This is a genomic window from Haloarcula ordinaria (assembly GCF_029338275.1).
Taxonomy (GTDB): domain Archaea; phylum Halobacteriota; class Halobacteria; order Halobacteriales; family Haloarculaceae; genus Haloarcula; species Haloarcula ordinaria.
This window is the reverse complement of the sequence record NZ_CP119789.1, coordinates 1-56751: the sequence shown is the minus strand read 5'-3', so window position 1 is coordinate 56751 and position 56751 is coordinate 1. Positions and strand designations below refer to the sequence as shown.

Here is a 56751-nt window from a genome sequence, read left to right as displayed (position 1 = left end):
CGGCCGCCCAGCGCTCGCGCGTCTGCTCGGTCAGGAGGGTCTCGTCGGCGTCGATGCCGGACGCCCTGGCGAGTTCGACCGCTGGAGCCCCCGCAAGCAGCAGGTGTGGTGTCTCTCGGGCGACGACGCGAGCCACGTCGGCAGCCTGCGCCACACCGGACATCGCGCAGGCGGCCCCGGCGACGCCCGCTGCGGTCATCACTCCGGCATCCGTCCGGACCGCTCCGTCGCTCTGAACGGCCCCGCCGACGCCCGCGTTGAACCGCGGGTCACGCTCTAACGGCCGAACGGCGTCACAGACCGCGTCGAGCGGGTCGGTGGCGACACTCGCGTCGGCAGCAGCTTCGGTGAGCGCCTTCTGTCGGGCGACGGGGGCCTCGGGCGCACTCCCGGCCCCGCCGTGGACGACGACGTGCATACCGACAGGTTCGGCCGCCGAGGACAAAACGTCTCGCCGGTACGTGTCCCTCTCGATACGACGGTTCACGGGGCCGGAGTCGGGACACGGCTTTCCTGTCGAACCGCTGCCGTATGCGGCTCGTTATCGCATCAGAAGCAAAACGGCAATCCTTTACCGAAGACCATCAATGACCGCGACATGGGCTACGATTACGAGAAAGTCGAGGTCCCCGAAGCGGGACAGAAAATCGAGGTCACAGACGACAACACGCTGGAAGTCCCCGAGAATCCGATCGTCCCGATCATCCACGGTGACGGTATCGGGCAGGACGTCGGTCCGGCCGCACAGAAGGTCCTGGAGGCCGGCGCGAAGGCCACCGGTCGCGACATCGCCTGGATGCGCGTCTACGCCGGCGGCTCCGCCCGCGACATGTACGACGAGAACCTGCCCGACGACACCGTCGAGGCGCTCAAGGAGTTCAACGTCTCCATCAAGGGCCCGCTGACGACCCCCGTCGGCGCTGGCTTCCGCTCGCTGAACGTCGCGCTCCGCCAGCGACTCGACCTCTACGCCAACGTCCGACCGACCTACCACATCGAGGGCGTCCCGTCGCCCGTCAAGGACCCCGGGAAGATGGACATGGTCACGTTCCGGGAGAACACCGAAGACGTCTACGCCGGTATCGAGTGGGAGGGCGGCACCGAGGACTCCGAAAAGGTCCGTGACTTCATCGAGCAGGACATGGGCTTCGACGGCAAGATTCACCACGGCCCGGTCGGCATCGGCGTCAAGCCCGTCTCCGAGTTCGGGTCCAAGCGGCTCATCCGCGAGGCCATCGACTACGCCCTGGAGAACGACCGCGACAAGGTGACGCTGGTCCACAAGGGTAACATCATGAAGTTCACCGAGGGCGCGTTCCGCGACTGGGGCTACGAGGTCGCCGACGAGGAGTACGGCGAGCACGTCATCACCGAGGACCAGCTCTGGGACGAGTACGACGGCGAGGCCCCAGAGGACACGCTCGTGGTCAACGACCGCATCGCCGACAACATGCTCCAGCAGATCCTGACCCGGACTGACGAGTACGAGGTCATCGCGACGATGAACCTCAACGGGGACTACATCTCCGACGCCGCAGGTGCCCAGATCGGCGGCCTCGGCATCGCGCCCGGCGCGAACTTCGGCCAGGCACGCTGTCTCGCAGAGCCGGTCCACGGCTCGGCTCCGAAGTACGCCGGCGAGGACAAGGTCAACCCGACCGCGATGATGCTCTCCGGCTGTCTCATGCTCGAGTACATGGGCTGGAAGGACGCCGGACAGCTCGTCCGTGACGCCGTCGAGGAGACTATCTCCAACGGCTTCGTCACCTACGACCTCGAGCGACAGATCGACGGCGGCACGAAAGCTCGCCACCAGCGAGTTCGCCGACAAGGTCGTCGAGAATATTGAGAAGCTCGCATAGCGAGCTTCTGACTCTGGCGGCGTAGCCGCCAGAACATCGAGAAGCTGGCGTAAGCCACGCTCGTCCGCTCACGGTGCCACCGGGACACTCGCGTCGACGGCTCTTCGAGCTCCCGAGCGACCGACCCGGCGATTCGAGATAACGGACACCGATTTTTCACGGACGCACCACACGAGCAACGACAGCGACCGCTCAGTGTGTGCAAGTCCACAGGACTCCGCTCACCCTACGAGGGCCGGTTGGCTCGACCCGGTACGGGTCAGGCGTCACCGGCGTGCGTCGGTCCGTCCTGACCCAGGCTGTCCTCGAGTCCGGCCGTCCCGTTCACCCACGCGGGCCGTTCGACCGACGTGGTCCCGATGTCTGTGACACGCGTCACGCGCTCGACGCTGACCGGGCGGCCGTTCTGAAGCACCGAGTACTGGATGCGCGCGGCCACGATTACCCCGTCGTGCCGGACGCGCATCTGGAGTCTGATATCGCTGGGATTGCCGAGGACGAGTGGGACGACGAGGTAGCCCTGGTCGCTGAACCCGCGCCCGGCGAGCAGGACGCCACCGTCGTCCGTCCGCCGCGTCGGCGCGACGTTCACCCCCGCGAGGAACCCCTGCAGGTGGCGACGGTCCGTCAGGTCAGTGACCGGGACGCGACGCTCGCTCACCTCCTGTCGGACTCGTTGCTTGCCATCCCGTTCCTGGTTCCAGTAGCGCGTGGTGACGTGCGTGCCGTTGCTCCAGAACGACACCGTCGCCCGCTCCTGGCCGCTCCGGAACGTGTTCGACTCCTGGTAGCGCTGTCCCTGGTACACCTCGGCATCGGCCGCGACGGTCCGCGTCTCGTTGGTCAGCTGTAACAGCGCCCCGTTGCGAGCCCGGACCTCCTGGCCCGTCGTCAGCGTGTAGCTCCTCGCCTCGAGCGAGCGGACGTGCGCGCTGGCGACCTCGGACGCGATGACCCCGTCGCTGGTGACGCCCGGCGGGTACCCCTGCCCGTCGGTCGGCACCGGTGCGGGTGTCACTACCGGGGATTCGTCCGAGGAGACGGCTCCGCCACAGCCGGCGAGAAGGACGGTGAAGGCGACGACGAGGACGAACCGACCCATTGGTCGTCTCAGGGGTGCCAGTCACAAACGGCTTTCGCGGCGTCGGGACGGTGATTGTCTACGCCGCAGAGCGGCTGCCCCCCGACACCGTATCCTCTCGAACCGGCTCACCCGTATCCCGTGTATCGCTCCGAGCTGTTCCGTATCCACGCCGGTCGGTCGACGCTCGACGCCCCGATGTCCGTCACTCGCATCGCCCGCTCGACGCGCACCCGTTCGTCGCTGTAGGTCGCGTCGTAGGTGACACGGGCCGCCAGCACGATACCGTCGTGCCGGACGCGCATCCGGAGGCTCAGGTTCCGCGGGTCGGTGACGATGAGCGGGACGATGAGCCGGTCCTGGTCGCGAATCCCGTTGCCGGCGAGGACGACACCACCGCCGGGCGGTCGGCGAATCGGGCTGACGTCGGTCCCAGCGAGGTACCCCTCGATGTGGTTCCGGTCCGTCAGATCCGTGACCGGTGTCTCGTTCCGGGCGGCCCATCGCCGGACCTCCGGGTCCCTGTACGGACTGTCGGTCGAGTACCGCGCGAAGACGACCGACCGGTTGCTCCAGAACTCGATATTCGAGGCCTGCTGTCCGACAAACAGGTTCGTCTCCAGGTCGTACCGGCCGCGGTACGTGTCGGCGTTCCGTGACACCGTCCGGGTCTGGTTACTGCGCAGGATAGGCTCTCCGTCGAGCGTCCGGACCGTCTGTCGCGTCGTCAGCGTGTAGTTCGTCGTCCGGAGCGCCCGGACGTGTGTCTCGGTCAGTGTCGACGGGGCGACGCGGTCGCTGCTGACGCCCGGCGGATACTGGAACACCTCGGTCGGCACTGGTGCGGGGGTGACCGGCTCGGGTTCGTCCGACGAGACGACACCGCCACAGCCGGCCAGGCACACCAGTAGCGCGGCGAGTAGTGTGGCCCGGCGCATCGTCCGTATTGAGGCTGCCAGCGTCAAACCATTTTCGCGGATACCGGCGTGTCGCCGCCGAGCGACGGACTACTCCGAGCGCCAGTCGGGGGCCGCCCGCGGCGGGCTGAACACGTCGATGCCGGTCACCGGCTCGTCGGTCCGGTTCTCCGCGCTGTGTGGTTCCCCGCCCGGGACGACGTAGGAGTCTCCCGGGCCGATGACGTACTCCTCGCCGTCGACGAGGAAGGTGAAGGTGCCGCGAGCGACGAAGCCGACCTGTTCGTGCTCGTGGCTGTGTTCCGGGACGACGGCACCCGATTCGATGTGGAAGTGCTGGACGCTCATCCGCTCGCCGACGGCTAGCTGCGTCAGGTGGACGCCGTCGACGACTTCGACTGTCTCGTTTGCCGCCTGCGGGACCTCTTCCATGCCCGCTCCGACACCGCCGGCGCACCTAAGCGTTGGGTCGGTGGATTCACTACGCTTGCGCCCCGAGCCACGGCCATGTACGCGGTGGTCGGCTGTAGCGAGTGCAGCGCCCTCTGGGTCACGGAGGGGCGGCCGGAGACGACACAGTGTCCCCGGTGCGGGACGCGCAAGCAGCACGAGAAGCGCCGGAAGTTCGTCGAGACCGACGACGAGGCCCACGCCCGAGAGGTCCGTGCCTCGATGCTGGCCAACCGCCAGGGCCAGGGCGACGCGTTCGCTGAACTCGACTCCTACGCCGAGCTGGACCGCCAGGTCGAGGACTCGGGTATCGACGACGAGACGTACCTCGAGGGGTCCGGCATCGACAGCGGAGCCGTCGCGGAAGCCGGCGAACGCGCCGAACAGGGGTCCCGAAGCGGCTCCAGTCGCAAGGAGACCGTCCGCACGGCACTGCGAGAACTCGACGAGCCGACCGAAGACGACGTGGTCGCGTACGCCAGCGAGCGGGACGTGCCGGCGTCCTTTACCCGCAAGGCGCTGACGAAACTCGTCCGGGCCGGTGAGGTCTCCGAATCGCGGGGGACCTACCGCCTGGTATGACCCGCTCGCTCGACGTCGAACTCGGGCCCGCCGCCGTCGGCGTGCTCGTCGGACTCGCCGGGCTCCTGTACCTGCTCACGCCCGTCGTCCGGCCGAACCCCATCCCCGTCGGCAGCGTGGCGGTGAGTACGGTCGTCCTCTCGGCGGCGGTGCTCACCGTCGGCTTCACGCTCGGAGCCGTCGTCTTCGCCCGCCGGGGTCACCGGCTGTTCGCGCTGGCCCACGCCGTCTTCGCGGTGGCGTGGGCGCTGCTGGTGGTTGGACCGCTGGTCGGCAGCAGCGGCGTCCTGCTCGCCGGCGTCGTCGTGCTCGTCGCCGGCGTCGGGTTCCTCATGAGTCAGTCGCGCTGACGCTCGGCGAGACCCCGGCGCGGGGCCGGTCAGACCACGCCGAGCGTCGTCGCGAGGCCGACCAGCGCCGCGAGGGTCGTCACCAGCAACTTCAGGAGGTGGAGGAACCGATGGACGCGCGATACGGCCGTCTCGGCATCGGGGAGCGGCAGGGACATGGTGGGTGGTGCGCCCGCGGGGTCGGCCCGTCGGACGCACGACAACGTACCGGGCGGGGACCGATAAATCGGAGCCAGCCCCGGGCCGGAACTGAAAGTGATTCCGCGGTCCCTAGCGGCCCAGTTCCGCGTGCGCCGACGAGAGATGGCGGGAGGACAACGCCGCGAGCAGGGAGAGTTCCCCGGCCAGCACACCGGCGGCGATGACCTCCGCGACGGCGTCGGCGTTACTCCCTGGCGGGTCGCCGCCGCCGGCGTACCCCAGCACGTCCAGCGCCTCGGACTGGGTGGGCAGTCCAGTGCCGCCGCCGACCGTCCCCACTTCGAGCGAGGCGAGTGTGACAGAAGCGTACAGTCCCTCCTCGCGGGCGTCGACAGTGGTGATGGTGTTGCTCCCCTCGACGACCTGGGCGGCGTCCTGGCCGAGCGCGAGGAACGCGGCGGCGACGACGTTTGCGGCGTGGGCGTTGAAGCCGAGCGCGCCGGCCTTCGCGGACCCCACCAGGTTCTTTCTGGTGTTGGCCTCGGCGATGGCTGCGGTCGTCGTATCGAGGCGCTCCTCGACCTGCTCGTGAGGGATGAGGACGTCCGCAGCGACGGTCCGACCGCGACCCTCGACGGCGTTGATGGCGGCGGGTTTCTTGTCCGAACAGAGGTTGCCCGAGAGCGCGACCAGTGAGGCCGGAGTCTCCGCCTCGACGACGTCACAGGCCGCCTCGGTGGCGATGGTGGCCATGTTCATCCCCATCGCGTCCTTCGTGTCGTAGGAGAACCGGAGGAAGACGTTGTCGCCGACGACGTAGGGCGTCACGTCCTGGAGTTCGCCGTGGTTCGTCGTCGACTCGGCGGCCTCGGCCAGGTCGTCGACGTGTTCGCGGACCCACGCCGACACCTCGCCCGCCGCGGCGACGTCCTCGACTCTGAAGACCGGGGCGCGGGTCATCCCCGATTTGAGGACGCGAGCGGTCGCGCCGCCGGCGTTCCGGATGGTCGAGACGCCGCGGTTGACCGAGGCGACCAGCGCCCCCTCGGTGGTCGCCAGCGGGAGGTGGTGGTCGCCCGACGCCGCACCGCCGTCGACGGGCAGGGGGCCGACGACGCCCATCGGAATCTGGGCGGCGCCGACCATGTTCTCGATGTTCGGTTCGGCGTCGGCGGCGTCGAAGGCGTACTCGCCGACCGTCGAGAGGTCCGCGCCGGTCTCCTCGGCAAGCAGGTGTCGGCGGGCGGCCGCAGCCGTCTCGGCGTCGGCGTGGTCCTCCAGTTCGTACAGTCGCAGGTCGCCCTCGCGGACCCGCTCGGCGAGCGCGACGGCGTCGGAATCGGTCATACAGGCCGGTAGCGGGGGAGGCCCCTAACAGTTGCTCTCTCGACTGCCTCGGCTCAGAACGGCAGCTGCGAGCGCAGGAAATGCAGCCCGGTCTTCACACGGTCCGGGTTCCGGATTCGCGCCATCTCCTCGTCGGTCAGCTCGAAATCGAAGACCGCGAGGTTCTCTTCGAGGTGCGCGCGACTCGACGCCTTCGGAACGGTGACCACGCCCTCCTGCTGGACCAGCCACCGCAGGGCGACCTGTGCCGGGGACTTGCCGTAGCGGTTCCCCACCGTGACGAGCACCGGGTCGTCGAGGACGCCGCCGCGGGCCAGCGGACTGTAGGCCGTCAGCAGCACGTCGTGGATCTGACAGTAAGTCAGGAGTTTTCGCTGGTCCCAGTAAGGGTGGTACTGCACCTGGTCGGTGAGGATGGGCGCCACCGACGTCTCGCGGGCCCGCCCGAGCATCCCCGTCGGAAAGTTGCTGACGCCGATGTGTCGGACGACCCCCTCGTCGACGAGGTCGTTCATCGCGTCCAGCGTCTCGTCCAGCGAGGCCAGGAACGGGATGTTCGGCTGGTGGATGAGCAGCAGGTCGAGGTAGTCAGTCCCCAGTTTCTCGAGGCTCTCGCGGGCCGACCGGCGGACGCGCTCCGCGGTGCGGTTCCGGACGTCGAGTTTCGTCACCAGGAAGATGTCGTCGCGGTCTACGTCGGCGTCCTCGATACCCGCGCCGACCTGTCGCTCGTTGCCGTACGCCTGTGCGGTGTCGACGTGTCGGTACCCTAGCTCGAGGGCGGTCGAGACGGTCTCGCGACACGCCTGCCCGGTCAGCTGCCAGGTCCCCAGGCCGAGCGCGGGGATCTCGGCCCCCTGGGCGTGAATGGTCTCCATGGGCACAGGATGGACGCGACGGACAAAACGGCAGTGGTGCGGCCAGAACGGGCTACTCTTGTTCTCTAGATGGGCGACCAGTTCGCCGGCCTCTGGCGCGACGATCTCTTCAACGCCCAGCGCGGCGGCCTCAGGGTCGCCGGGCAGACAGAACACCGGCGTCGACTTCGCGACGCCGGCGGTCGTTCGGACCGCGACGATGCCGGTCCCGATGTGGTCGAACAGGAGCGTGCGGAACGCCTCACCGAAGCCCGGCAACGCCTTCTCCAGCAGGGGATGGACCGCCTCGATGGCAATCTCGTTGCCCCTGATGCCGGTGCCCCCCCGCCGTGACGACGACGTCGACGTCTTCACGGCCGACCAGGGCGTCGACGGACTGCTGGACGCCGTCGAAGTTGCCCCGCAGGCGCTCGCGGGTGACGACCGTGTGGCCGGCCCGCTGGAGCGCTGCGACCATCTGCTCGCTCGTAGGGTCGTCGCCATCACCTTCGATACCGATGGTGACGACCGCCGCAGCGACGCTCGGAGACTGCGCCGCCGGCGCGTCCTGTTTCGGTGCGGCCGCCTTGCTCCCAACCGGCCCAGCCTCTGTTTGCTGTGTCGTATTCGACTGTGCATCCTGCTCGTCTGTTCGCTCGCCCGACTCGGCCTCGCTCTCGGACTCCGACGCGAGCGGGTCGGCGGCCTGTTCGGCGGCCGTCGCGTCTCCCTGTGATTCGTCGGCAGTCGTCTCTGGCGGTTCCGTCGCGGCCTCGTCGTCGTCCGCCGAGTCACCGTCGACTGGTTCGGCCGATTCGTCTTCGGTGGGTGTCTCGTCCTCGCTCTCGGCTACCGATTCCTCGGCCACGGTTTCCTCGTCGTCTTCGTCATCGTCGTCGCCACCGCCGAGCCCCCGGCGCGTGTCGCGAGACTGGAAATCGACCATGTCGATGCAAGGACAGGGCGGGGTAAATATGTCTGGATGGTGGGACTGACCGAGTCTGCGCCACTGGCAGGCCTCTGTGCGGTCCACCAGTCACGGTGAGAGCGTCACCGTGTCACATTCGCGTGAGCACCATTGGAGTCGCGACAGTCGTCGACCCAAGAACCACGAGTTCGGCCGGGACGGGCCCGCTGGCAACATATCACTGGGGGGTATATTTTTATCCTCTGAAGTATTAATTATATAGAATTGTGCCTATTACTATTCTCCACGTCGACGACGATTCTGCGGTCCGTGATCTGCTGGCCGACGTGGTCGAGGTCGATTTCGAGGGGGTCGACGTCCTGTCCGCGCCGGACGTGGCGACAGCGGTCGACCTGCTGGAATCCGAGGCAGTCGACTGCATCGTCAGCGATTACGAGATGCCTGACGTCGACGGACTGGACTTCTTCGAGCGGGTGCGAGCGGACGACGTCGACCTTCCGTTTATCCTGTTTACCGGACGGGGGACCGAGCGGACCGCCAGTCAGGCGATCTCTGCGGGCGTCACCGACTACGTCCGGAAAGAGGCAGGGAGTGACCAGTACGCGGTTCTGATGGACCGGGTCGAGAAGGCAGTCAGGGCGCGTCGGGAGGAACGGGCCCAGGACCGGCGTGAACAGCAGTTCGAGATGCTCGCGGAACTCAGTCAGGACGCGCTCGAGGGGGCAGACCCCGACCGCCTCGCCGACCGGCTGGTCTCCGAAATCACGGACCTGCTCGAGATGGACTACTCGACGGTCCTGAAACTCGCACCCGACCGTGACGTGTTCGACGTGGTCGCCGGCGTCGGCTGGGACGACGGGACCGTCGGTTCGGCGACCGTCGAGGCGACGGCGGAGTCACAGGCAGGGTACACGCTCTCGGTCTCGGACCCCGTCGTCGTCGAGGACACCGCCGCGGAGACGCGGTTCTCGCTCCCGACGCTCCTGTCCGACCACGACGTTCGAAGCGGCATCTCCGTCGTCGGGCCGACCGACGACCCGTGGGGCGTCTTCGGGACCCACTCCAGAACCTCCCGGGAGTTCTCCTCGGATGAGGTTACCTTCGTCAAAAACGCCGTGAACGTCCTGGCGACGGCGATCGAACGCCAGCGGGCCGAACAGCGACTCCGTGACAGCGAGGCGCGGTTCCGGGAGATCGCCGAACTGAGTCCGGACGCGGTATTCCGTATGACGGTCGACGGGACTATCGAGTACGTCTCGCCCGTCGTCGAGGCGCTCCTGGGGTACGACCCTGACGACCTCGTCGGCGACCACTTCGCGTCGCTCCTTGCCCCGGGTCCCACGGAGTCGGTGTTCGAGCACTTCGAGCGTGTCACCGAGGGTGAGATCGTCCGGGGATTCGAGACGACGTTGGCCGATTCCGACGGTGCGGACGTTCCCGTCGAGATCAACGCCAGTCCAGTCGCTGGTCCCGACGGCGCTGTGACGGCGGTCCAGGGGCTGGTCCGTGACGTCTCCGAGCGGAAGGCGAGAGCGGAGGAACTCGAACTGAAAGAGCGGGTCCTGACGGCCGCCCCGATCGGCATCACCATCTCCGACGCCACGGCGCCGGACAACCCGCTGGTCTACGCGAACGATAGCTTCCGGCAGTTGACGGGCTATCGTTCGGACGACATCCACGGGCAGAACTGTCGCTTCCTGCAGGGACCTGCCACCGATGACGGGACGGTCGATGACCTGCGCACCGCGATAGATGCCGGCGAATCGCTCTCCTGTGACATTCTGAACTACCGGCAGGACGGCACGGAGTTCTGGAACGGCCTCACCATCGCCCCGGTGGAAGACGAGGACGGAACCGTCGCGAACTTCGTCGGATTCCAGCAGGACGTCACCGACCGTCACCAGTACGAACAGGTGCTCTCGCGGTTACACGAGTGCTCCCAGGAACTGTCCCGTGCCGAGGACGTCGCCGCCATCTGTGCGATCGCCGCGGAGACCACGACCGAACTGCTCGAGTTCGACGGCACAGTCGTCTACGAATTCGACGGCGACACACAACTGAGCCCGGTGGCACAGTCACACCGATCGGGAGCGTCCCCGGACCTCGAGTCCTGCGACTCAGGACTGGTCTGGGAGACGTTCACCGGTGGGACCCCCACCTTCTTCGAGTCGGTCGAGGCCGCCGACGGAACCGTCCCGCCGCTCCCCTTCGCCTCGGTGTTCGTGGTCCCCGTCCACACCCACGGTGTACTCGTGACCGGGACGACCAGTGCGACGACGCTCTCGCCCACCCAGCGCGAGACGGCGAACTTGCTTCGAGAGAGCGTCCACGCGGCGCTGGACGGGGTGGAACACGAACAGGAACGCCGGGACCGGATCGACCGGATGCGACAGCAAAACGACCGGCTGGAACAGCTCGACCGACTGAACGGCATCATCCGTGACACCGTCCGGACGGTCGTCCAGTCGAAGTCCGGAGCGGATATCTGGCGCGGCGTCTGTGAGACGTTCGCCTCGACACCGCAGTACACGGCGGCCTGGGTCGGCCGGTACGACACGGCGACCGGCGGCTTCGAGATCGAGCACTGGGACGGCCTGGACGCCGAGTACGTCGAGTACCTCCGGACGAACGACGGGGAGTCGCCGATTCGCGACATGGTGGCCGAGGTTGCCAGGACCCAGACGGTCCAGACTGCCCGGAACATCCTCGAGAACGACGCGTGGGAGCCCCTGCGCGGGCACGCACTCAACACCGGCTACCGATCGGTCGCCGTGGTGCCGATCGCCCACACTGGGGAGCACGCAACCGTCCTCGTCATCTACGGGACGGAGACCGACCCGTTCGAGCCCAGGGACGGGATCCTCGACGAACTGGGTGACATCATCGGCTACGCCGTCCAGAACCTCGCTGGGGGGACGCCTCCCGAGACTGGCTCACTCGCCCAGGTCGAGGTCGTGATCCGCGACGAGCGACTCTTCTCGAATCAACTCGCGAAGGTGGCTGGGTCCCCCATCGAGATCTCCGGTGCCGTCCTCGAGGAGTCCGACACCGTTCGCGTCTTCGTGAGAGTCACCGGGGAGACCCACGACGAGTTCGAACGCGCCGTCGACGAACTGGCGTTCGTCCGGTCGATCGCACCGCTCTCGTCCCGCAACGGGACCGGCCTGTACCAGCTCACGATCGAGCAATCCACGCTGTTCGGGATACTGGCGACCCACGACTGCCGGCTCACCGACCTCTCACTCGACGACGACGGGACGGTGCTCACGCTGGACGTCCCCAGTGACACGTCCGTCCGGGCGCTCGTCGAATCGCTGGGCGGCGTGTACCAGGACCTGGAACTGGTGGCTCGACGAGCCCATTCGGACGCCCTCGAGACGCCCGAGTCACTCCGTGCGAGTCTCGTCGAGGAGTTGACGGAGAAACAGCTCTCGGTCTTGGAGACGGCACTGTTCGGTGGCTTCTACGAGTGGCCCCGTCAGAGTACCAGCGAGGAACTGGCTACGGCCCACGACATCGCGTCCTCGACGTTCCAGTACCACCTCAGAGCCGGCGAGCGGAAACTCGTCGAGGCCATCCTGGGCTAGGCACTACTCTAGATGACTAGAGGACTGCACAGACGTGTTGTAGTGAGTAGTACGAGCGCTCTTGCCGGTCTCTGTCATCTCTCTACTATGGAATCTATCGCAGCATCCGGCGACGCCTCGTACTCCAACGACCACGACTGGACCACCGTCGACGGACTCGTCCAGGTTCTCATCGAGGCGATGGCCGAATTCACCGGCACCGAGTGGACAGACCTGCCCCCGCTTTACGACTACATCGACCCGGAAGCACTCGAACACCTGTTCTCGCCGACCAAGACCTCGACGCGTGTCGACGGTGGGGTGTTCTTCCACTACAACGGGTACCCAGTCGTCGTGCATTCGAACGGCCGGATCGAGATCTACGACTGACCTGTAGCCGATCGCGCTCCCCGGGTCGCCCGAGCAGTTGCGACCCTCGCCGGTTCTCTCCTTTTCCACGACGTATTCAAGACGAATTGCTGACGGATACAAACCACGCCCCAGCCACGGATAGTCCTCGACGCACGCATACGCCGAGCGAAGCGAGGCGTTTCACCGGAAGCGCGGCCTGCCGCGCTTCCGGCTTTTTCCCAAGTTTTTACGAGGAAACCCTCCCTCGTAAAAAGTGGTAGTGGGACCGCCGAGGACACTACGGTGCCGTCCGGCGATTCGCATGCAATCCTGCCCGGATTCATGTCTGTATTGTCACTCATGAATCGTGGTCAGAATCGTCGAGTTTGTCGAGATGTTCGCGCCGCGACGCGCCGCGAACCAACTGTTCTGGCTGGTCGTAAACGCCCTCTATCAGCTCCTCGCTGGTGTTCGCCTTCTCCGAGAGATCCGGAATCGGCCAGCCTCGATCACGGTGGTGAGTGATCGAACCAGTCCGAATCTTATGCGGACTCCGCGAGCAGGGCACTTCGACCCGTGACCGTGCTCGCGAGCCTCGCACTCCTCCGGATCTCGGTCGTGCGGACACGGACCGCCGAATTCGCACGGCTGGGTGAGGATATAAATCCAATTCCGCATCGCCGACTTCGACAACCGGCCGCCGCCCTTCTTCGAGGTCAGCAGCGGCCGACGGCCAAATTCATCAGTCACGTCGGCACGATTGACACGGATATAGTCCTGGAGAACTTCCGCGACCCAGTCGGCGATGTTGATGACGCGACTACCTCCTTGCTTGTTCTTCAACGGCGTCTCCGAATCCGGCTGATGCTGGGGATAGAGAAACGGGAGAGATGCCTCATCGAGGATGCTCTCGACGACGTGTGGCGCGTACCCCTGGCTTTTGAGATCGGCCCGGAGGCGATCGCGGTCGCCATCATCGAGGTAAAGGTCATCAAGGTCCAGCGATCGAATCGTACCGAGCCGAGCCGTGGTCCGCCACAGCAAGAGGAACAGAACGTGCTCTCGAGACGCGTACCGGTAGCGGTCCAGGTCCTCGAGGATCTGCTGGGCACGCTCGGTGACCAGCTTCGCCGTGTTCACACGCTCCTCTTTCGAAAGGTCCGGCACCTCGATCGCCGCGACGACGTCCTCGGAGACCGCTTTCAGGTCGCGACAGTACTGCAGCCACTGCCGAAGCGTCCCGAACTGGTTGTTCAAGGTGTTCGTCTGGAGGTCCGAAGACCACCGAAGCGCCTCGAACTCCTTGATGTGCCGAGTCGACACCTCGCTTAAATCGTCGATGCCGCGCTCATCGAGGAAATCCAGAAACGGCTTGATCCGGTAGCGGTAGGACTGGGCCGTCGACTCGGCCATGTCCTGCTGCTTCATCCAGATATCGAACGCTTCGCGAGGCTCGACCGATTCGAGGTCTGGCTCTTCGTCGACGATCTCCCGGAGCTCGTCCAGCAACTCGTCGGCATCGCGTTCATCGTCGCTCACGCGACAGCAACACCTCCACCGTGGCCGAAACTACCAAATCCGTACTCTGTGTGGTCCTGCATGGGTCTCTCCAGTGACAGCGAGCGGGGCAGATTGGTACCCTGGGCCCGCTCGCTGTCGAGTGACCCATCCGGAATCGAACCGGATCTCCACCAGTGGGCCTGACCGCACTGCTGACGCAATTCGCTTATCAGTTTACGAGCGTCGCCTGGTCCTCCGGCAGCTGCTGCTCGTCGTCGGGCTGGATGTGACGAAACTCGACCGCCCAGTCCTCGATCTTCGAGCGGATCTCCTGAACGCGCTCGTCCAGCTCGTCGATCGTGTTCGCACTGACCTTCGCCTTGAACGTATCGCGGTCGTCAGTACCGTTTCCCCGCTGGATCTTCGCCTCGAATTCGAACGCGTCGTCCTCTTCAGACATCCAACATCGCCTCCTTTGCTCGTTTCAGTCGCTGAAAATCTTCGGTGCTACCGCCGTGATCCGGATGCATCGTCTTCGTCTTCTCACGGTAGGCAGCCTCGACGACGCCATCAGGTGCGTCGGGTGAGACGTCGAGCACCTCATGCGGTGGCGGTGAAGCGACGACCGCATCCTCGTCACCGCTCGGCAGACGAGCGTTCGCGAACTCGCTCTCGCCAGTGGTGACCGGCCGATTCTCCATCTTGCGCTTCTCGCGGACGTACAGGCCGATGGTGCGGAGGTTGTCACGGACGCGGCTGTATGCATCACAGGCGATGGCGAACTGTTCGCCGTCCATCGACCAGTGGAGGACAACGCTCGGGTCCTCGGGCTCTGGCTGGCTCGCGTACGGGTAGTTCGGATTCTGGCTCTGGTGGTCCATCGCCGTCGAGAGCCGCCAGTCGTCGACACCCAGGCGGTCCATCTCCGCGTCGAGATCTTCGACGGCGTCGTGCAGCGTCACCTCGAAGTTCCGATTCGGGGAGCGGTGCGCCGCGTCGGTACGCTCGAACCCGGCGGGCCAGTCGACCGTCATGCGTGCATCACCATGTGGACGATAGCGTCGTCTCGCGTATCGAGTGTCGACCCGCACTGTGGACACGGCGTCGGGAGCGAGCTGTCCGTTTCGCTCATACACTGACCACCTCGCCGTCAAACCCGCACATCCACCAACCGCTGGCTTCTTTCCAGATTTCACGCTCACAATCCGGGCACCACATTTGCCCCAGCGACCGGGGCGCTCGTGACGGATGACCCTGTATCTTCCTCGAACCGCAGTTCGGACACTCGTCGGGTAGGTCTGTACCGCTCGGACACTGCCCGCCGTCCGCGACGAGCCGACCGTCTCCGTCAGGACCGTCGACGGTATCAACACAGCCACCGCAGGGCTCACGCGTGCCGTTCATCGTCGACACGACCAACTCACGAACAGAGTCCGCACGTCGGAGGTAGTGACAGTCGCGGCGCTCGTGGTAGACGTCGTAGTTCCCCACCGCGTAGTAGACGACGTCCTGGCCGCCGTCTGAAACAGCCTGCCCGGCCCCACCGTCGTCGAGGTCGTCGAAGCGGTCACCACAGCACCGAAGGGCCGCCCCGCGAGACCGGTAGCGAGCCCCACAGATGCAGTAGTGCCAGCGGTCGTCGTCGCGGTCGCGAAGTCGGCCGGCGGCTTGCGCCCAGGACTCGCCCGCGCCTGCTTCGACGCCTATCTCCTCGACGTCCTGGTCGATGCCACCGTCGGTGGCCAGCTGGTCGTTGCTCGGTTCGGTGTCGGTGTTACTCATGGCTCTGAAGAATGGTTTTCAGTGTCGTCTCGGCGGCACTGTGGCCGCACGAAGTGATGGTCGTCCGTCCGTCAGCGTCGAAGCCCTCGATGGGCTGGTCGCAAACCGGACAGCAACCTGTAGTTACCCGGTCAGTAATCGATGCGTACTGCGTGAACCGTTCGGGGCGTTTTTGTCCCCGGAGTGCGTGTGTCGTCATACGGTCGTGCGTTGACCGACGCGACGCCCGTGTTGGTACCACGGCGTCGCACCCGTTTTCACGAGAGTACGACCCCCAATGGAGCGTCGCGTCAGCCTCACTCACCACGTCTTGACCCCAACCACTAATAGTTACCGCTGGTAACAGCCATTGTATGCAACCATCACTAACCACCATCTCTTGTAAGAAATATGAAGGACGGAGGGATTCTGGGTGACGAATAAGGATATAGACGTGAAGCTTCAGCGCCCCACCGATTTTCTGATACTCGATTGTCTTGCTGACGGTCGGAATGTAGCTGTAAATATCTCTGAAGAGATCGACAAAAGCCGAAGCCATGTGAACGTCAGGCTGCCACAGCTCGCTGACTACGGACTTGTCGAAAAAGTTGGTCCAGCGAAGAATTCGGGGCTCTATGAAATCACTGAACTGGGGCTTCTGGCGGTTGAAAACAGGGAGAAGTACGGTGAAGTCGAAGACTTCGGACAATACCTGGAAAACGCCACAGAGTAGGCCGGTAATCTGGCGTAGAAGACGTCCGCACAGTTTTAGTAACCCGCCATCGCAGACCGAAACAGGCCGTCGGCCATCCACGAGCCACCCCCAACCATCCCCACCCTTGTAGGCCGGCGGCCCCTTCTCGACGCTGATACTGCCCCACTTTTGATGAGATGGGTTGGTGTGCCTGTGAATTCCGGCATACCAGCTTTTTTCAAGACGGGAACCAGTCGCACAGACGATGCAGACTGATGGGGTGGCTGTCGGTCTTCGCCTTGTTGAGTTGGTCGCACTACTGATACCGGCAGTCGCAATCCTGCTCCAATTGGTAGTAAACACGATCTTTAAGCACAGCGATGAACCGTTCGTAGGAACTGCGAGACTCGGATTTGCTCTTCTCGCGGGTTCGATCGTTGTACTGGCATCAGTCGGCGTAAACACGCTCAGCGATCTCACTGAACGCACTGGAGCGGATTGGATAATTCCACGAATCGACTCGCTACTAATTGCAGTATGGGGGCTAATGGTCGGAAGCGCCCTCTTATTGTACCATTTGTACAAACTCGGGCGACCGAGCGAAGGTTCTAATGAGGTGGGTGACGAACCCCAAAAGGAATCGAATAATGTCGACGGCTGATTTCAGAAAGCGATTGCAGCCCCTCCTGCTCCCCCTGCAAATAGCTGTATTTCTGTCCGTCGCTTACGCGTTTATAAATCTCAATGTCGGTGAGAATGTGGGATTGCCATCCGGAGGAACAGTCACAGCCCTGACGGCAGTAATTTTCTCGGTGATACTGATGTACGTACTGGAATTCCTCGTCGACAATTCCTAAGAGGGATTCTCCAGGATTGCGAGTGACTGTTGAGAGGAACAGTTGATGGGCTGACATGTTCTCATATTTCTTCTGCAATGTCCCGTTTTCGGCACTGATCACGCCGGATTCACCCCACTGACCGAGTAGTCAAGCACGACCTCGTCCCGACTGACCTTCTCGCCAGTCTTCGTGTCGATCACTTCGTCGAACTCGGGATCGACGTCGTCCCAGTGGCGCGCGCAAGAGGGGCACCACCAGTGATTATTTGTCGGGCCGACGCTGCCGTGGCCGCGCGGGCACTGTAGCCGGTTCGCTTCGAACTCGTCGTCGATTCGCAACATGGACACTCATGGCTGAATGGGGGAGGGGTATAACCGGTGAGCCATATGTCCGGAGTGAAAGTGAAAGTTATCTGGGAATCATCTAATAGGCCCACACGCTCGTAAAAACACACCGGGAAAACGCTTTTCTGACTGTAAAGCCGATATGTAACCGAATACCGGATTCGTCCTACAGAGAGCCCCCAGCGTGTTACCTGGTGAATTAGTGCAACCCTGACTACACGGGTTGCACTTGATATCAAATGGCTCTCTTCGAAATAATCGAAGTCGGTGCCGAGTTGAGTAGCATCTTGTCTCTACCGGTCTACATCGGCATCGAGGTGTATAGGATTCACAAGCAACAGCAACAGTAACGACTTTTTGGATAAGTCGAGATCGGGTCCGTAGGGGCCAAGGCCATATTACGTCGAGGAAAAACCTATGTCAAAGCCATCAGGATCTCCCTGCTGAATACAGAGATCGAGTCGGTCAGAAAACATATTTTCTGAAAATCTCGTTCTAAGGAAAACACCTATTGGCATGTGTTCTCTGGTGAACATATGCATCGGCGGCACTTCTTGGGGGTCGCAGCTGCCTCGTTGTTTAGCGGGTGTGGTCAGACTGACACGGTCAACTCAGACAGATCGCCGTCACCAACCACCACTCAAAGCACAAGAGACTCCCCGACTTCGACTGATGTAGGAAAAGGAAAATCTGCTGAAACACCGACCTCAACATCTGAGCAACTGTCAGTTACGTTTCCGCGCTGCAATTTAGTCCGTGTCGATGCCGAGCAATTCGACACTGTGTTTGTGTTCCAAGCCGATGGTGATGTTTCTCAGTATGAGGAGGGCTATACTGGGCAAGAAGAGTTCTCTGTCGGTGAAACAATCAAAGAGGTTACTGTCTACGCACCTGACACGGTCCAGACGATAGAGAATCCGGGGCTCAATCGCTGTGAAAACCTTGATGAGTCGAATCCTGAAACGAAGACAGAAGAAGCGGCTACAGAAGCGGGACCAAAACAGGCTACGGATGAACTTGATCGGGCAACAGATGCACTGGCTGACGCAGCGGATGCCTTCGTAGAAGATTCCGCGCCTGGACAACCGCTTTACGAAGCAAAGTTGGATGTTGACATCGACCCACAGCAGGTCCGTGAGCCCCTCTATTCCGCCCGTGACTATTTCAATGACGCTGAGTCGTATGAACTGAGTGCGCAACAACAACAGCGTCTCTCGAGATTGCGCGGTGTGTACTGGCTACTCTGGTGGCTACCGACTGTCCATGGCGCAGCGCAGACTGCCCCTTCGAAGGTAGAATCAAACTGGGTTCTGACCGCGACGGGACCGGGTGACGCACCCGGTGCAATCACCACTCTTGAGGATGAGTTGGACCAGCTCAAGGCTGATTCAGACCCGGAGGATATGCGCGCTCACCCATCTCTGACTGTCGACGAATACGAACGTACACTCAGCCAGTACCAAACAATTGCGGACGAACTGAACAAACTGGTCGGAGATCTCCGTGAGTACGGTGAAGCACGAGAATTGTTCAATGAAGCGATGAACCAGTATGATGCAGAGAAGTACGATGAGGCTGTGGAAACTTTCGGGACAGCCAATGCGGACTTCGAAACTAATGCTGGGAAACTACAGAATCGTGAATTTGAGCAGGTAACAGAAATTTTGGACACTGCGCGCTGCTATTCCGATGGAATGGTTCGCCGTTCTGACGAGTATCAGTCCGCTGCGCAGGCTGGCGTTGATGGAGACCGAACCCGTAGAATCGTCCGCGAAGAGGAGCTAATGAGCCAATTGAGTGTTGATTGACTCGACTTCTGGAAAATGTCGAATATCATGCGAATAGGATATCCAGGCTCAGTCAGATACGGAGACCCAGTTCTATGGGCGATCAATAGAATACCTTTCATCAGCCAAGAAAGGAAGCAATCGATTAGAGACTCGTGGAGGAATCATCGTCCTGAAAAATACTTCGACTACCTCGGATATTTCCAAAAACACGATCATTCTTTGATTTTGATTCTGCGAATAGTAGTCTCATTAGGCCCGATTGCACTGATTCGGATCGGTCTACCGTTGCAGTACGTTCTATTATTCGTATCTACTGGCATATTCCTCACAGAGAAGTTGAGTCAGAGCCGATTTAGACTGGAGTTGGAGAAGTCTAAAGAACGAGCGAAAATGGAAACGGACCGAGAACAGCGTAGGAGGCAAGAGCGGCGAAGGAGGTAACGACTTCTTGGACAAGTCGAAATCCGTTCAATAGAGTGCCCACTGAATGACTTATGACCGGTACCGCAGAAGTGCAATCACGAAGACCAGTAACAGCGGAATCAGTGGTGCTGCTACTTCGAGCGGCGTCAGAAGCAGCACTACTGCGGACAAGACAACGAATTCGAGCGCCACCAAGACGCTGACGACGTCAGCGGGAGGGGCCATCCTTCGAATCTGGCACTGCCAACGGTTTCAATCCTCGGTGTAGATCATCCGCTGTTCGTATCCGTATCTGGACGGGCCCCAATACCTAATGGTCGGCCAAGAGATACGTTCGATATGTCCCTGCTTCAATCGGTTCGAACCGAAGGATCCCTCCGCCGCCCTGCATTCGCCGTCGTACTACTGATCATGACGGCTTTGGTCGGTGAGTTTGTGCTGACCTCCGCGATTAAGGGAGTATTGGAGGAATCAGCAGCGTTCCCAGTGTGGCTTCCACAATTCGGCACAATCGGCCAGACCATCGTTTACTACTCGCGGGCACTCAACTTTGTGCAATTGATTCTCATCCCGCTGGCGCTGATGTGGCTTGCGTACGCATATGGCCAATATTCAGCGACCCAGACTGATGACTGAACACGCACACTGATCTGCAAATTCTCTAATCTTCACGATAGAAAAGCAGTTTCAGCAGTAACGACTTGTTATATTTAGAAGAATGGGAGGAACCTTCGCAAGAGACTTTTTTCTTCATGACTCTCTCGATCTTCACCGTCCTCAGACTCCGTCGAGAGAATCGAGCCGTCAGGGGCCACGTCTGGACTGCTTTCCACTGTCTCCTCGAGATCGGGGGCGGTACCTACAGTGTTGGTATTTGAGAGGTCCATCGCCTTCGGTTGGAGTCCTCCTGGAGATTCTTCTTCAGGAAGACGAGACCCTGCACAAATACCAAATACAGTTGTGGATCAGAATGCAGTTGCAGATCAGAACAGTCCGAGCCAGCGAGCGATTCCGCTGGCGAGGTTGATCGCGGCCCACTTCACGGCGCTGGTCGCTCCGAGACCGTCCATCTCGATGTCACCGCTGGCGATGGCGTTCTGGAACGCTATGGCTGGATTATCCGCGGAGATGATCTGCTCCATCGTCGCGCGGTCGGTACTCATCTTCAGCGTGGCGTCGTCGCGCTCACCTTGCTTCAGATCGCGAATATTCAGTTGGTCGTCCATGCGGAACGAGGTGGTCGCCTGCGAGCCGTCCGTGTCCGTGATGACGAGGTTCACTTTCTCGCCTTTGAGCTGTCCGGCGGCGACACCGAGATCGTCCGCTCTGATGTTCTCGTTGTACTTCTCGACCATCGGGTTCATTTGCTCGTACATCTCGTTACCCCACGCGGGCTGACTCTGTGCGAGTGCAGGCGTGGCAGCGAGTGTGAGTCCGAGGGCGACGAAAATGATAGTGAGGCTACGGGTTGTGAGTAATCGAGGCATATCAAGTATTCACACGTTGGCATAGGAAATAAATTGGTACTATATTCTACACTGCCAGATAGATCGTCGGGAGAGTTCTGAGTTGGCAGTAGTTTTGAACCACGCCGAGACGTACTCGTTTCGCTGCGCGTGCCTCGGGTCGTTCGAATCTGCACCCACAGAGTAAGTTAAAACTGCCCTGTTGAATAGCGGTAGTTCACTGGACGGTTCGAATCTAAGTCTGCCTGCGAGTGGGTGAGCCGTGTTGTTTCAGGACAAGGCTTGCTCGGCTCCTACTCAGAAGGCGCTATTCAACAGAGCAGTTTCATGTCGTTCTGTATTTTCTCTTCGGCGTCCTTGGCGTCTGATGAATAGATTCTCTGTATTCAGCACGCACCTTAGAACACTGACCGGAACTGATACAAATCTCGCGGCCACCATTCTGCCTAATCCGACGACTGCTTCGGAGAGTCTTGGCCGATAACGAGTAGTAACGACTTTTTAAATAAACCGTAACAGACGGCTCGACTTTCACCCGAAACCCGGCCCCTATCACACCGTCCGCAGGTCCTTTAGTAACGGAAACTGAAGCAATCGTAATGCGAATCGAAGCCACGAACGGGAACGAGCACAAGGTCTGGCTCACCGACAGCGAAATCGAGGACCTCCGCCGGGCGGCCAACAGTTCTCGCGACGACCTCCTCATCCAGCTGGGCGCATTCGTCGGCCTCCGCGCCTTCGAGATGCCCCAGGTCCGGCCGGTCGACGTCAAGCAAACCGAGAGCGACCAGTACCGACTCCGCATAGAGGCCGGCAAGGACACCAGCGGGAATGGTGGAAAGCCACGCGACGCCTACCTCCCCGACAGCGTCGAGCGCGACCTCCAGCGCTTTCAGAACGAACACAACATCGCCCCGAAAGACTCGTTCATCGATCTGTCTCAGCCCGGCGTCCGCGCCGTGGTCCGCCGGACGGCCGAGCGCGCAGCTCGGGAGACTGGCGACCAGGACTTCGAGAAGGTGAGTACGCACGATCTCCGACGCCGGTTCGCCCAGCGTCTCCTGGTCGACCAACAGATGAACCCGCGCGTCGTGATGGCCGTCGGCGGCTGGGACAGCTTCGCGGCGATCGAACCGTATCTGAACGCACCGAGCGCGGATGTCATCAACGACGCGTTCGCAGATTTGGGGCTGTAGAGCGTCCGGTTTGCCGAGTTACTGGCGAAAAACAGAAAGTGGAATTGTTGACCTCATTATTTTCGGACAGTTTTCTGGGGTCGTTCGGAATGCAGCATGATACATTTTCCAACTATGATCCGCCCCACTCCGGATGCTCGTGGCTTCTTGGTAGTCCTCAAGCCGATTATTGTACTCCTCCTCAGCCATTTCGAGCATCGTGTTGACGAGGTTTTCGGCGGCCTGGTAGTGGCGGTTGACACGATCCACGATGCGGATGTGATCTCCCTCAACGGGTTCGAACGATGCATCAGAGGCTCTGGGACTGAAGTCGTCTAAGTCGTCCACCGGTACCGTGATGGTGATATCGCCACCCTCGGTGGTTGGGCCAAGGAAGTGGGCGATTGAGGACGGCAAAGTGAGGTGGTGTTGAGCGTAGGTTCGCAGGGCCTTGATGACCTCGTGTTCGTCCTCAAATTCATTCTTCGCGTCCTCAATGGGGCCATCCAAGGGGAGATGTGGCTCGACGTTCTTCCCCAGGATTTTCTCGAAGCTGTATGCGGCAGCGCAGTAGTTGTGGATGTCTGCCCGAATTCGGCGGTGGAAGTCACCGTCCTGATCGATGCCTTCGTCCTCGACTATCTCTTTAGCCACCTGTAGTCGCTGTTGGTTGTGTTTGAGGATGGCAATGGAGTTGACGAGTTCGACCGCAGCGTCGTTGATTTTTCGGGCGGGGTGGGACTTCTGCTGAAGCGGCTCCTTTCGGGTGTACTTGGAGATGTCGGGGAGATCGTCGGGTCTGTCGCTACCGCGCTCGTTTGCCCTGAAGGAGAGTGCGAAGTCCCTGTCCTCGACCTCGATGTGGTACTCGATGCTGCAATCGTCGCCGGAGCAGTTATAGCGGGTGGTGTAGATCTGTTCGGACTGCGGTTCCAGATCTTCTGCTTGAATGCCGAATTCAGTGTTGCAGGCGAAGCATCTGATTCCCTCGTTGAGGAGAGTATCTATAAGACGTTCAAGTTCGTCGTCCATGTCCTTTGAAATATACGGATCTGTAAGTTATTTTGGGTACGGGGGCCGTTACGTGGTTAGGTTTTATTTTATCTAAATGTTCCATCTGTATCGGAAACTATCGGGTCGTGCAGAACAAACTCTCTGTATCTTAAACAGCGATACTGTCAGTTCCTTAGGGCTTGAACAGAGTAGACGATCCCAACTCGGAGAAATTGTACGCGCTCAGTCCGTATGCTCGTCCAGCAACCGCTCAGCGGCGACCCGCTGAATCGCCTCACATTCGTGCAGTTCAGGTATATCGCCATCGCAGACACGAACCACGTAGGCGCGTTCGTCGAGCCGGTCGACAGTCAGATGTACGTCGTCCGGCTCGCCGTTCTCGTCGACCAGGCCGTCCCGCTCGAGGTCGTACTTGGGAATCGTCACGACGCCGGACCCATCGCGGTTCTGTAATTTCTGCATCGGTACACAGCGAGCCCACGGCTTGGACATTAAATGTTGCTCACGTAGCCATTGCGTGGCCACGACGTGGTAACCAGCGCTGACTATATTACGAGTACCGTGGACGGGCGGCCAACCCGCGACGACCTCGCGGGCGCTACCCCTACCCATGCCCGACGACAGGGCCGGCGGCGAGGAACCGCCGGATAGCGGGGGCAACTCCCCGCGTCGACCATGGCGCACCGACTGGAGAAACATCGACGAGCGACGGCGCGAGCGAGCACGCCTCGAGGCCGCCGGCGCGAGCCGCGACCTCACCGCGACACTCCTCGCAGGAGGTGGCGTGTGACGCTCATCAAGCGAGCGGCGGACGGGTGCATAGGCCTCGGCATGATCGTGTTCGGCTACACGATCGCCCTCGAATTCGCAACAGACGCGAGTGCCGCTGGCCCCGAATTCGCGCTCGCCGCGGGCATCGCACTGGTCACGACCGGCTTGGGCGGCTACTTCATCGGGGACGCGCTGCCGAGAACAGACCGCGAAGCAGACGCTGAGACCGACTCGGGAGAAGTGAGCGCATGACCGGTTCGTACGGCTCGCTGCTGGACTACGTCCGCGTCTACGGGCAGTACGGCGGCACACCACCCATTCCGGAGTGGTCTGATATCCAACGCGGCGATCCACGACCGACGCGCCTCTGGATGACGTTGTTCATCCCGACCGGCCTGCTGGCGCTGCTTCCTGTCGGTGTCATTGCCTCGGCGATAGCGAACCCACTCGCAACACCGAACCTCTGGTCGCTCGGACTGGCCTGGTCCGGCCTCGCCTTCATCATCTCATCGACGCTAATCCAGCCAGTCGCAGACTGGTGGACCGACACCCCACGACACGGGCTCGAGACGGTCGAGTACACCACCGGCCAGGAGGCTGCAGCGTGACCGACGGCGAAGTCGCTGTCCGAGAACACGATTCGGTGACGGTCATCGAAGCGGACTCGCTCGACGGTGAGGTCGCCGTCGATCTCGACAACGACCCGCCGATGGTCGGCGTCTCGGAGAACGTCTGCGTCAACTACGACCACTCGGTCGACGACGGGGACGAACCAGAGGTCGAGACCGACGGCGGGTACGTCCGCGAGCACGTCCGCGTCAGCCATCGTGGCCTCGGTCTCACTGGCGAGCTTCGGAACGCCGTCATCGCCTTCATGGGCCTACTGTACGCGGCCGCCGGCTACCTCTGGGCTGAGTCCGAGGTTGGCGTCGCGTTCATCGCCTTCGTCGGCGCGATGCTGCTGACCTACCTGCTGTTCAGCTACAACGGAGGCAGCGATGGCGGGGAATAAGACGCCCAGTACCGCCCGCGCAACCACGGTTCGCGCCCGGAACAGCGCCCTTCAAGCATGAACTTCAGTACCTCACGCAGTACGATCGGCTCGCTGACGCTGGCCACACTGCTTATCTGCTCCGTCTTGGTCGGAGCAGTCGGCGGTGTCTCGGCCCAGTCCAGCGAACCGGTCGTCAACACACAGACGCATGGCACGGTGACCATCGACGCCTACAACGTCAGTTGGGACCCGATTCAGTACGAAAACGACAACGGCAAACTCGTCGAACACCCCTCGCACGTCAACCAGTCCGCGGACAATCCGTACTCCTACACGGTGACGGACGTCGAACTCTCCAACTTCGGGGAGTTCCCCCGCAAGAGCGGAGAGGAGAACAACTCCGTCAGCGCCCTCGAGGCCTCGGAATGGTCGACCTCCGTGTCGGACACGACCAACACGGCACTCACCGCGAGTGACGTCGAGACCGCTCCCGGAGTTGACGCGGTCAACATCGCGACCGGCGGCTCGATGGGCGCCGGTGACACCGCGACCGCGACGTTCTCGAACTTCTCGGTGACGAGCGACGAGAACAAGCGCTACCTGCAGGTCGCCATGGACGTCAACCAACTCGACTCCGCGGCGACCGTCGACGTGCGCGTCGTCGACGAGAACGGCGACTACTACGTCGCCGAGATCAACGCCTCGCGTACCTCGGGTGAAGACCTCATCGCGAGCGCCCAGGGCGAGGGCTACGTCTTCCAGCGCCAGCTCGGTAACATGAGTCTGGTCGCCAACGGCGACGGTACCTTCGACAACATCGCGAAGACCGAGATCGTCATCGCCGAAGCCGACGCTGACGTCTCCGTCTCGGCCCTCAACGTCGAGAAGATGTCCGCGTGGGATCTGGGCACCGAGATGGTCGACACGGATGGCGACGAAAAACTCGAAGAGCGCCAGATCACCGAGGTCTCCTCGGCGGGCGACATCTCGATCCACCAGCTCAACACGACCGGTCCGGCCTTCGACTCGGCTGTCATCCACGACCTCAGTATCGACTTCGTCAGCGATCGCGACGACCGCGATTCCTCGGAGATCGAGACGTCGTTCAACCAGACCGACAACCGACCGGGCTACTACGGTACGGCGACCATCTACGCGCCGACCGGTCTGCCGTCGGCCTACGAACTGTCCTACAGTGGCGTGAAAACGACCCACAACCAGTCGTTCCTCTCAGATCGGTATATCGAGGTGAGCTACGCTGAGGGTGTCGGTGACACCAACCCGGAGAACATCTCCTCCTGGACGGATATCACCTCCTCCTACAGTAGCGAGGGGACGACCGTTACGGTCGACGACACCATCCAGCCCGGCCAGACGAACTACGTCGTCGTGAAACTCCAGCTCGTCGAGTCGGAGTTCAACATGGTCAAGAACGCCTTCGCCACTGGTGGCGCCATGATGGGCCCCGGCGGTGGTGGCGACGGCCTCGGAAACCTCCCGCTCATCGGTGGCGCGCTGACCACGCTCGGTGGTCTGTGGGCGTACGTCAAAGGCCTCATCCCGTTCATCGGACCCGCGCGAGGGGCGTGAGTCCGATGACGGACGCGACACCGCCTCGAGGAGGTGAGCACTGATGGCGGAAGGCGACTGGACCGGGCGCCTCCAGAGCATCGCCAACGTCTCGAACGGTGACTGGACGAACATCCTGCCCAAGACGCTGCTGCTTCCAGTCATCGCGTTTTTCGCGTCGCTGGCCGACGCGATCGGGGCGTTCTTCGACATCCCGATCAACACTGGGCTCGCGCTCGGCGAGGGCATCGGTGACCTCATCGATGCGTTCCTGGGCGGTGGCGCGAACATCATCCAATCGGGGGCGACAGAGTCATCGACGTCACTCGCGAGCGGGATCTGGGCCCAATTCGGCCCGTTCTCGTTCGCCGTCGCCATCGGCTCGGTCGTCATTGGCGCGCTCATCATCTCGAGAGCCCGCCAGGAAGAGTCGACGAGCAACATCTTCCCCGGCGCTGGCGGCATCGACGCGCCGGAATGGCTCCCCTTCGTGGGTGAAGAGGAGGGCGACGGCTGATGCCCGAAGGGCCGTCGACATCGAGTCCTGGGGGTGAGGTCGCGTGAGTAGTGACAGCGGCCGCATCGCCCAGTTATTCGACGGCTCGACTGGCGACACGACGCCATTGAAATCTGACAGCGGGACGAGCGTCGACTGGAAGTCGCTCGTGATGGCGACGCTGGGGCTGTTCACGACGATCATCGCGTCGAACGTTGCCCATCTCATCGACATGGTGATGAGCCTCTTCGCGATTCAGCCGCTCCAGAAGTACGCGGAGTTCCTGGAGACCATCGTCAGCGGGCTCGTTACCTCGCCAGGGAACGCGACGGATGCGGCCTTCGCACAGACGGCTGCCTTCGTCGCTGACAAAGGCCTGTTCGCGTTCCCCATCGCGCTCGGCATCGTCGTCGTGATGGCGTACATCGTCGCGGAGGTGCGCAAGCGGCTATGAGCGGGAACAGTGGCTCGCTTATCCCCGGCTCAAGTGGCTCGCTCATCCCGGGCCCCAGTCCGGAGGCGTGGGTCAAACGCCGAATCACTGAGTACGTCATCGGCGCGGTGGCTGGCTTCGTCGGCGTCGTCGTCGGCGTGATCGACGGCGGCTTCGGCATCATCGAGGGCGGCATCGGGAGTGCAGGCGACTCGCTCCTGGACACGCTCGACCTCGCCGTGAACAGCACCGAGGTTGGAGTTCAGTTCTGGAACGGCCTGCTGGTCGACCTCGCGACGGTGTTCGGCCCAGCGTCGGCGATCGTCCTCGTGCTGCTGTGGGCGCTGACGTTCGCCGTCGTCGTCCTGCTACTGGTCGCGTTCGGTCCGGCGCTCTCGGACGCACTCGGCGCCGTACCGGTCATCGGGTCGCTGGCCGACGCCATCGTCACGTGGCTCCAAGAGTGGCTCTATCGACTCATCGAGTTCGCGCGAGGTGATGACTGATGGGGGTTCGAGATTCCCTCGAGGGCGTCGCCGGGCACCCCATCGCGAAGGCGACCGGTGTCTCGGCACTCGTCGGCGCGCTGCTGAAACTCCCGTTGCTCGTCGCCATCCTCGCGACGGTCTGGACACAGGTCGGGACGCTGTTCACCGCACTGTCGGTGACGGCGTTCTCGATCGCGCCACAGGTCCCGTTCATCCCGACGCAACTCGCGCAGAACACGGCGCTGGTGATCGGCGGTCTGTTCGTCGAAGCTGGTCGCCGTGAAAGTGCTGCACAGTCTCTACAAACAGTATCAGAAGTCGACATAACACGAAACACATGAAATCCAACACAGACGAACTGGCGGAGAATCGGACGCAGTCACCAGGAGGTGAGCCATGCCGATCGAGATGCTGACCGGGTTCCTTTCAGTGTCGCTCATCGCGACGCTGCTGGGCCTGGCCGGCATCGGCGCCCTCGCGCTCTGGGTGTTCGAAGAGCGCGAAGAGGCTAACGACCGCGTGGATCTGGTCGAACGCGTCGGTGAGCGGGCTCGAGTGACGACGGGCGGCGTCGTTGGCGGCTTCGGCTCGCTGGCAGTCGTCGTCACCTCGATTATGGTGACCATCGGCCAGCAGCTCGCGATGACCGGTGCGGAACTGGCACCGCTATTCAAAGCCGCGCCGGCACTGACTGGTGAAATCCTGCTCGGGCTGCTGGCGTACTTCCAGATCAAGGGCTACGTCCCACTGCAGCCGTGGCAACTGGGCGTCATCGTCATCGCGGTCGTCCTGGTGACGATCGTCGCTCGCTACGGCACGAGCGAATCCTCGATCTCGCGCTTCAAGGGGGCCTAACCGAACCGCTCGGGCACTTCCATTTTCCGTACTATGAACCTCAACAACCTACTTTCGACACTGATGGTGGTGCTCGTCGTGCTGGCCGGGGTTCCCGGTGGCGTGGCGAGCGCTCAGACGAACAGCGGCCCCGCTGGGATGGCTTCCATCCCGAACGAAAACGTCGCCGTCGACGTGCCCGAGGGCGAGACACCAGCGATTCCCGCCGAAGCGTTGCGCGGTGAGGTCTACGCCTCGAGCAACGCGTCGACGATGCGCGTGACTGTGACGACGCCGGACCGCGCTGAGGCCATCGTGGGCTCGAACGGGAACATCATCGGAGCAGGCGATCTTGCACTCGTTTTCGGTGACGACGAGCACCACGCCGGCCGCGAGGTTGCGATTCCCGCCAGTGAAGTGAATGATGCTCTCGGTTATACGCCAGAGGAGGTGCGTGGGACCCACTCCAGCGGCTCCGTTTGGACCCGTGACGTGGCCTACGAGAACGGCTACCTCGTGTTTGAGGTTCCCGAATTCTCCCAGAACAGCATCACCTTCACCGCCGAGGTGACCATCGATGCCACCCCCGCGACCGATGGCTTCCAGTCGGCCTACGAGGTCGGTGATACGGATGCCGTCGCGAACTACACGATTCAGGCAACTGGCGTCGAGAACACGGAAATCGACACGGAGAGCGCTGCCGGATTGGCTGATGGTGAGACGCTCCCGCTGTCGATCGCTGGGAATCTTGCGCCTACCGGCCCCGCGTCCGGTGACCCGCAAATCACGTGGACGGGTGAAGAAACGACGACGTCGTGGTCGGCGACGGCGACCGGCGTTGGCACCGGCCACACGCAGTCGGTAACGGTCCCGGGCAACGTCGACCCCCAGAACGAGTCAGTGACCTTCACTGGTCGGGAGCAGACGACACCACAGACCGTCTCGTCGTCGGCTGTCAGCAGTGGCGGGACTGTTTCATACACTGTCGACGGGAACGTCCCGGCGAGTTCCGTGTCGGTCAATTTCACGGGGACGACGCCGGCGACGACAGCGGATTCGTCGACAGGGACGGGTTCTGGTTCGGTATCTGTCGGTGGGAATATCGACCCGACAGGTGAATCGGTTTCAATCACGGGCCGGGAATCGACCACCTCTGAAACAACTACGGCAACGCTCGGTCCTGGCGGTTCGTTCGCAACCGGGATAGACGGCAACTTAGAACCGACTGGCCCATCGAATAACAACCCTACGCTCACCCTCACAAACAATGATGGCGGGGTGACTGACCACACTTCGAGAAGCGGAAATTACGTTTTCGTCGGCGAAGATGGCTCGGAGCCACGATACGGTGAGGCAAGAGTGGTACCCGACCGTAGTGGCGAATTGGTGGAAATAAAACCATACGTGTCCGATGTGGAAGGCGGCGGGCTGGATGGTAGAAACGTCGAAATTAGGATTGAGCAGGACGGTATAGACCAAAATTATGGCGATGGTACACTGGTTTATGATGGCCCTTGGCCCACCGGCACGGGTCGAAAAACCATCACATTAGACAATTCTTACAGCGTGTCTGCGGGCAATAATTACGTTCTGGACTTCACGACTACTAATGACGGTGATGGAACCGAGGAGTGGATATATCTCGGTGTTAATAACAACTACGGCGGGAATTGGATAAAAGCGGAGAATGTCGGGTTAGGAGTCGGTGAGAGTAAGCCGGATATTGATATGCGGATTCAAGCAACGGCTAACAGCGTAGATGTGTCCCATACCAGCGGGACGGAAAACATCGGGACAATAAATTACGGCGACACCGTCACCCGAGAAATCGACTTATCGGATTCAGACAGCTCAATTAGCAGTGACCACACCGGAGCCTCGCTCGACGCAACGCTCGATTATACTGAGCGAACGGGGACCGAAGACCCGTCGATAGACGTGGACGGCGACGGGACTGACGAAGCTAGTTGGTCGGGGGTTTTCGGGGCTGGTCAGACCACGACCCCTAAATCGGCCGACGGTCTCTCGACTGGCTCTAATTCAGTTTCAACGTCGACGACAGCCGGACCAGCGCCGGACTGGACAATAGATTATACCGAGCGCACTGGGACCGAGGACCCATCGATAGACCTCGATGGCGACGGGTCGACAGACGTCAGTCACTCTGGAATTCTGTTGTCGGGTGAGTCGCACGTGGCCAGCGCGTCAAATCTCTCGACCGGTTCGTACACGGCCGACGTGTCGACGACTGCCCATACTACCGACGTCGAAATCGGCTTCACCGAGCGAACGGCGACCGAGGATCCTGGAGTCGATCTCGACGGCGACGGGACCATCGAAGCGAGGCATACGGGTATTCTTCGGAGTGGGGAGACCGCGACCGTTACTGCCACTGGACTGCCAGTCGGCAGTACAACGCTCGAGACAGATGCGGCGGGCGGGATTGTCGATTACACCGTCTCTGCGGACGGCACGTATCACACGGAAGACCCGGCCGTCGATGTCGACGGGGATGGCGTCACTGAAGCCGGGTATTCCGGTATCTTATCACCAGGGCAGACCGCAACCGCTGCACTCCCAAGCGTGTCCCGATCGACGACCGACGTCGAGCTGGCCGTGGCCAGCGGCTCGGTTACGACCGCGGAAGTCACCTACACGGAACGGACTGAGACCGAGGACGTCACCGTCTATGTCAACGACAACAGCACGGACTACTTCGGCCGGCTCGGCGATGGGAACACGACCTCGCTTGCCACCGACTCGGCATGGGTCCGTGAGGGGACGAACAACGTCACGCTGACGCTCAGCGAGCAATCCGCAGACGCCCCGGCGACGCAGGTGAATCTCTCCTACAGCCACGAAATCCAAGACAAGCAGACGGTCACCTACACCGCGGAACAGCTCACCTCGAGATACGTGGTCAATCGCACGTACGCTGAAAACACCGACGCGGCGACGGTGACGATCCCCTTCGAGCGGAGCGTCTACGAGGTGCGAGACCTCGAGCAACGGACCGATGGCGGCGCGTGGCAGGACGTCGATCCAGCGGACTACACACTCGAGAACACGACGCTGACGGTCGAATTGGGTTCTGTCTCGTCGGGTTCGAAAGTCTCCGTCCGCTCGAACGGCTCGCTGGCGCGGGTGAACAACGGCTCGATCAAGGTCGTCCAGCCCAGTGTCCGCAGCGGCACGCTGGACTCGAGAGTGAAACTCACCGACTGGGCGCAGGATTCGTATCTGCGGATGCCTGAGGGCGCCGAGCGGGTGCACTACGCCTACGATGAACCCTGGCCTGGCGAGGAGAACGAGTACGCTGTCGTCCACGCAAACGGCTCGCAACAACTGCATCTTGCGACGAACGAGGCTGGGTCAGAATTCCAACTGTCGACCGTGCCAGTGACCGCGGAGCCGGTGACTGGTGAGGTTCGTCTCTCCGTCTCTGATGGGCCGGATATGAGCGAACCGACGGTCGAGGTCGCTCCCGGCGACTCGATCGGTGATGAGGTGGCGTTCACCTTCGTCGACGCGAAGGACGACCAGAAGTACGTGCTCTACAGCACGAGCAACGACGTCGTCCGAGACTCGGGGACGGCGAACAGCCCACTCACGCTCTCGGACGACGACAGCGACGAGACGCTGCAGTTCCAAGAGGAGAACCAGACAGCCTCGACGAGCGGTGGATCGAACTCGCTCATGAGTCGAGTCCCGATGGGGCCGGTGTCGGCCCCCGAGGAGGGCATTCCCGTGCCGCTCATCGTGGGTGTCCTGTTGTTGATTGCGTTGGCAGTTCTGGTGCGCCGCTTCGAGTTCCTCTCGCTGCCCTCGAGCGTGCCGACGGGGACGCTGCCGATCGCCGCGGCGGCGCTGGTCGTGTTCTACATCGCGGACTGGGCAAGCGGCCACGCGATTACCCGCTCGCTGGGGATGGGGCTCCAGCAGATTGCGCCGCTGGCTGGCCTCATCGGCATCTTCCTGCTGGCGTACTACCTCTACAAGACGTACATCAAGGGCCAGGGCCCGCGACCGATTCAAATCGTCTCCTCGGGCGCTGACCGGGTGCAGAACGGAGCCTCTCGGCTCCGCGGGGGGAACAACTGATGGCGTCGCGAACCGCCATGGCGTGGCTTATTACGGCGCTCTTGTTGGCCAGCGTCCTCGCGGTGCCCCTCGCATCCGGGCAACAGTCTGATGCGTCAAGTGAGTGGACGCTCTCGGACCTGCAGAAACAGGGCGAGGTGACCGACACTCGGTACCCGTCACTCCGGGTCGCGGGCGAGATGGAGGCGTTCTGGCTCGTGCGCTACCCGCCACGGGGAACGGGCACATACGGCGACCAGAACTCCAAAAAGTACATCAAACCGACGACCACCGTCCAGCGCAACAAGGTGCGCCTGTACGCGAGTTTCCCGTTCGACAGCCAGAACCGAACCTTCTCGCTGACGAAGGTCTACTGGCACCCGGACTCTCGCCAGGTCCAGACCGACAACGGGACGGTCGTTACCAAGCGCTACGCGAACGTCACCGCGGTCGGCACGCAGAACGTCACCTTCCAGTCGGGGATGCGCCGCCACAGCGAAGTCCTGCTGCGCGGCCACTACGACGACGCTGAACGGGTGACGATGCTCCTCTCGCTCCCGGATGGGAACACCCTCCGCTGGACGTTCAAGCACAAGTCCATCCCGACGGCGAAGGCCGCACCGGACATCAGCAGTCGCGGCGACTTGAACGAGTACATTCTGCTGTGGGTCGTCCTCCCGACGCTCCTCTTGTCGTTCATCAGTTACAAGAAGGTCCCCAAGTTCCGGCGCGAAGCGCTCGCTGGGACCGGACGCGGCGCTGGGACGTGGATTGCGATGGGCTTCGTCGTCGCGATCGGGGCGTACCTGCTGGGCTACTACGCGCTGGCCTCGCTGACGGCACACTTCCCGGTCGTGTTCTCGCTGTTCATCGCCTACGTCGTGGCGGTGATGCAGCTCGAGGACGACGAGGATGCAGTCGAAACGTGGGGATTCATCCGGATAGACCCGGAGACCGCCACGTCGCCGCTTGACGACAAGAGCGAGGTCCTCGATTCCGGTGATATCGAGATCGAGGGCTACGACGTCGTCTTCGACGAGAACAACGAGCCCGTCCTCTACTCACGTGGCCTCCTGTCGATGTGGGCCCGCTATAAGGGCTGCTACGCTCGTCTGAACATCGACAACAAGGAAGCCGAGTGGAACTGCGTCGGTGACTACGACAAGGTAATCGTTGTCGACCAGGACGCCCCAGCGTTGGTCGAGCACCTTCCCTCCAGAGTCATCTTCGCGTGGCCGTGGCGAACCTACCAGCCACCCCGCAACGACGACGGCGAACTCCTCGAGGACGACCTCGACCCGGGGAAGTTCCGCGTCCTACCGGAGTCGATAGGCGCCCAGCAGTACGCTCAACTCGCGGGCATGGTCGCCGTGCCAGCGATGGCCGCCTTCGCCTCGATGGACTTCGTCGGGGCGTGGCAGTGGGGCCCACTCACGTGCCTCCCGTTCGTGCTCATGTTCGCCGAGCCGATCGAGGGGAAAGCCCAGTCGTGGGTCGCACCCGGGCAGGCGCGCAAGGCCTGGGTCACCGCATGGTACACGGACCTGAACGTCCGCCGGTTCGGCACGATCGACCAGCTGCTGGAGAAACTCATCGAGAGCGAGAACAAGCAATACGACGTCGAAGACTGGCTTCGTGACCTCCGCGAGGATGGCGTCGTCAACGAGGCGCACAACCGCCAGAGCAAGCCCTTCGATACGGTCCTCTCGGACGACGACCCGGCTCTCGATCGCGATGACGAGCCGTCGACGGCAGCCGCCGGAGGTGACGACTGATGGCTTCGGGTTCGGGGCAGTCGTCCTTGGACGGCCTCCTGGACGGCGTGCGTGAGAGAGAGACGAATGCGGGAACAGACGTGTCTATCACGCCAGCGCTGGACAAACTGAACGAGGATCAGCGTCAGTGGCTTCAGCGCTGGACCATCGAGGGATACACTGACCGCCGGGATCTCATCGTGTCCTTGCACCAGATGCAGTTCTGGTCGCTCGGTCGCGTGCCTGACGGCTGGTTCGTTGAGGTGTGTTCACGACCAGTGCCACTGTCGATCCTCATCACGAGCCCCAACCGTCGCGAGTGGCGCGAAGACCCTGTCGATCAGCACACGGCCGAGCAGGAACGCCGGCTGTGGGCCGCGAAGTACATCCGGCCGGCGTTCCGTGCTGCGTACCGAACCCTCCGGAAGAACGCCCAGCAGTACACCAACAAGAGCGAGCGTGTCGAGGACGCCAGCGAGACGCAGTACTTCGCGATGCGGCCGGCGCTGGACGACCTTTACCAGAAACAGAGCGACCTTCTGTTGTCACTCCTGGATGGCTTCGAGGACATGGCCGCCGTCGACGACTGGCTCTCCCGCCTCGACAACGGGACACTCGGAGAGTTGCACATGGTCGAGCCGGACTTCGATTGGAAGATCCACGACAGCACCGTCGCCCAGCGGGTCCTCACGGTGGACGCTGAGAAGTACGAGCGCGAGCGGGAGCGTGGGCCGCGACGTATCTGCTCCCTCGTACAACCGGGCGGTCGATCGCTGGGCCGGTGAGGCTGACGAACACCGCGAAGACGACGGCGCAGAGAGTCAACCCTCGAGGACGATGTGACCATGTCTGATCTACACGACCCGCAGGAACTGGGCTTCATCGAGCCCCACTACGGCAGCGAGCAGTGGACGAACGACGCACGAAACCACTCGGACGGACGGCACCTTCGTCGAATCCACGGAATGCCGGAGTTCAATCCCGACCAGTTCGACGCGGAAGGGTTGGTGCCGGCGTTCTGGGACCACACATGGGACGGCGGCCGCAACCAACCGAGTGGCGGCGTCGAGTGGTTCGCGACAGGACCGCCGAACTCCGGGAAGACGACGCTCGCTCTTCGCGCCGCCCAGATTGACATGGAGGTCAATAACTCGCGTGTGGTCTGGCGGGCGGCGACGGGCTCGCGCTCGGAATGGCTCCCGTACGCACCGGTCGCGCACGTATGCCTCCCGAAGGGATACGACGCGACCGCGTACGTCGTGAAGAAGGGCGGGAACCGTAACTCGATGGGCAAGCAGGTGCCGCTCGAGGACGTCGTCCGGAAGGTAACGCACTACAGCGACATTATGGACCTGAATCTGAACGTCCTACAAGACGGCGTGTTCCACGTCGTCTACCCAGATCCGAAAATGCGGGGCTGCCAGTGGGTCTACGAAGAGAGTGACAAGGTCGTCGACGGCGTCAAGTTCCAGGAAGGCGACCCGGTCGATCACTGGTGGTTCGGCTGGGCACTCTCGCTCGTCGAGCGCGGCCCGTTCGACTGGACAACGTGGATCTGCGACGAGGTCGCATCGCTCGCTCGAGAGGGTGTCTCGAAGGACCAGTACGCGACGCTCCAGAAGGTGCAGCTCGCAGGGACGGCCGTCGAGGACTTCCGGAAGAACGGCATCATCGGGCTGTTCTTCGGCCACAAGGACAAGCACCTGCACAACCTCTGGACCGACCGCATTCGATGGCGCGTCGGGATGAACGGGACGGCGAACCCTCACGGCGGCTCATCGCCGAAGGGATTCGAGTCCGTGCCGATGGAAGAGGACATCACGTCGGACCTGGACACAGGCGAGGCGATTCTCTACACCGAGAAGGAGTTCACCTGGCCGCCGATCACGTGGCCGGAGATCTCGAAGCCGATCCACGGTGACCTGAAGGTCTATCTCTCAGAGACGGACTCGAAGCGAGCAGTTCCGGGGGTGCGTCGGCGTGATCAGGCCGACCACCCACCCCAGCAGACCACAATCCTCGTCGCCGACCTCGAGGAGTGCTCAAGAACTGTCTGTTTTCGTAGACGAACCCAGGGGGTCGGACCGACGGAGAACGGTCCCCGCGCCGGTTTCGCGGTCGCGACCAGAAAAATTCGCGCGCGCGGAATTCTTGACTGGACATGAGTACCCCCCCGTGGGGGCGAGCGCATTATGCGACGCGAGCGAGTGCGCCTTGGCGGCCGCCTACAACTCTCGAAAAAATGAAACGTTTCGACGAGTCAGAGGTGAGCCGCGATGCTCGTGACGCCCGTCGATCTTCTCCGGATGGGCATCGAATTCCTTGTCGGTCAGTTCGGGCTGGCGACGCTGGGAATCGGCGTCGGGACGCTGATGACCGCAGGCTTGTGGCTCTGGTGGGGCTTCAAACTCAAGGCCATCCTCGGCGTCGCCGCGGCGATCGGGCGGACGGTCGCCCGTCACGGCCTCGTCTCGCTCCTCATCTCGACCGTGCTGTTGCTGGCGATGCTCTGGACGGGCATCATCCCAGGCATCGACTTCCATACAGCGTTGAACGTCGTCGGTGGGCTCGTCGACGGTATCATCGGGGTGGTCACATGAGTACGGACTCGATGGCGTTCCTCGAGGAGTCTGTCGACGTCTTCCACGTCGGCGAGCACTACGCCGAGACGGTCAGCGACACGATCGCCGTGCGTGGGCAGATTCGACAGCGCTCGTCGGTTGATCCCAAACTGGAGATGGCCGTCTTCCGCTGTCGCGAGTGTGAGAACGAGAAGCGAGTCGCTCAGAACTTCGGGAGCATCCGTCAACCGGCGTTCTGTGAGGGATGTGGCAAACAGCGCGCTCCGTGGACGCTGCAGCGCGAGAAGTGTGAGTACGTCGACTATCAGGCGCTCCGTCTGCAGCCCGTTCCCGAGCGTGTCGAGGAAGGAACTGAGACGATCGACGCCCATCTTACGGAAGCGCTGGCTCGACAGGGCGTCGAATCTGGCGAGGTCGTCACGGTCGTCGCGACGTACAAAGCCATCCATCCGAACGGCTCGACAGTCGGCGAGAAGATCCTCGACGCTGAGGACGTCATCGTCGAGGAGTCGGCGATGCAGGAAGTGAACCGCGACGCCCACCAGGACGTCATCGACCTACTCGCCGACATGCACGATCCGATGGACGTGCTGGTGGATTCGGTCGCACCGACTCACTACGGGGACGAGCACATCAAGGAGGGTCTCATCCTCCAGTTGGTTCGTGGCAACTCGCCCGATGCAGAAGGGACGAACCACCGCGGCCTCGTGCATCAGCTCTTGTTGGGCGATCCGGGCACAGGCAAGACGGACTTCGGTGAAGCGCTGACAGCGCTCAGTCCACGTGGTCAGAAGACGTCGGGTAACGAGGGCACGTCGGCGGCCGGCCTGACAGCGGCGATGACGAAAGACGGCTTTGACGACCGCGACCTGACCGTCACGGCAGGCGCCATCCCGAAGTGTTCCGGTGGCGCCGTCTTCATCGATGAACTCGACAGTGCCGGTTCGTCGGAACAGAACGCGCTCTTGGAGGCGATGGAGTCCGGAAAGGTCACGATCGAGAAGGCTGGTGAGCGCGCGGTCCTGAACGCCGAGACTGCGATGCTCACGGCGGCCAACCCAGAGGACGGCCACTTCCGAGAGAACGACTCGCCGATCCAGCAGACGAAGATCATCTCACCGCTGCTGGATCGATTCGACCTGCTGTGGGTTCTGGAGGAGCGTACGGACCGCGAGGAAATCGACGAACTGGCAGGCCATATCCTCGACGGCCGTGATGTTGCCACGAGGCAAGCACGCGGGCAGGCGGTGCCCGACGATCTCCTCGAGGACGTCGACGGCGAGGTGAGCATCGACGCCTTGCGAGCGTACCTGCAGGCGTGTCGCGACCTCACGCCTACGTTTGCGAGCGCCGCGGTGAAAGACGCGCTGCGCGAGTGGTACGTGGCCGTGAAGACGCGCTTGGTCGCCCGCGAGGAAGACGAAGAGCGGACCATCCCAGTGACGCCACGCTCGCTGCTGGACCTCGTGCGACTCGCTGAAGCGTCGGCGAAGGCCCGCCATTCCGAGACGATCGAGATGGTCGACGCCGAGCGTGCGACACGGCTGAAGAGTCGCTCGTTCCGCGAACTGGGGCTCGACCCTGGCCCGGACGTGGAGGTCAAGACTGACGACGATGGGGTGCTGGTCGTCACGTCGGACGCACCGACCGCCGTCGTGACCGAGGTCGTCGAGGGGCTGAAGTTCGAGGGGGCCGGCTACGGCGCCGACCCGGACGACGTCGTCGACGCGGTCGTCGAGGAGGCCGATGGGCTCGCGCCAGACGACGCGGCGGACCTCATCGAACGGATGGAGGCGGCAAAAACGATTGACCGCACCCCTGACGGGAGGCTCATCGCATAAGTCGAGGCGCCAATAACACTCTCATCATCTGATAAGAGTGGTTTGCTGAATATAGAGGGTGTATCCATCATGATACTCTGTTTATTACGTTCGGCTCTGTTGAAACCCTCAGAGAGTTACAGGGTCGAGCAATAATGTGACCGAATGCAGGCCCTCCCAAAGTCGCAGTTGCTTCGATTCGTTGAGCAGGCGTATCACTTGGCTCGGCGAGCTCTTGCCCGCTACTCTTCGAAATTCTCGAAACGGCGGTACACACTTCACCAGCACATCGTCCTGCTCTGTCTCAAGGTGCGAAAGAATACGTCGTACCGAACCCTGCTTGACGAACTCATCGAGCCTGCCTCGGATTCGGAGGGCCATCGAACTGGAGGAACTCCCATCCACCTCGACGTTGTGTAAGGCGTTCAATCGCCTCGATATGGCGGTTTGGCGCGTCCTGCTCAACCTCTCGGTTGCACTCCTTCCGACCAACGGTGTCGTCGGGATTGATGCCTCGGGGTTCGACCGGAGTCACGCCTCGAAACACTATACGAAGCGAGCGAAGTTGACGATTCAGCAGTTGAAGGTCACGCTTCTCGTGGAAACAAGGTCGAACTCGATTCTCGACGTACACGTAACGACGACACGAAAACACGACTCGAAGATAGCGCCGTCGCTCATCAAGCGGAATACCGGGGAAGTAGCGGTTCTCCTCGGTGACAAGGGATACGACGACCAGAAAATTCGTGCGTTAGCCCGTGAAGACGGGGTTCGTCCACTCATCAAGCACCGAGAGTTTTCCCCGCTCCACAAGGCGTGGAACGCTCGGCAGGATGCTGACCTCTACGGCCAACGTAGTCAGAACGAGACGGTGAACTCTCGCCTCAAACGGAAATATGGCGCATTCGTCCGCTCACGACTCTGGTGGAAGCAGTTCCGTGAACTCGTAATCGGTTGTCTCACTCATAACATCAATAAGACACTCTGACAAATGGAGGCGGAGAGTTAATCATACACCTCAACTCTGCACTCGTCTATTATTATACAACCGATAGAGAGCCATTACGATAATAGCGAGTGCAATAAGGGCGCTTCCCCAGACAACCGGACTGAATCTACTCACGAGTACGCTATTCCGGATAGCGAGTGAATATTTTGTGTTGTTGTTAGGTTTCCTCACCTACTTAACGACTGTTCAGCGAGAAAGGTGTCGATACAATGGGATTTCAACAGGGCCAAAATGGTTACTTTCAGGATATAGTTACCTTTTTGAAATGCGAATATTTACTACTTTCCAGACAATTCGAAATGATGCCACGAGATGACCGTCGATCGTTTTTGTTCAAAGCTGGCGTTGGACTCTCAGTCTCATTGGCTGGCTGTTCGTCGCTGAATCCGACCGCCTCGGAAGGAAAACCGAGTACGATTGAGACTACTTCGGAGGGAGAAGAGAACGAGTCACTGAGAGCTATTTCGGATTTGGAGCGGATTAAGGAGACCCAGAAACTCGAACCATCTGATGTGAGAGAGGACGATATGTTTGGCCAATCTAATGCCATCTCAAACGACGGTGACGAGATTGTGGTCGGGACGGGTAGGGGTACCGTGGGTGGTGTCCCTAAAACGGGCTATGCAGAAATCTACAATCGAGAGGAAAAGGCCTGGTCGAACGACCAGAAAATTACGCTACCAAATCCGAAAAGAGAGGACGGCTTGGGCGATGATCTCGAGATATCAGATGATGGGTCAACCATCGCCATAACCGCGCCAGGACGTACGCCTAAAAACGCATCCAAAGAAGGCGCGGTGTACATCTATCGCAAGTCCAATCAATCGTGGGAGAGGGAGACTGTTTTCCAGACCTATTCGTATTCGATCGCTCTCTCAGGATCCGGTGATACGCTGGTCCTTGAGGGTGCGCTCGATCGGGAGGAAGAGAGAATTGAAAGTCTGTACGTGTTTCAGCGGACTGATTCCGGGGATTGGTCTCAAGAGGCTACTTTAGAACCAAGTCGGGAAAGCGGTGGACAGTACATTTCTAAGGTAGAAATATCAGGAGATGGGTCCACGATTGCCGTACGAGAACGTTCCTCATATCGAAAAGGTGGGAAGTGGTATGACACTGGCTATATTTTCAGAAAATCTGAGGGCACATGGTCTCAGGAGGCATATATTGATGGAAACCCCAGAATGTTCGGTGGAGGAGATATCGCTATAACCCATTCTGGGGATAAAGTACTAGTCGGGGGTGAGATGATGATCGACGACTCGAATAATATCGGGGCAGTGTACGTGTTCACCCAGGATCGTAGCTGGAGCCAGCGAGAGGTTGTGCCTGGCCCCAAGCCAGAACATAGCTACAACTTTGGCTATAGTATCGACGTCTCGAGTGACGGGGCAGTAGCTTTGGTTTGTAATCCCTTCGAAGAGATCGAAAAAGGCGGTGGGGCGTATATCCTGCATGAAGATAATCGCTCGTATGAATATACGAGGAAACCAGGCTCCGGCAGGAGGCGATCCTGCTGATCGAATGAGCGACGGGAGTGTCGCTGGGAACGGACGTTACGCGGTTGTCGGATCGAGGGATGAGCATACGTCTGGTGTTGAAAAGTCTGGTGCAGCCTATGTCTTCGAACTCTGAGATATGGGCCAGTTACGACCACAGTCATCCTGTTCCAACTGCACGGCATTATTGATTCTCGAAAAATATAAAAAATGTCGTTCGAAAGGTAGAAAATATGATTGGTCGGAGGCATTTCCTGAAAGCGGCCGCTACGAGTGGAATTCTCTCCCTAGCGGGATGTGCAGACTCTTCGTCCAGGGCGGCGGATACTGATAATCCCGCAGAAACTGTTGCGGTCGAATCAGTGACCTCGACACCGACGGATACACCGACTCTAATCTCAATTGATGAGGCGAAAGTGGCGACTGAAAGCGTCCCATTGCGCCCGTACAACTACTATCCCTACGTTGCTGGGAAATACAAGGTGGGGGGCTCGAACAAAGTGGACGAACTGAACGCCCCAGATGCAGATGTCGGCTCTATCAATAAACTCCCTACTATTGTAGAACGGCTTCGTCCAGTCACCTTCCTCAATATCAATGACTTAATGAGTACTGATAAAATTGACTCTGATGGTGGTTGGTTTTCTCGCAAGCACCTTGAGGAGTACGAAACAAACTACGCTGCAAAAAAACGATACGAATTGATGAAGTCGATTCTACCTGCGGAAAATCTGGTAGAAGAATTTGAGATTGATCAGTGCCCCAATCCGTGGCTCATCATATCACTCAAGGTAGGAGGAGATTCTGGGATTGAACCATACTATGCAGTCACTGTTTCCGGAAATCTCTATTTGCAGACCGGTATCAAAGATCCGGATGCTTACGAAGACCCAGTCGCAGCTCTTAAAGAACAACTTCGGACTGGAGAAACGATGACATCGTCTGAGTTCGAGAATATCTGGCCACCAATTGTTCGTCTTGCCGGCGAACATGAATCCAATAACTCAGTTCATAAGATCAATGCAGAACGGAATGTAACGCAGAGGAGACGGTAGCAGACATTTCAGCCTCGTCCGCGAAAGAGGCGGTTAGGACAGTGTATCCGAAAGCAAAAATCCCCACTTCAGGCGTCAAGGAATGGAAATTAGATCAGGGTCCTGAGATTCCGGTAGATACATATCAGGCCTATGGCTGGACAAGTCCTTCATTAGAAAGTTATACGCCCCCAGTTGCGTATGCAAAAAGTAATTTACCAGAGTATAGTGGGGATCGCAAATGGACATTCTACATTAATTACTTATGCATCAAATTCGACGACAGGAGTGATTCGGAAGAATATATTAAGAAATTATTTGAGTGGGCAGATGTCGGTTATTCAAACGAACGGCCATATCTGGGGGCGACATCTGAATCATATGGTACCACATATAAATTTACAAACAGTGACGCCATGCCGAATTCTCCGGTCCCGTTTTCGGGACATGATGTAACTCTGTCAGGCTCAGTGTGTGTGGTTTCTGATTGGATTCTCAATCCGACGTGATGAGATGTGATATTTAGGAAATGTTTTTGTTTCTCGAAATTTGGCATCGGGGCCGTGTTTGACCGGTCTACTGCGCCTCATCGCCAAGAGAACCAAGACTGTGCCAGCCAGATCGTCGTACGTGCGGTGGCATCATTCTGACTGTCGGAAGATCTAGCTTCTGCTGCTGACTGAATAGTTTTTGACCTCAAAATGCTCACTATTCATTAGGCACAGATCCCATTCTGGATAGAAATTTTAGCCACTTGCTGACTAGCAAAAAATTAAATGATGCCGGATTCAGTGAGTCATTAATGGCAAGACGTCGAGACTTCCTCACCTCTTTTGGAACACTGACAACCATTTCGATCGCCGGATGTGTGAGAGGGACTCCAGTAGACTCAATAACCGGAGACGTATCTCAAAAATGGACCTTCCAAACGGAAGGTTCAGTGGTCTCTTCGCCGGCGGTAAGGGGGGGCAGCGTTTACGTTGGGAGCGACGACGCCACGATATACGCAATCGACGACAAGGATGGAATCCAACGATGGTCCTTCCAGACAACCGCCGAGGTGGTATCCTCACCGACTGTGGTGGGTGGAACCGTCTATGTTGGGAGCTACGACACCAACGTGTATGCCATCAGCGCTGCAGATGGAATCGAACAATGGTCCTCTCCTACGGGTGCTCCAGTTGAATCCTCGCCGGTAGTGAAAGATGAGACAGTCTATGTTGGGAGTCAGGATTCCAACGTGTACGCGATCAACGCCGAAAACGGGATCGAACAGTGGTCCTTCCCAACTGGCGACTGGGTGGACTCTTCGCCGACTGTAGTCGATAGTACCGTCTATATCGGAAGTGAGGACTCCAACTTGTACGCGATAAACGCCAAGAACGGGACTGAAAAGTGGTCCTATCGGACGGATGGTGAGATACAGTCTAGACCGGCAGTGGTGGATGGCACGGTCTACGTCGGGAGTAAGGATTCCAACGTGTACGCTATCGATGCCGAGAATGGAACCAAACAGTGGTCGTTCCAAACGGGTGATGAGGTATGGTCCTCACCAGCGGTGAAGGATGGCAGAGTTTATGTCGGATGCATTGACGACAACCTGTACGCGATTAACGCCGATAACGGGACGGAGCAGTGGTCCTTCCAGACGAAAGACGTGGTTGAATCCTCACCTACAGTGGCAGATAGCACGGTATACGTCGGGAGTAGCGACGGCAACATGTACGCAATCGACGCCGAGAATGGAACCAAACAGTGGTCGTTCCAAACGGGTGATGAGGTGTGGTCCTCACCGGCGGTGAAGGATGGTACAATCTATCTCGGGAGCAATGATGAAAACGTGTACGCACTCACAGAGCGCGACATATCCGATGCTGATAGAACCTCTTGATTCAGCACGACCAATAAAAGAATCAGCCAATGAAGGTTTCAACAATGCCCGCTTCACAACCCGATATCAGCGAACGCATCGTCGATGACATCCTCGCTCGGCGCGTTCAGATACGGCTCGATGGCGGCGAAACTGTCCCAGCCGCCGACGGCCATCACGACGCGCGGGTTCATCTGCTGGTCGACGAGCAGCCGCTGGGCGAACCGGCGGCGGAGATCGTGCGTGCTCACCTTCTCGAAGTCCTGGTCGCCAGTTTCTTGAGCTGCACGCTCGGCCGTCCGACAGACCAACCAATAGACTGAGCGTGGCCCCACGCCGGGGCCTGTTAGTGGCAGCCCAATGATGGCAAGAGTGATTTCAAGACGATCTAATACGCATCTCGCGGGTGACACGCTCTGATAGCCAGTCAAGCACGGGATAGGCGTCGGTTGTAATCCATGGCCCGCTGAAATCAACGCCAGACATACTCTCTGCGGCGGCTTCTCCAGTCATCTCGTTCGTTGAGAGTCCGTTTGACGTGGGGCTCCCGGCCGACGCTGACTGGTCAGTGGCGTCAGCGTTCCAGTAGACATCCTCGACCGGGCCATTCTCGTAGTTCCGACCGACGGCACCACCCACGTGCTCTTCGCCGCTAACAGTCGCGGCAGTAAACGAGGAAGCGACCCGACCTGGTGCATAGTTCATTCCTACCAGCCCGCCAACCGAGGACTCGCCACGGACGCTACCGAAGACCGCTGAATTGGTCACGTTACCGATACTGTTACCGGCGAGACCGCCAACGCTGTATTCACCAACGACTGTGGCATTCACTTCGACGGCAGATATCTCGCCAACCCGGTAATTAGCATTCGGCTCGGCAACAACGCCAGCGATACCTCCAACACCACGCTCTCCGCGGATACTCCCTGTAACAGTAACCTGCGTGATCGTGCCGCTTGAGGTGCTGGCTACGCCCCCGACATTGTCCTGTCCGCGGACGGAGACATTCCGAAGATGGAGTCGCTTAATCGTTCCGCCGTTGAGTGTCTTGACGATCCCACCGGCACTGTCCGACCGGTGGACAGTAAGTCCACGAACTGTGTGGCCGTTTCCGTCGAGTGTTCCAGAGAATCGTGGTGTCGGGTCGAACCCATTCCGCCACGTTGCGTCGATATCCGAGACGAGTTTATAATTCGCATCAGAGTCGACGCCGATACACTCGGCTGGTGGAGTGTCTCGATCCGGTACGGATTGCTGGTGGATCCATCGCCCCCTGCGAACGAACCGCCAACACATTGATCCAGAGCATCGGGTCCCGGCATGAGCCGAGTTGATGGAGTAAACATCTCCTTCTCGATATACTTCCAGTCGTCAAAGCCAGCGTCGGAGACGGCCTCCGAGGTGTAGCTATAGTGGTCCGGGGGAGCGTTGTAATTCAGAACACTGGGGTATTCGTCGAACGGAACGTCGGTGGTGTCAATGCCACGGTATACATCAGGCATCAGGCCCATTGAGTGGCCAAGTTCATGTATGAACGTGGTCCCCATGCGTGTGTCGTCGACGGTCCCTGAAACGTGCATTATACCCTCAGCGCCGCCACCATCGACAGACTCTGAGAGTGAACTCCGGTCAACTAAAATCGCGTAATGGTATGCTTGCCCGTTATGGTCAAAGTATTTGTTCTCGTATTCATCTGTCCTTAGGCCTCCAAGCGTACGAGTGTACGGGACCTGGTCGCTCCTAATAAGATGGAGGTTGATTCCGTTCGTTCCGTTCGGATTCGAGACCGGCGCGTCGGCGAACTTGGACTTGATTAGCGCTCGCTCATCGTCAGGGAGCGAGTAGCTCTTCATGTAGTCAATCTCGACGTAAATATCCTTGTACAGTGGATTCGCGTCTGGATAGACGTCGCTATGGACCTCCCAACCATCAAGGAGATTGTCACCATCGGTATCCCGAATGGTTGGGTTAGTACCGCGCTCGATCTCGGCACCGTCAGCGAGTCCATCGTTGTCTGTATCGCGCTTACGTGGGTCTGTGTCACCCTTCAGTTCGGCAGCATCGTCAAGCCCATCATTATCGGTATCTGCCGAATTGGGGTCTGTTTTGTTTCAGTCACCTCACGGAGATCAGTGAGACCATCATCGTCTGTATCAGCCTCGTTGGGTCAGTTCCGAGTTCGGCCTCACGCCGGTCATGTAGTCCGTCATCATCGGAGTCTACCGATGTTGGTGTTGTTGTAGATGTAGCAGCACTACTTTCCGTCTCGGCTGCTGATTCCTCAGTCGGCCCATCGTCCACTCCAGTCGACACTGACTGGGTTGGTTCAGTTTGGTCCATTCCGACGAATCCAGAACAGCCGGAGAGCAAAACGAGGATCACCAGCCCAATTGCAGTCACTTGTCCCGAACCCATACAATCTGTCAATTTGGTGTAGAAATAAATCTACCGCCGTACGGCTCTGTTCAAATCCTCGGATAGTTACAGGTTCGTCCGGTAGTCTGACCGGATGCAGGCCCTCCCAAAGTCGCAGTTGCTTCGGTTCGTTGAGCAGGCGTATCACTTGGCTCGGCGAGCTGTTGCCCACTACTCGTCGAAGTTCTCGAAACGCCGGTACACACTTCATCAACACATCGTCTTGCTCTGTCTCAAGATACGGAAGAATACGACGTACCGGACGCTTCTTGACGAACTTATCGAGATGCCCCGTATTCGGAGCGCCGTCGATCTGACGGAACTCCCCTCACCCTCGACATTGTGTAAGGCGTTCAATCGCCTCGATATGACCGTATGGCGCGTCCTGCTCAACCTCTCGGTCACACTCCTTCCGACCAACGGTGTCGTCGGGATTGACGCCTCCGGGTTCGACCGGAGTCACGCCTCGAAACACTATACGAAGCGAACGAAGTTGACGAGTCAACAGTTGAAAGTCACGCTCCTCGTAGACACAAGAGCGAATGCTATCCTCGATCTGTACGTGACGACGACCAGAAAATACGACTCACAGATCGCAGTTCTACCGAACGGCTGTTTCAGGGGATATGTGTCGAACTAATAGTATTTCAACAGAGGCAACATTTCGTATTTTACGTCGGTTTTTTATGTCGTAGTACTGTCGAGATTGTATGGGAGACACTGGGGAACTAACCGTCTATCGAGGGTGAGTGCCAGTCGTTGACGTGGAGTACGAGACTGAAAATAATCACTCTCCGGTACAGGCCATTGTTACGGCGCTGGCGGATGCTGCTGATATCGATCCAGTCGATCTCCCGCCGATAAGTGAGCATGTTGACCCGGCTGCACTCAACGCTCTGTTTGATCCCCATGACAGAACCACAGACGGAGACACTGTTCTCAGTTTTCAGGTAGATCCTGGAACGTATTCGTCCGCTCCGACGGCTTCATCCGCGTCTGTGACGCGACACAGCGAACCGATCTGGTCCCGTTTTTGCATCTATCAGCACCTAACACGACTTCTCTTTGAGAGAGGCCGCTGATCTACGAAGCAAACGATTCAGGACGAGACAGTTTCGATGAAGTCCGTGGGTCCGGAACGGTCAGATCCGCCGCATCGTCGTCACGACTTCCCGCCCGGTGACGCGCCAGCCACACCCAGTCCACACCGCTTCGACACGCTCGAAGCCACCACCACTCCGTCGGTCGAACTCGACCTTCCATTTGGGACCACGGATGGACTCGTAGACGAAGCCATTCGCGTCAGCCATGGAACGACCGTTTATGCGTCGGGCCCTCTCACGAGTTCGCCCACGAGCGAGCCGTCGACGTGCGGTCCGACGGCCCAGCCACGCTCCTCACGCGTGTACTCGCACCACTGCCCCAGCGTCTTGAAGGGGATCTCGGTCAGGCTCGACTTTCTCGGCAACGGTGTCCTTGACGATCACCAGGGCGCGCTCGTGCTCGTCCCAGTAGTGGGCCGCCGCTTCACCGTCGACGCCGAGGAACAGCGGGCGTTGGGTGAGTCGTTGGCGAACGTGGTCGGGCACGATCCGCTGGTCACCGACGGAGGTGGGCAGTGATGGCTATCGAAGAACGCGAAGGCTCGAATGTCGTCGTCGCGACGGCCTGCCCGTACTGTGGTGCCGATCTCCCTGAACAGGCGTCGCTCGCTATCCATCTCGGACGGAGTTGTCCAGCGACGACTGAAACGCCACCAGGTGGGGCCGCATGAGCCGAGAAACCAGAGGGGTCGTGCCGAAACGGGCCCCAGACCCGCGGGGATCAACTCTGGGTCAAGGAGAGCTGGTGGGCAACTACACGAGCGGGAACCAGGGCCCACTCTCGATGTTGGCGAGACTATCCAATAAGTATTCTGCCATCACTCAGTTCGCAGTCGGAGGTGGCCGATGACACCCGACGCTCCCCTCCCAGAGGTCGGCGAGACGGTCGCGATCACCACGGCCGACAGTGAGCCGTGGCTGCTCGTCTGTACCGTCCACGAGGACGCCCAGGCAGTGACCGGCGTCCTCGTCGCCGACCTCGCCGACGAGACCGTCTGCGCCTCGAGGAATTGATCGGTGACCGTGAGCGACGGCGCAGACTCGCGATGGCCGTCAGCAGCGCGGACCTCATGACGTTCGCCGTGCCCCACGAGGACCTGCGCCACCTCGGCTCGCCTGGCATCCAAGGCTGTACGCATCCGACGGGAGGTGAGATGAAGATGGCCCAGGCACTAGGCTCCGAGCGTACTGCGACCAGCTCAGCGCCCACACACGGCCAGTGGCGACTGTGCTACAACGTCGGCGATCTCGTCCACTACACCGAATGGACGACTGACTTCCCGGCTGTCGAGAACCTCTACGACCAGTACCGCCGGGGCGACTACGGCCACGACGTCGTCATCGAGCGCCGCATGTCGTTGGTGCGCTCGTCGTCCTGAACGCCCTGTGTGCCGCCGTCGGTCAAACCCATTCCCCACGGATATGACTCTGACAGACCCCTCCTCCAACGACCCTACTTGCCGTCAGGCAAAGACACTGCTCTTCTGCCCGACGTGCGAACATGAAAGTCCCGCTGACGGTGACTGGATCGACGATGATTCGACCGCTCGCCACCGACTCCTCTGTCCCCGCTGTGGGGACATCGTTGTGGACCAGGCACAACTCTAACCCGATCGCGAATCAGCGACGCTTCGAAACATCTGCTTTGTTGATATCCTCTGTTATGACAGAACTGCCGTGCAAGATACAGAACGTCTATGCAGTAGTGAGTTCAATTCCAGTAATCTCGAATCTGGCACCACCCTCAGCACTCTCTGTCAGGTTGATTTCCCATCCGTGATTTCGACCACCCGCTCGACGATGCTCAACCCGAATCCCGTTCCTTCCTCGTCGGTTGAGTAGCCGGCGCTAAACACGTCAGTACGTCTCTCTTCGGGGATACCAGGCCCATCGTCTTCGATATAGAAGCCATTGTCCAGCGCACCGACTGTGACCGTTGTGTCTGCTCCACCGTGTTTAATCGCGTTTCCGAACAGGTTTTCGAAGAGTTGGCACAGTCGATCATCGTCTGCTTCAACAGAGAGTGAGGAAACCGTCTCGTCTGCGTAGTGTAACTCGGCGTGCTCTGTCTGCTCTCCGACAATGTCCCAAGCTTTGTCTATCGTATGGGCCACCATAACAGCATCCACCGCACCGATGGCTCGTCCTTCTCGCGCCAGCCAGAGGACATCCTCAGTAATTCGCGTAATACGGTCTAATGCGGTCCCGAGTCCAGCAAGATGATCGCTGTCACACTCTCCTTTTGCGAGCTCTAAACGACCTTTCGCTACGGTCAGTGGGTTCTGGATGTCGTGACTGACGACACCCGCAAACTCGTCAAGACGGTCCCGCTCTCGGCGAAGTTTTCGCTCACGATCTTTGTGTTCGGTGATATCACGGGCGACACCGACGATTCCTTCAAGCACCCCATCTACAGTGAGGCGGACCAACCGATACTCTAACACAACATCTCCTCGGTGGGAAAATTCGACTTCGACTTCCCCCGACAGTTGTTCGCGCCGACCGTCAAGAAGGGCCTGGTAGGGATCGCTGTCGGCAGACTGATCACGTATAATCGGGATCAACCTACTTTTCTGGCCTTTGGCTGTTCTTTGGTGGTGTTGTACCAGTTAGCCAGATATTCGTTTACGACCACGAAGCGTCCGGACTCGTCGTAGATACAGGCGGCCTCGTTCATCGAGTTTATCATCTGTTTGTACCGCTGGAGGTCACGGTTCTGTTCGGCCAGTTTCTGTTCTGACCGGTGCGATTCGACGGCATTGGTGATCCGGTTGGCTAAGACGGTGTACTGATCAGTCCCACTCTCTTTTGAAGATAGTCTGTAACGCCTGCAGAGATGGCCTCCATCGCGACTTCCTCAGATCCCTTCCCTGTATACAAAATAAACGGAAGATCGGGGAATTGTTCACGGACGGTGCGAAGAAACACGATTCCGTTTTGTCCAGGCAAATCGTAGTCGGAGACCACACAGTCGAACACTTCGTCGGTGAGCATTTCACGCCCAGCACTGGCATCGGGTACCGTGGTGATCCGAAAGCGATCGTTCTCACGTTCAAGATATGTCGCAGCGGCTCTGGTGAATCGCTGGACGACGGCGGCTTCGACCGTTAGAACGAGGAAGAAGCGGGAAACCGTCGATGATTCATGTCTAAGATCTCCCGCTTCACGAGTAAAGTCGTTCAGTTAGCTAAAAATGCTGTTGGTGAACGAGGCGAAGTCGCCGCCCCCGAAGGGGTGGCGGCCGCCGAGCGGTGGTGTCGCTGCACTGTCTGCGGGTTTACCTGGAGAAATCCTACCGAGAAGCACTCGATTTGCTGAGCGAGATGCCACAAATACTCGCGGAGATCGGCCTTGACGCGGCCGATCTCCCCGACCACTCCACGCCAGTCAAGTGGTTTGATAGAATCAAGACAGCACTCTGGCGAGTGCTGCTGCGCCTCTCGGCGCAGCTGCACGACCCGAGCGGTCACGCCGCCATCGACGCGACGTTCTTCGACCGCGAACACGCGAGCAAACACTACTGCCGTCGGACGAATTACCGCGTCAAGACGCTCAAGCCGCTGTTCTCGTCGACACAGAAAACCAAGCCATTCTGGACGTTCACTGTACGACTGAGAAACGCCACGACACACAACTCGGCTGGCAGGTCGCCCTCCGCAACGCGGGCGACCTCGCCAGCCTCGCTGCCGACAAAGGCTACGATTGGATGGATTTACGCGAGAAACTCCGCGAAGAGGGCGTAAGACCACTGATCAAACATCGTGAGTTCCGGCACATCGATCACGCGCACAACGCGCGGATCGATGGGGCTCGCTACCGGCAACGAGCGATGTGTGAGACCGTCTTCTCGACGATCAAGCGCACACTCGGCGACGCCGTGCGTGCGAGAACCTGGTACGGTGAATTCCGAGAACTCGTCCTGATGTGTGCGGTTCACAACATCAAGCAGGCACTCAAACCGTGAAATCAAGCCACGTCTGGCGATTCACCACTGCCGTCGCAGCCAAATCTGCAAACTCAAGATCGTCCTCGACGTGGAGAAGTCGAATCGAACCCGTCATTACACTACCAACGTTCAGTAGTCAAATAACTATACGGTAAATTTCACCGTCGCAAATTCATCCGACAGACCGACTGTTTTTGTCCCCATTCGTCACCGCATCGACTTCCGAAATATCAGTGATTGACTGGCGCTGTGAATACAGCACGCCCATAGAGTCCACTCGCCATCTGTCAGTACCGGCGTGACCGATACAGAGGCTGTATCTTGCATAGAGTATCTCCCAGATTAGGAGTCAAGACATTGCTCGGTACAGTCTCATTTATCACCGGTAGATTGATTAATTAATAAAATAGTTTCTGCTGTGTACGTGACGGTAGTGTTTAGTTTGGAGCATTGTGCCAGCGAGCGAAGGTCTGCAACCAATTTTCGGCTGTTTCGGGGTCGACGTGACTGAAACAGTTTGAAAACGACGAGGTTCGACGCTTGAACTCTCGAAAAATTCGTTCGACAGCGTTCCGATTTCCGTGGCGCCGCATCTGAAATCGGAATCCCGCTCGAGAGAGCGCAGTTTGGAGGTGTTGAGCGCCATCGACGAGAAAGACAGCAGTTTCGACATCGTGTTTTTGCCGAAGTTCGTGCAAGAAAATTTCCGTGAGGGTGGTCGTAGTCGTCGCAAAGAGCCGGACGTGAAGCAGTTCGTTCGACTGCGGATCGGCGGCGGCGTACAGCCAGAATTGCTGATCGTTGATCCGAATCACGGTTTCGTCAAGCGCAATCTGATTCGGTGATTTACCGGATTCGGGCTGTAAATCGGCTTTCTGAACCCAATCGTGGATTGCTTTCCGCGATCGTTGGACACCCAGATCTTCGAGTAATTCGACGGTATCCGACAGCGAGAGTCCCGCAACGTGCGATTTGATACCCAGCGCCATCGCCGGCTCGGGTGTCCGCTCGCGCTCCACAAAATCCAAATCAATCCAGTCTCTACATCCGCTGAGGCGGCTGATTTTTGGCATAGGCACCACAAAATCCGTCCGCCTCACTTTTCACGCTTAACTAAACACCGCCTACGTGACGCCGGATACTTTAATGAGGTCCGAGGATGCCGTCTCGTCAGTCATTTCGGTCGTCCTGATGGTGGGTATCGTGGTGATACTGGGGGCTGTCGTCTCTGTGTTCGCGCTAGGAATCGGAGAGAGCGTAGATAGTACCGCTCCAAGTGCGACGTTTGAGTTTGAGGTGCAAGCCAATGGTGACGTTCAGGTGACCCACGCAAGCGGTGACTCGTTTGACGGCGACCAGTTGCGGTTCGCGGGAGCCGCACTCGAAAAAACGTCGGTCGGTAGTATCAACGAATGGAGTGGGGGTGATGTCACCGCGGGCGACTCAGCGACGGTCAATGCCAAAGGCGGCGATACCCTACGGCTCATCTGGCAATCCCCGAAGGATGATACGACCGGAACAATCGCACAGTACGACGTGCCGAATAGCGCTAACCCACAGGCCTCAATCGGGGGTTTTGGATATCCAGCCTCGCACGATGCTCGGATAAATGGAAAAGTCACGATTAAGAACCTCCAATTCAGCCGGGCTCACGACGACCGTGTCTACGTCACTGTGGAAGACGAGCCGGCCGGTGGGAGTACCTCAGCAGCGCGGTACTTCGATTCGTCGGGGGATGATTTGATCTTTTCAGATGCGACGGGGAGTGGGCTTACGGATCAGAATATCGGGTCCAGTGAGACGATTACGGTAACGATATACGAGACGGACAAGAAACAAGTCAGAGTAATGACTGCTACGTTCGTAACCTGACCGATTTTCGTCCGATTTGCAGATTCTCCAAACAGTAGGTCGTACTTCAGTCTCGATGGGAGTTCGTTGCCTCTTGAAGTCGAAGGCCAGCCCTAGTTAAGTTAGCGATTCTACAGAGTAGTTGATTCGGCACAGAGTGGTCGAGCAAATTGGGGCATAGTCGCCATTGAAAATCAATGCACACCCGATCGCACGACTGCAGTGCGATCGGTATGTAAATCGTTTCAATCGTTGCTATCGGTGTCCCGTAGTGATTTTCAACTCTCGCAATTGGTTTTCCCCTTTTGCATGTGTCCGGCCAGCGCGTGCAACGTACATGCCCTGTTGTGGACCTCAGAATGTGGTAATTCAGGCGTCTCGTCCAGTGACCGATACGCGCACTGGGCCTTGTTTAGACGCGGTGCATATCGTCTACTACGGCCTGCATCCACAGAATGAAAGCAGGAAGAGAGACCCTCATGAATGAATTCTGTTCACCGGATAGAGCCACTAACCGAGGGCAGCAGACGCGTCTAAACAAGGCTCAGCTACTGTATCGACTGACCGGCCGATGGGATAATGCCCATCCACTTGTGACCGATTCGCGCTCTGTATTCAGCACGACCTCAACAAACTGTCCGGGAATGAGGAATTCAACAAAGCCCGTTTCCGATTTTCGTCAATAGCACAGAGTACCAGATGAGCTACAGCCCTACTTCTACGAACGCGTCATCGATGACGTCCTCGCTCGGAGCGTTCAGATAGGGTTCGATGGCGGCGAAACTGTCCCAGCCGCCGACAGCCATCACGACGCGCGGGTTCATTTGCTGGTCGACCGGAGGCGCTGGGCGAACCGACGGCGGAGATCGTGCGTGCTCACCTTCTCGAAGTCCTCGTCACCAGTCTCCCGAGCGCCCGTTGGGCAGTCCGGCGGATCACGGCGCGGACACCTGGTTGGGACAGATCGATAAAGGGTCTTTCGGAGCGATGTTGCGCTCGTTCTGGAACCGTTGAAGGTCGCGCTCGACGCTGTCGGGGAGGTAGGCGTCGCGTGGCTTTCCACCCTTCCCGCTGGTGTCCTTGCCGGCTTCGACGCGGAGGCGGTACTGGCCGCTCTCGGTTTGCTTCACGTCGACGGGGCGGACCTGGGGCATCTCGAAGGCGCGGAGGCCGACGAACGCGCCCAGCTGGATGACGAGGTCGTCGCGCTGACTGTTGGTGGCGCGTCGGAGGTCTTCGATCTCGCTGTCGGTGAGCCAGACCTTGTGTTCGTTCCCGTCTGTCGCTTCGATTCGCATACCGATTCCTTGAGGAACCGTTACTAAAGCATCTGCGGACGGCGTGATCGGGGCGAAGGCACACCGGGTTTCGAGTGAAAAACGCGGAGTCTGTTACGACTTGTTTTACAAGTCGTTACTACACGTTATCGGCCAAGACTTACCGAAGCAGTCGTCGGATTAGGTAGAATGGTGACCGCGAGATTTGTATCAGTTCCGGTCAGTGTTCTAAGGTGCGTGCTGAATACAGAGGGTGTATGCAGCAGAACCACTGGTGGTTTTACCACTCTGAGTACTATATTCATGGGGCGGTCCCACAGATTTTGATGCCTATTTTCACAGAGTCTCTCGGTTCGTGACTGCCAGTTGAATTCCAGAGCCACCTCGATGATATCGCACCCAAGCGATAGTCGTGAGGATACCGAGAAGAATAGCGCCCACACCGAGGAGACCAGCCTCGGGGCCAAACGCACCGCCGGTCATGACGTCTGGGCCATGCTGCTCGATTGCGAGGATGCTCGTCGTCGTCGAGCCACTGATGGGGAATCCGTAGAGGTTCCCCTCGAAGAAGTTCCACGCGACGTGGACACCGATCGGGAGCGCGAGTTCCCCAGTCAAGGCGTACCCGAGCCCGAGGAACACACCCGCGAGCGCAATCGACGCCGTACTGATAGCCGTCGCGTTCGGTGCCGTAGCATGTGCGAACGCAAAGACACCGCTCGTCAGTAGTATCCCCACCACCACGGCCCCGCGGGCGTCGACTGGCCCGACCTGGAACCCCTCGGCGAAGTTCGTCAGCAGGAAACCTCGGTGAAGGAGTTCTTCGATCACGGATCCGATGAGGTAGGACCCCACCGAGAGCAGGAACCAGTACGGAAACGTCCAGTGGGGGACGCCACCGACGACGAAAACGCCGCGTATTGTGACCCAGCCGAGTGCCAACTGGACCACGAAGATGGCCGTCATCAACGCGCCTCCCAGGACGAACCCGAACGTGAGGTCGGCCCACCACGCGCGATTGACGCGGAAACCGAAATCGCGGAACCGCCGGCGATCCACGTACCGACCGGCCAGGTAGATGGCCACAGGCGTGGAGATGGCGCCGACTACAAGGTCGATCGCGGTCACGGCGATACTGCCAACCGGAGTCCCTCGGAGTTCAAAGAAGGGTGACCGGCCGGTAACGACCGTTCCCAGGAGGCCGGACATCATGATTCCGAGGAGCCACCAGAGGGCGAGTCCGGCGAAGATTCGGAGCGGCATCCGGGGTCGGTCTTCGACGTCGTTCCAGATCAGCCCTCGAGGCTGTGTCTCCGGACGCAGCAGCCACCGCACGTTCACGGCGACTCACACCGTTGCGATGGGACGACGTGCCTGATGCCGTTCTGGTTGGTCAGCCGGAGTTCGAACACCAGCGAGGGACAAGCCGCCAGATTCGACCACCGAGTAGCCTGCTTCCAGGCGGGAAGGCCCTCCCGATCGTCTTCGACT

At 60.0% G+C, this 56751-nt stretch carries 57 protein-coding genes and 10 pseudogenes (1 of these 67 only partly in view); 37 read left to right on the top strand and 30 right to left on the bottom strand.

From position 1 onward, the window contains the following. On the bottom strand, positions 1–418 hold the beginning of the coding sequence (locus P1L41_RS00320) for an isoaspartyl peptidase/L-asparaginase (RefSeq protein ID WP_276296891.1). The gene continues 431 nt to the left of window position 1, outside the view; the window shows 418 of its 849 coding nt (coding positions 1–418); it begins with the start codon at positions 416–418; the stop codon falls past the left edge of the window. 180 nt (positions 419–598) lie between these two features. Here P1L41_RS00320 and icd point away from each other — a divergent pair. Beyond that, a pseudogene (icd, locus tag P1L41_RS00315) lies at positions 599–1862 on the top strand (isocitrate dehydrogenase (NADP(+))). 259 nt (positions 1863–2121) lie between these two features. On the opposite strand, the gene P1L41_RS00310 reads toward icd, so the two are convergent. The 3 genes from P1L41_RS00310 to P1L41_RS00300 all read right to left on the bottom strand — a co-directional run bounded on the left by P1L41_RS00310 (position 2122) and on the right by P1L41_RS00300 (position 4292). Beyond that, positions 2122–2964 carry a hypothetical protein gene (locus P1L41_RS00310; protein WP_276296890.1) on the bottom strand — a complete coding sequence of 281 codons (843 nt, stop codon included), beginning with the start codon at positions 2962–2964 and terminating at the stop codon, positions 2122–2124. 107 nt (positions 2965–3071) lie between these two features. Continuing rightward, on the bottom strand, positions 3072–3881 hold the full coding sequence (locus P1L41_RS00305; protein ID WP_276296889.1) for a hypothetical protein: 810 nt from the start codon (positions 3879–3881) through the stop codon (positions 3072–3074). A 69-nt stretch (positions 3882–3950) separates the two neighbouring features. Then, positions 3951–4292 (bottom strand): cupin domain-containing protein, encoded by a 342-nt coding sequence (locus P1L41_RS00300; protein ID WP_276296888.1) that lies wholly within the window; start codon positions 4290–4292, stop codon positions 3951–3953. A 75-nt stretch (positions 4293–4367) separates the two neighbouring features. On the opposite strand from P1L41_RS00300, the gene P1L41_RS00295 reads away from it, so the two are divergent. Both P1L41_RS00295 and P1L41_RS00290 read left to right on the top strand, forming a co-directional pair. After that, positions 4368–4892 carry a DUF5817 domain-containing protein gene (locus tag P1L41_RS00295; protein ID WP_276296887.1) on the top strand — a complete coding sequence of 175 codons (525 nt, stop codon included), beginning with the start codon at positions 4368–4370 and terminating at the stop codon, positions 4890–4892. After that, the gene (locus P1L41_RS00290; RefSeq protein ID WP_276296886.1) at positions 4889–5242 is read left to right on the top strand and encodes a hypothetical protein; all 354 of its coding nucleotides are present in this window, start codon (positions 4889–4891) and stop codon (positions 5240–5242) included. Before P1L41_RS00295 ends, P1L41_RS00290 begins: the two co-directional genes overlap by 4 nt. A gap of 29 nt (positions 5243–5271) precedes the next feature. Here P1L41_RS00290 and P1L41_RS00285 read toward each other — a convergent pair whose 3' ends face one another. The 5 genes and pseudogenes from P1L41_RS00285 to P1L41_RS00265 all read right to left on the bottom strand — a co-directional run bounded on the left by P1L41_RS00285 (position 5272) and on the right by P1L41_RS00265 (position 8533). Beyond that, complete coding sequence (locus tag P1L41_RS00285; protein WP_276296885.1) at positions 5272–5400, bottom strand: hypothetical protein; 129 nt, start codon at positions 5398–5400, stop codon at positions 5272–5274. Between the two features lie 112 nt (positions 5401–5512). Continuing rightward, positions 5513–6730, bottom strand: coding sequence for a hydroxymethylglutaryl-CoA reductase (NADPH) (gene hmgA / locus P1L41_RS00280; protein WP_276296884.1), 1218 nt, complete (start codon positions 6728–6730; stop codon positions 5513–5515). 53 nt (positions 6731–6783) lie between these two features. Next, positions 6784–7608 (bottom strand): aldo/keto reductase, encoded by an 825-nt coding sequence (locus P1L41_RS00275; RefSeq protein WP_276298480.1) that lies wholly within the window; start codon positions 7606–7608, stop codon positions 6784–6786. 150 nt (positions 7609–7758) lie between these two features. After that, a pseudogene (locus P1L41_RS00270) lies at positions 7759–7878 on the bottom strand (molybdopterin-binding protein); the annotation flags it as partial. After that, positions 7850–8533, bottom strand: a complete 684-nt coding sequence (locus P1L41_RS00265; protein ID WP_276296883.1) for a hypothetical protein — start codon at positions 8531–8533, stop codon at positions 7850–7852. The gene P1L41_RS00265 and the pseudogene P1L41_RS00270, both read right to left, overlap by 29 nt. Before the next feature lie 248 nt (positions 8534–8781). On the opposite strand from P1L41_RS00265, the gene P1L41_RS00260 reads away from it, so the two are divergent. Together P1L41_RS00260 and P1L41_RS00255 are read left to right on the top strand one after the other, a co-directional pair. Continuing rightward, on the top strand, positions 8782–12102 hold the full coding sequence (locus P1L41_RS00260) for a PAS domain S-box protein (RefSeq protein ID WP_276296882.1): 3321 nt from the start codon (positions 8782–8784) through the stop codon (positions 12100–12102). Between the two features lie 87 nt (positions 12103–12189). Then, positions 12190–12471 (top strand): DdfA family disk-determining factor, encoded by a 282-nt coding sequence (locus P1L41_RS00255; protein WP_276296881.1) that lies wholly within the window; start codon positions 12190–12192, stop codon positions 12469–12471. A gap of 414 nt (positions 12472–12885) precedes the next feature. Here the strand turns inward: P1L41_RS00255 and P1L41_RS00250 are convergent, their stop codons facing one another. The 4 genes from P1L41_RS00250 to P1L41_RS00235 form a co-directional block, all read right to left on the bottom strand. Then, complete coding sequence (locus P1L41_RS00250; RefSeq protein ID WP_276296880.1) at positions 12886–13971, bottom strand: tyrosine-type recombinase/integrase; 1086 nt, start codon at positions 13969–13971, stop codon at positions 12886–12888. A 190-nt stretch (positions 13972–14161) separates the two neighbouring features. Further along, a complete protein-coding gene (locus P1L41_RS00245) occupies positions 14162–14392 on the bottom strand; it encodes a DUF7389 domain-containing protein (protein WP_276296845.1) in 231 nt (76 codons plus the stop codon). Continuing rightward, a complete protein-coding gene (locus P1L41_RS00240; RefSeq protein WP_276296844.1) occupies positions 14385–14966 on the bottom strand; it encodes a J domain-containing protein in 582 nt (193 codons plus the stop codon). Before P1L41_RS00240 ends, P1L41_RS00245 begins: the two co-directional genes overlap by 8 nt. A gap of 94 nt (positions 14967–15060) precedes the next feature. Then, positions 15061–15714 carry a hypothetical protein gene (locus tag P1L41_RS00235; RefSeq protein ID WP_276296843.1) on the bottom strand — a complete coding sequence of 218 codons (654 nt, stop codon included), beginning with the start codon at positions 15712–15714 and terminating at the stop codon, positions 15061–15063. Positions 15715–16126: 412 nt separating this feature from the next. On the opposite strand from P1L41_RS00235, the gene P1L41_RS00230 reads away from it, so the two are divergent. Both P1L41_RS00230 and P1L41_RS00225 read left to right on the top strand, forming a co-directional pair. Further along, positions 16127–16426, top strand: a complete 300-nt coding sequence (locus P1L41_RS00230) for a helix-turn-helix domain-containing protein (RefSeq protein WP_276296879.1) — start codon at positions 16127–16129, stop codon at positions 16424–16426. 226 nt (positions 16427–16652) lie between these two features. Continuing rightward, on the top strand, positions 16653–17048 hold the full coding sequence (locus P1L41_RS00225; protein ID WP_276296878.1) for a hypothetical protein: 396 nt from the start codon (positions 16653–16655) through the stop codon (positions 17046–17048). Between the two features lie 294 nt (positions 17049–17342). Here the strand turns inward: P1L41_RS00225 and P1L41_RS00220 are convergent, their stop codons facing one another. Continuing rightward, positions 17343–17567 (bottom strand): hypothetical protein, encoded by a 225-nt coding sequence (locus P1L41_RS00220; protein WP_276296840.1) that lies wholly within the window; start codon positions 17565–17567, stop codon positions 17343–17345. Positions 17568–18088: 521 nt separating this feature from the next. Between P1L41_RS00220 and P1L41_RS00215 the strand changes: the two genes are divergently transcribed. Both P1L41_RS00215 and P1L41_RS00210 read left to right on the top strand, forming a co-directional pair. Then, on the top strand, positions 18089–19378 hold the full coding sequence (locus tag P1L41_RS00215) for a hypothetical protein (RefSeq protein WP_276296877.1): 1290 nt from the start codon (positions 18089–18091) through the stop codon (positions 19376–19378). A 744-nt stretch (positions 19379–20122) separates the two neighbouring features. Further along, the gene (locus tag P1L41_RS00210; RefSeq protein WP_276296876.1) at positions 20123–20419 is read left to right on the top strand and encodes a hypothetical protein; all 297 of its coding nucleotides are present in this window, start codon (positions 20123–20125) and stop codon (positions 20417–20419) included. A 347-nt stretch (positions 20420–20766) separates the two neighbouring features. Here P1L41_RS00210 and P1L41_RS00205 read toward each other — a convergent pair whose 3' ends face one another. After that, positions 20767–21270 carry a hypothetical protein gene (locus P1L41_RS00205; protein ID WP_276296838.1) on the bottom strand — a complete coding sequence of 168 codons (504 nt, stop codon included), beginning with the start codon at positions 21268–21270 and terminating at the stop codon, positions 20767–20769. A 578-nt stretch (positions 21271–21848) separates the two neighbouring features. Here P1L41_RS00205 and P1L41_RS00200 point away from each other — a divergent pair. Beyond that, positions 21849–22445 (top strand): site-specific integrase, encoded by a 597-nt coding sequence (locus P1L41_RS00200; protein WP_276296837.1) that lies wholly within the window; start codon positions 21849–21851, stop codon positions 22443–22445. Between the two features lie 18 nt (positions 22446–22463). Here P1L41_RS00200 and P1L41_RS00195 read toward each other — a convergent pair whose 3' ends face one another. Further along, positions 22464–23456 carry a hypothetical protein gene (locus tag P1L41_RS00195; RefSeq protein ID WP_276296875.1) on the bottom strand — a complete coding sequence of 331 codons (993 nt, stop codon included), beginning with the start codon at positions 23454–23456 and terminating at the stop codon, positions 22464–22466. A gap of 204 nt (positions 23457–23660) precedes the next feature. Beyond that, positions 23661–23900, bottom strand: a complete 240-nt coding sequence (locus tag P1L41_RS00190; RefSeq protein WP_276296835.1) for a DUF8053 family protein — start codon at positions 23898–23900, stop codon at positions 23661–23663. Between the two features lie 148 nt (positions 23901–24048). Between P1L41_RS00190 and P1L41_RS00185 the strand changes: the two genes are divergently transcribed. The 10 genes from P1L41_RS00185 to P1L41_RS00140 are packed head-to-tail and all read left to right on the top strand — an operon-like array spanning position 24049 to position 29044. Further along, entirely contained in the window at positions 24049–24228 is a 180-nt protein-coding gene (locus tag P1L41_RS00185) for a hypothetical protein (protein ID WP_276296834.1), read from the top strand. Continuing rightward, positions 24225–24461: a hypothetical protein gene (locus tag P1L41_RS00180; RefSeq protein WP_276296833.1), complete on the top strand. Its 237-nt coding sequence runs from the start codon at positions 24225–24227 to the stop codon at positions 24459–24461. The genes P1L41_RS00185 and P1L41_RS00180 overlap by 4 nt, the downstream gene beginning before the upstream one ends. Beyond that, on the top strand, positions 24458–24817 hold the full coding sequence (locus P1L41_RS00175) for a hypothetical protein (protein WP_276296832.1): 360 nt from the start codon (positions 24458–24460) through the stop codon (positions 24815–24817). The genes P1L41_RS00180 and P1L41_RS00175 overlap by 4 nt, the downstream gene beginning before the upstream one ends. After that, on the top strand, positions 24814–25221 hold the full coding sequence (locus P1L41_RS00170) for a hypothetical protein (RefSeq protein ID WP_276296874.1): 408 nt from the start codon (positions 24814–24816) through the stop codon (positions 25219–25221). The genes P1L41_RS00175 and P1L41_RS00170 overlap by 4 nt, the downstream gene beginning before the upstream one ends. Before the next feature lie 57 nt (positions 25222–25278). After that, positions 25279–26793, top strand: coding sequence for a hypothetical protein (locus tag P1L41_RS00165; RefSeq protein WP_276296873.1), 1515 nt, complete (start codon positions 25279–25281; stop codon positions 26791–26793). 43 nt (positions 26794–26836) lie between these two features. After that, positions 26837–27289, top strand: a complete 453-nt coding sequence (locus P1L41_RS00160) for a hypothetical protein (protein WP_276296828.1) — start codon at positions 26837–26839, stop codon at positions 27287–27289. 43 nt (positions 27290–27332) lie between these two features. Continuing rightward, complete coding sequence (locus P1L41_RS00155) at positions 27333–27722, top strand: hypothetical protein (protein ID WP_276296827.1); 390 nt, start codon at positions 27333–27335, stop codon at positions 27720–27722. Next, the gene (locus P1L41_RS00150; protein WP_276296826.1) at positions 27719–28207 is read left to right on the top strand and encodes a hypothetical protein; all 489 of its coding nucleotides are present in this window, start codon (positions 27719–27721) and stop codon (positions 28205–28207) included. Before P1L41_RS00155 ends, P1L41_RS00150 begins: the two co-directional genes overlap by 4 nt. Then, positions 28207–28530, top strand: coding sequence for a hypothetical protein (locus P1L41_RS00145; protein ID WP_276296872.1), 324 nt, complete (start codon positions 28207–28209; stop codon positions 28528–28530). The genes P1L41_RS00150 and P1L41_RS00145 overlap by 1 nt, the downstream gene beginning before the upstream one ends. Before the next feature lie 55 nt (positions 28531–28585). Continuing rightward, a complete protein-coding gene (locus P1L41_RS00140) occupies positions 28586–29044 on the top strand; it encodes a hypothetical protein (RefSeq protein ID WP_276296824.1) in 459 nt (152 codons plus the stop codon). Between the two features lie 632 nt (positions 29045–29676). Here the strand turns inward: P1L41_RS00140 and P1L41_RS00135 are convergent. Beyond that, a complete protein-coding gene (locus P1L41_RS00135) occupies positions 29677–30279 on the bottom strand; it encodes a hypothetical protein (RefSeq protein WP_276296823.1) in 603 nt (200 codons plus the stop codon). Between the two features lie 937 nt (positions 30280–31216). Between P1L41_RS00135 and P1L41_RS00130 the strand changes: the two genes are divergently transcribed. From P1L41_RS00130 to P1L41_RS00085, 10 genes and pseudogenes are all read left to right on the top strand, one after another. Then, on the top strand, positions 31217–33124 hold the full coding sequence (locus P1L41_RS00130) for a hypothetical protein (RefSeq protein ID WP_276296822.1): 1908 nt from the start codon (positions 31217–31219) through the stop codon (positions 33122–33124). Then, a complete protein-coding gene (locus P1L41_RS00125; RefSeq protein WP_276296871.1) occupies positions 33124–34878 on the top strand; it encodes a hypothetical protein in 1755 nt (584 codons plus the stop codon). Before P1L41_RS00130 ends, P1L41_RS00125 begins: the two co-directional genes overlap by 1 nt. Next, positions 34878–35642 carry a hypothetical protein gene (locus tag P1L41_RS00120; RefSeq protein ID WP_276296870.1) on the top strand — a complete coding sequence of 255 codons (765 nt, stop codon included), beginning with the start codon at positions 34878–34880 and terminating at the stop codon, positions 35640–35642. The genes P1L41_RS00125 and P1L41_RS00120 overlap by 1 nt, the downstream gene beginning before the upstream one ends. 60 nt (positions 35643–35702) lie before the next feature. Beyond that, entirely contained in the window at positions 35703–37022 is a 1320-nt protein-coding gene (locus P1L41_RS00115) for an ATP-binding protein (RefSeq protein ID WP_276296869.1), read from the top strand. A 111-nt stretch (positions 37023–37133) separates the two neighbouring features. Beyond that, entirely contained in the window at positions 37134–37457 is a 324-nt protein-coding gene (locus tag P1L41_RS00110; RefSeq protein WP_276296817.1) for a hypothetical protein, read from the top strand. Then, the gene (locus tag P1L41_RS00105; protein WP_276296868.1) at positions 37454–39280 is read left to right on the top strand and encodes an ATP-binding protein; all 1827 of its coding nucleotides are present in this window, start codon (positions 37454–37456) and stop codon (positions 39278–39280) included. The genes P1L41_RS00110 and P1L41_RS00105 overlap by 4 nt, the downstream gene beginning before the upstream one ends. A gap of 144 nt (positions 39281–39424) precedes the next feature. Further along, positions 39425–40247, top strand: a pseudogene (locus tag P1L41_RS00100) (IS5 family transposase). Positions 40248–40477: 230 nt separating this feature from the next. Beyond that, entirely contained in the window at positions 40478–41785 is a 1308-nt protein-coding gene (locus P1L41_RS00095) for a hypothetical protein (RefSeq protein ID WP_276296867.1), read from the top strand. A gap of 212 nt (positions 41786–41997) precedes the next feature. Then, entirely contained in the window at positions 41998–42819 is an 822-nt protein-coding gene (locus P1L41_RS00090; protein ID WP_276296866.1) for a hypothetical protein, read from the top strand. A gap of 781 nt (positions 42820–43600) precedes the next feature. Next, on the top strand, positions 43601–44689 hold the full coding sequence (locus P1L41_RS00085) for an outer membrane protein assembly factor BamB family protein (protein WP_276296865.1): 1089 nt from the start codon (positions 43601–43603) through the stop codon (positions 44687–44689). 53 nt (positions 44690–44742) lie between these two features. Here P1L41_RS00085 and P1L41_RS00080 read toward each other — a convergent pair. The 5 genes and pseudogenes from P1L41_RS00080 to P1L41_RS00065 all read right to left on the bottom strand — a co-directional run. Further along, positions 44743–45024 (bottom strand): annotated as a pseudogene (locus P1L41_RS00080) (tyrosine-type recombinase/integrase); the annotation flags it as partial. Positions 45025–45046: 22 nt separating this feature from the next. After that, a complete protein-coding gene (locus P1L41_RS00075; RefSeq protein ID WP_276298486.1) occupies positions 45047–45499 on the bottom strand; it encodes a hypothetical protein in 453 nt (150 codons plus the stop codon). Positions 45500–45636: 137 nt separating this feature from the next. Beyond that, positions 45637–46521 (bottom strand): M64 family metallopeptidase, encoded by an 885-nt coding sequence (locus P1L41_RS00070; protein WP_276296864.1) that lies wholly within the window; start codon positions 46519–46521, stop codon positions 45637–45639. 111 nt (positions 46522–46632) lie between these two features. Then, positions 46633–46755: pseudogene (locus P1L41_RS18535) on the bottom strand (zinc metalloprotease); the annotation flags it as partial. A gap of 28 nt (positions 46756–46783) precedes the next feature. Further along, entirely contained in the window at positions 46784–47083 is a 300-nt protein-coding gene (locus tag P1L41_RS00065) for a hypothetical protein (RefSeq protein ID WP_276296863.1), read from the bottom strand. Positions 47084–47177: 94 nt separating this feature from the next. Here P1L41_RS00065 and P1L41_RS00060 point away from each other — a divergent pair. Further along, positions 47178–47681: pseudogene (locus P1L41_RS00060) on the top strand (transposase); the annotation flags it as partial. Positions 47682–47832: 151 nt separating this feature from the next. Then, the gene (locus P1L41_RS18530; protein WP_379788232.1) at positions 47833–48165 is read left to right on the top strand and encodes a HalOD1 output domain-containing protein; all 333 of its coding nucleotides are present in this window, start codon (positions 47833–47835) and stop codon (positions 48163–48165) included. A gap of 60 nt (positions 48166–48225) precedes the next feature. Here the strand turns inward: P1L41_RS18530 and P1L41_RS00055 are convergent, their stop codons facing one another. Beyond that, positions 48226–48393, bottom strand: coding sequence for a hypothetical protein (locus tag P1L41_RS00055; RefSeq protein ID WP_276296808.1), 168 nt, complete (start codon positions 48391–48393; stop codon positions 48226–48228). 11 nt (positions 48394–48404) lie between these two features. Then, positions 48405–48675: pseudogene (locus P1L41_RS00050) on the bottom strand (hypothetical protein). A gap of 357 nt (positions 48676–49032) precedes the next feature. Between P1L41_RS00050 and P1L41_RS00045 the strand changes: the two are divergent. The 3 genes from P1L41_RS00045 to P1L41_RS18730 all read left to right on the top strand — a co-directional run bounded on the left by P1L41_RS00045 (position 49033) and on the right by P1L41_RS18730 (position 49794). After that, positions 49033–49200 (top strand): hypothetical protein, encoded by a 168-nt coding sequence (locus P1L41_RS00045; protein WP_276296862.1) that lies wholly within the window; start codon positions 49033–49035, stop codon positions 49198–49200. 146 nt (positions 49201–49346) lie between these two features. Then, positions 49347–49565 (top strand): hypothetical protein, encoded by a 219-nt coding sequence (locus tag P1L41_RS00040; protein ID WP_276298478.1) that lies wholly within the window; start codon positions 49347–49349, stop codon positions 49563–49565. A gap of 43 nt (positions 49566–49608) precedes the next feature. Beyond that, positions 49609–49794 carry a DUF8106 domain-containing protein gene (locus P1L41_RS18730; protein ID WP_465260855.1) on the top strand — a complete coding sequence of 62 codons (186 nt, stop codon included), beginning with the start codon at positions 49609–49611 and terminating at the stop codon, positions 49792–49794. 149 nt (positions 49795–49943) lie between these two features. On the opposite strand, the gene P1L41_RS00035 is transcribed toward P1L41_RS18730, so the two are convergent. Together P1L41_RS00035 and P1L41_RS18525 are read right to left on the bottom strand one after the other, a co-directional pair. Beyond that, complete coding sequence (locus P1L41_RS00035; RefSeq protein ID WP_276296861.1) at positions 49944–50630, bottom strand: sensor histidine kinase; 687 nt, start codon at positions 50628–50630, stop codon at positions 49944–49946. 203 nt (positions 50631–50833) lie between these two features. Next, positions 50834–51216, bottom strand: a pseudogene (locus tag P1L41_RS18525) (response regulator); the annotation flags it as partial. 114 nt (positions 51217–51330) lie between these two features. Here P1L41_RS18525 and P1L41_RS00025 point away from each other — a divergent pair. Beyond that, positions 51331–52150: pseudogene (locus P1L41_RS00025) on the top strand (IS5 family transposase). Between the two features lie 419 nt (positions 52151–52569). On the opposite strand, the gene P1L41_RS00020 reads toward P1L41_RS00025, so the two are convergent. Continuing rightward, positions 52570–53205 carry an IS6 family transposase gene (locus tag P1L41_RS00020; protein WP_276296805.1) on the bottom strand — a complete coding sequence of 212 codons (636 nt, stop codon included), beginning with the start codon at positions 53203–53205 and terminating at the stop codon, positions 52570–52572. Between the two features lie 73 nt (positions 53206–53278). Here P1L41_RS00020 and P1L41_RS00015 point away from each other — a divergent pair, with 73 nt between their 5' ends. Next, positions 53279–54004, top strand: a complete 726-nt coding sequence (locus P1L41_RS00015) for a type IV pilin N-terminal domain-containing protein (protein WP_276296804.1) — start codon at positions 53279–53281, stop codon at positions 54002–54004. Positions 54005–54687: 683 nt separating this feature from the next. Here the strand turns inward: P1L41_RS00015 and P1L41_RS00010 are convergent. Further along, positions 54688–55281 (bottom strand): annotated as a pseudogene (locus P1L41_RS00010) (site-specific integrase). A gap of 315 nt (positions 55282–55596) precedes the next feature. Beyond that, positions 55597–56523 (bottom strand): CPBP family intramembrane glutamic endopeptidase, encoded by a 927-nt coding sequence (locus P1L41_RS00005; RefSeq protein WP_276296802.1) that lies wholly within the window; start codon positions 56521–56523, stop codon positions 55597–55599. Positions 56524–56751 lie beyond the last annotated feature (228 nt).

Coding starts and splice junctions, on each gene's coding strand:
- P1L41_RS00300 (WP_276296888.1), bottom strand. CDS start 4,292: ATGGAAGAGGTCCCGCAGGCGGCAAACGAGACAGTCGAAGTCGTCGAC.
- P1L41_RS00235 (WP_276296843.1), bottom strand. CDS start 15,714: ATGAGTAACACCGACACCGAACCGAGCAACGACCAGCTGGCCACCGAC.
- P1L41_RS00040 (WP_276298478.1), top strand. CDS start 49,347: ATGGCCCAGGCACTAGGCTCCGAGCGTACTGCGACCAGCTCAGCGCCC.
- P1L41_RS00175 (WP_276296832.1), top strand. CDS start 24,458: ATGACCGGTTCGTACGGCTCGCTGCTGGACTACGTCCGCGTCTACGGG.
- P1L41_RS18730 (WP_465260855.1), top strand. CDS start 49,609: ATGACTCTGACAGACCCCTCCTCCAACGACCCTACTTGCCGTCAGGCA.
- P1L41_RS00150 (WP_276296826.1), top strand. CDS start 27,719: ATGAGCGGGAACAGTGGCTCGCTTATCCCCGGCTCAAGTGGCTCGCTC.
- P1L41_RS00110 (WP_276296817.1), top strand. CDS start 37,134: ATGCTCGTGACGCCCGTCGATCTTCTCCGGATGGGCATCGAATTCCTT.
- P1L41_RS00015 (WP_276296804.1), top strand. CDS start 53,279: ATGAGGTCCGAGGATGCCGTCTCGTCAGTCATTTCGGTCGTCCTGATG.
- P1L41_RS00205 (WP_276296838.1), bottom strand. CDS start 21,270: ATGCCTCGATTACTCACAACCCGTAGCCTCACTATCATTTTCGTCGCC.
- P1L41_RS00295 (WP_276296887.1), top strand. CDS start 4,368: ATGTACGCGGTGGTCGGCTGTAGCGAGTGCAGCGCCCTCTGGGTCACG.
- P1L41_RS00210 (WP_276296876.1), top strand. CDS start 20,123: ATGTCCCTGCTTCAATCGGTTCGAACCGAAGGATCCCTCCGCCGCCCT.
- P1L41_RS00255 (WP_276296881.1), top strand. CDS start 12,190: ATGGAATCTATCGCAGCATCCGGCGACGCCTCGTACTCCAACGACCAC.
- P1L41_RS00020 (WP_276296805.1), bottom strand. CDS start 53,205: ATGCCAAAAATCAGCCGCCTCAGCGGATGTAGAGACTGGATTGATTTG.
- P1L41_RS00305 (WP_276296889.1), bottom strand. CDS start 3,881: ATGCGCCGGGCCACACTACTCGCCGCGCTACTGGTGTGCCTGGCCGGC.
- hmgA (WP_276296884.1), bottom strand. CDS start 6,730: ATGACCGATTCCGACGCCGTCGCGCTCGCCGAGCGGGTCCGCGAGGGC.
- P1L41_RS00240 (WP_276296844.1), bottom strand. CDS start 14,966: ATGACGGTCGACTGGCCCGCCGGGTTCGAGCGTACCGACGCGGCGCAC.
- P1L41_RS00275 (WP_276298480.1), bottom strand. CDS start 7,608: ATGGAGACCATTCACGCCCAGGGGGCCGAGATCCCCGCGCTCGGCCTG.
- P1L41_RS00265 (WP_276296883.1), bottom strand. CDS start 8,533: ATGGTCGATTTCCAGTCTCGCGACACGCGCCGGGGGCTCGGCGGTGGC.
- P1L41_RS00145 (WP_276296872.1), top strand. CDS start 28,207: ATGGGGGTTCGAGATTCCCTCGAGGGCGTCGCCGGGCACCCCATCGCG.
- P1L41_RS00055 (WP_276296808.1), bottom strand. CDS start 48,393: ATGGCTGACGCGAATGGCTTCGTCTACGAGTCCATCCGTGGTCCCAAA.
- P1L41_RS00125 (WP_276296871.1), top strand. CDS start 33,124: ATGGCGTCGCGAACCGCCATGGCGTGGCTTATTACGGCGCTCTTGTTG.
- P1L41_RS00045 (WP_276296862.1), top strand. CDS start 49,033: ATGACACCCGACGCTCCCCTCCCAGAGGTCGGCGAGACGGTCGCGATC.
- P1L41_RS00220 (WP_276296840.1), bottom strand. CDS start 17,567: ATGTTGCGAATCGACGACGAGTTCGAAGCGAACCGGCTACAGTGCCCG.
- P1L41_RS00120 (WP_276296870.1), top strand. CDS start 34,878: ATGGCTTCGGGTTCGGGGCAGTCGTCCTTGGACGGCCTCCTGGACGGC.
- P1L41_RS00165 (WP_276296873.1), top strand. CDS start 25,279: ATGAACTTCAGTACCTCACGCAGTACGATCGGCTCGCTGACGCTGGCC.
- P1L41_RS00185 (WP_276296834.1), top strand. CDS start 24,049: ATGCCCGACGACAGGGCCGGCGGCGAGGAACCGCCGGATAGCGGGGGC.
- P1L41_RS00245 (WP_276296845.1), bottom strand. CDS start 14,392: ATGTCTGAAGAGGACGACGCGTTCGAATTCGAGGCGAAGATCCAGCGG.
- P1L41_RS00285 (WP_276296885.1), bottom strand. CDS start 5,400: ATGTCCCTGCCGCTCCCCGATGCCGAGACGGCCGTATCGCGCGTCCAT.
- P1L41_RS00160 (WP_276296828.1), top strand. CDS start 26,837: ATGGCGGAAGGCGACTGGACCGGGCGCCTCCAGAGCATCGCCAACGTC.
- P1L41_RS00195 (WP_276296875.1), bottom strand. CDS start 23,456: ATGGACGACGAACTTGAACGTCTTATAGATACTCTCCTCAACGAGGGA.
- P1L41_RS00225 (WP_276296878.1), top strand. CDS start 16,653: ATGCAGACTGATGGGGTGGCTGTCGGTCTTCGCCTTGTTGAGTTGGTC.
- P1L41_RS00105 (WP_276296868.1), top strand. CDS start 37,454: ATGAGTACGGACTCGATGGCGTTCCTCGAGGAGTCTGTCGACGTCTTC.
- P1L41_RS00115 (WP_276296869.1), top strand. CDS start 35,703: ATGTCTGATCTACACGACCCGCAGGAACTGGGCTTCATCGAGCCCCAC.
- P1L41_RS00090 (WP_276296866.1), top strand. CDS start 41,998: ATGATTGGTCGGAGGCATTTCCTGAAAGCGGCCGCTACGAGTGGAATT.
- P1L41_RS00095 (WP_276296867.1), top strand. CDS start 40,478: ATGGGATTTCAACAGGGCCAAAATGGTTACTTTCAGGATATAGTTACC.
- P1L41_RS00290 (WP_276296886.1), top strand. CDS start 4,889: ATGACCCGCTCGCTCGACGTCGAACTCGGGCCCGCCGCCGTCGGCGTG.
- P1L41_RS00085 (WP_276296865.1), top strand. CDS start 43,601: ATGGCAAGACGTCGAGACTTCCTCACCTCTTTTGGAACACTGACAACC.
- P1L41_RS00200 (WP_276296837.1), top strand. CDS start 21,849: ATGCGAATCGAAGCCACGAACGGGAACGAGCACAAGGTCTGGCTCACC.
- P1L41_RS00310 (WP_276296890.1), bottom strand. CDS start 2,964: ATGGGTCGGTTCGTCCTCGTCGTCGCCTTCACCGTCCTTCTCGCCGGC.
- P1L41_RS00190 (WP_276296835.1), bottom strand. CDS start 23,900: ATGCAGAAATTACAGAACCGCGATGGGTCCGGCGTCGTGACGATTCCC.
- P1L41_RS00065 (WP_276296863.1), bottom strand. CDS start 47,083: ATGGGTTCGGGACAAGTGACTGCAATTGGGCTGGTGATCCTCGTTTTG.
- P1L41_RS00005 (WP_276296802.1), bottom strand. CDS start 56,523: ATGCCGCTCCGAATCTTCGCCGGACTCGCCCTCTGGTGGCTCCTCGGA.
- P1L41_RS00140 (WP_276296824.1), top strand. CDS start 28,586: ATGCCGATCGAGATGCTGACCGGGTTCCTTTCAGTGTCGCTCATCGCG.
- P1L41_RS00070 (WP_276296864.1), bottom strand. CDS start 46,521: ATGAAGAGCTACTCGCTCCCTGACGATGAGCGAGCGCTAATCAAGTCC.